42 protein-coding genes and 5 tRNA genes (1 of these 47 running past the window's edge) are annotated in these 57,671 nt (G+C 71.0%); 23 read left to right on the top strand and 24 right to left on the bottom strand.

Features of this window, described 5'->3' with window-relative positions:
• Positions 1-1,274, bottom strand: the 5' portion of a protein-coding gene (locus tag Vqi01_RS19475) for a lysyl oxidase family protein (RefSeq protein ID WP_239098503.1). The gene continues 286 nt to the left of window position 1, outside the view; the window shows 1,274 of its 1,560 coding nt (coding positions 1-1,274); its start codon is at positions 1,272-1,274; the stop codon falls past the left edge of the window.
• A gap of 133 nt (positions 1,275-1,407) precedes the next feature.
• Here Vqi01_RS19475 and Vqi01_RS19470 point away from each other — a divergent pair, with 133 nt between their 5' ends.
• Positions 1,408-2,169: an AfsR/SARP family transcriptional regulator gene (locus Vqi01_RS19470; RefSeq protein WP_204036246.1), complete on the top strand. Its 762-nt coding sequence runs from the start codon at positions 1,408-1,410 to the stop codon at positions 2,167-2,169.
• A 182-nt stretch (positions 2,170-2,351) separates the two neighbouring features.
• Here the strand turns inward: Vqi01_RS19470 and Vqi01_RS19465 are convergent, their stop codons facing one another.
• From Vqi01_RS19465 to Vqi01_RS19455, 3 genes are all read right to left on the bottom strand, one after another.
• Positions 2,352-2,843, bottom strand: a complete 492-nt coding sequence (locus Vqi01_RS19465; RefSeq protein ID WP_204036245.1) for a hypothetical protein — start codon at positions 2,841-2,843, stop codon at positions 2,352-2,354.
• Positions 2,844-3,721: 878 nt separating this feature from the next.
• Positions 3,722-3,796: transfer RNA gene (locus Vqi01_RS19460), tRNA-Val, on the bottom strand.
• A gap of 40 nt (positions 3,797-3,836) precedes the next feature.
• Positions 3,837-3,909, bottom strand: a tRNA-Gly gene (locus Vqi01_RS19455).
• Positions 3,910-4,060: 151 nt separating this feature from the next.
• Here Vqi01_RS19455 and Vqi01_RS19450 point away from each other — a divergent pair.
• Positions 4,061-4,327, top strand: a complete 267-nt coding sequence (locus Vqi01_RS19450) for a DUF6458 family protein (RefSeq protein WP_204036244.1) — start codon at positions 4,061-4,063, stop codon at positions 4,325-4,327.
• Positions 4,328-4,426: 99 nt separating this feature from the next.
• Here the strand turns inward: Vqi01_RS19450 and Vqi01_RS19445 are convergent.
• The 3 genes from Vqi01_RS19445 to Vqi01_RS19435 all read right to left on the bottom strand — a co-directional run bounded on the left by Vqi01_RS19445 (position 4,427) and on the right by Vqi01_RS19435 (position 4,692).
• Positions 4,427-4,501 (bottom strand) — tRNA-Val (locus Vqi01_RS19445).
• A 13-nt stretch (positions 4,502-4,514) separates the two neighbouring features.
• A tRNA-Cys gene (locus Vqi01_RS19440) sits at positions 4,515-4,585 on the bottom strand.
• Positions 4,586-4,619: 34 nt separating this feature from the next.
• Positions 4,620-4,692, bottom strand: a tRNA-Gly gene (locus Vqi01_RS19435).
• A 287-nt stretch (positions 4,693-4,979) separates the two neighbouring features.
• Here Vqi01_RS19435 and Vqi01_RS19430 point away from each other — a divergent pair.
• Entirely contained in the window at positions 4,980-5,582 is a 603-nt protein-coding gene (locus Vqi01_RS19430; RefSeq protein ID WP_204036243.1) for a TetR/AcrR family transcriptional regulator, read from the top strand.
• Between the two features lie 172 nt (positions 5,583-5,754).
• Here the strand turns inward: Vqi01_RS19430 and Vqi01_RS19425 are convergent, their stop codons facing one another.
• A complete protein-coding gene (locus Vqi01_RS19425; protein WP_204036242.1) occupies positions 5,755-6,654 on the bottom strand; it encodes a hypothetical protein in 900 nt (299 codons plus the stop codon).
• Between the two features lie 176 nt (positions 6,655-6,830).
• Between Vqi01_RS19425 and Vqi01_RS19420 the strand changes: the two genes are divergently transcribed.
• The 4 genes from Vqi01_RS19420 (at position 6,831) to Vqi01_RS19405 (ending at position 10,502) form a co-directional block, all read left to right on the top strand.
• Positions 6,831-7,499, top strand: coding sequence for a class I SAM-dependent methyltransferase (locus Vqi01_RS19420; protein WP_204036241.1), 669 nt, complete (start codon positions 6,831-6,833; stop codon positions 7,497-7,499).
• 9 nt (positions 7,500-7,508) lie between these two features.
• Positions 7,509-8,693 carry a cytochrome P450 gene (locus Vqi01_RS19415; RefSeq protein WP_204036240.1) on the top strand — a complete coding sequence of 395 codons (1,185 nt, stop codon included), beginning with the start codon at positions 7,509-7,511 and terminating at the stop codon, positions 8,691-8,693.
• Between the two features lie 121 nt (positions 8,694-8,814).
• Positions 8,815-9,753 (top strand): ATP-binding cassette domain-containing protein, encoded by a 939-nt coding sequence (locus Vqi01_RS19410; protein WP_204036239.1) that lies wholly within the window; start codon positions 8,815-8,817, stop codon positions 9,751-9,753.
• Positions 9,750-10,502, top strand: coding sequence for an ABC transporter permease (locus Vqi01_RS19405; protein WP_239098502.1), 753 nt, complete (start codon positions 9,750-9,752; stop codon positions 10,500-10,502). The genes Vqi01_RS19410 and Vqi01_RS19405 overlap by 4 nt, the downstream gene beginning before the upstream one ends.
• Here Vqi01_RS19405 and Vqi01_RS19400 read toward each other — a convergent pair.
• From Vqi01_RS19400 to Vqi01_RS19385, 4 genes are read right to left on the bottom strand one after another with little or no spacing between them, the layout of a single operon-like run.
• Positions 10,431-11,195, bottom strand: coding sequence for a response regulator (locus Vqi01_RS19400; RefSeq protein WP_204036238.1), 765 nt, complete (start codon positions 11,193-11,195; stop codon positions 10,431-10,433). The two genes, Vqi01_RS19405 and Vqi01_RS19400, sit on opposite strands and share 72 nt — an antisense overlap.
• Positions 11,192-12,772 (bottom strand): sensor histidine kinase, encoded by a 1,581-nt coding sequence (locus tag Vqi01_RS19395; RefSeq protein ID WP_204036237.1) that lies wholly within the window; start codon positions 12,770-12,772, stop codon positions 11,192-11,194. Before Vqi01_RS19395 ends, Vqi01_RS19400 begins: the two co-directional genes overlap by 4 nt.
• 37 nt (positions 12,773-12,809) lie before the next feature.
• A complete protein-coding gene (bioD, locus tag Vqi01_RS19390) occupies positions 12,810-13,547 on the bottom strand; it encodes a dethiobiotin synthase (protein WP_204036236.1) in 738 nt (245 codons plus the stop codon).
• On the bottom strand, positions 13,535-14,671 hold the full coding sequence (locus Vqi01_RS19385; protein ID WP_204036235.1) for an 8-amino-7-oxononanoate synthase: 1,137 nt from the start codon (positions 14,669-14,671) through the stop codon (positions 13,535-13,537). Before Vqi01_RS19385 ends, bioD begins: the two co-directional genes overlap by 13 nt.
• Before the next feature lie 174 nt (positions 14,672-14,845).
• On the opposite strand from Vqi01_RS19385, the gene bioB reads away from it, so the two are divergent.
• Together bioB and bsaP are read left to right on the top strand one after the other, a co-directional pair.
• On the top strand, positions 14,846-15,841 hold the full coding sequence (gene bioB / locus Vqi01_RS19380; protein ID WP_204036234.1) for a biotin synthase BioB: 996 nt from the start codon (positions 14,846-14,848) through the stop codon (positions 15,839-15,841).
• A 29-nt stretch (positions 15,842-15,870) separates the two neighbouring features.
• Positions 15,871-16,110, top strand: coding sequence for a biotin synthase auxiliary protein BsaP (gene bsaP, locus Vqi01_RS19375; protein WP_239098500.1), 240 nt, complete (start codon positions 15,871-15,873; stop codon positions 16,108-16,110).
• A gap of 509 nt (positions 16,111-16,619) precedes the next feature.
• On the opposite strand, the gene Vqi01_RS19370 is transcribed toward bsaP, so the two are convergent.
• The gene (locus Vqi01_RS19370) at positions 16,620-19,556 is read right to left on the bottom strand and encodes a glycoside hydrolase family 9 protein (protein ID WP_204036233.1); all 2,937 of its coding nucleotides are present in this window, start codon (positions 19,554-19,556) and stop codon (positions 16,620-16,622) included.
• 348 nt (positions 19,557-19,904) lie between these two features.
• Here Vqi01_RS19370 and Vqi01_RS19365 point away from each other — a divergent pair, with 348 nt between their 5' ends.
• Complete coding sequence (locus tag Vqi01_RS19365) at positions 19,905-20,690, top strand: LPXTG cell wall anchor domain-containing protein (RefSeq protein ID WP_204036232.1); 786 nt, start codon at positions 19,905-19,907, stop codon at positions 20,688-20,690.
• A 209-nt stretch (positions 20,691-20,899) separates the two neighbouring features.
• On the opposite strand, the gene Vqi01_RS19360 is transcribed toward Vqi01_RS19365, so the two are convergent.
• The 7 genes from Vqi01_RS19360 to Vqi01_RS19330 form a co-directional block, all read right to left on the bottom strand.
• The gene (locus Vqi01_RS19360) at positions 20,900-21,601 is read right to left on the bottom strand and encodes an ACT domain-containing protein (RefSeq protein ID WP_204036231.1); all 702 of its coding nucleotides are present in this window, start codon (positions 21,599-21,601) and stop codon (positions 20,900-20,902) included.
• Positions 21,602-21,795: 194 nt separating this feature from the next.
• On the bottom strand, positions 21,796-22,842 hold the full coding sequence (locus Vqi01_RS19355; protein WP_204036230.1) for a LacI family DNA-binding transcriptional regulator: 1,047 nt from the start codon (positions 22,840-22,842) through the stop codon (positions 21,796-21,798).
• Between the two features lie 82 nt (positions 22,843-22,924).
• Entirely contained in the window at positions 22,925-24,358 is a 1,434-nt protein-coding gene (locus tag Vqi01_RS19350; protein WP_204036229.1) for a GH1 family beta-glucosidase, read from the bottom strand.
• Positions 24,355-25,197: a carbohydrate ABC transporter permease gene (locus Vqi01_RS19345; RefSeq protein WP_204036228.1), complete on the bottom strand. Its 843-nt coding sequence runs from the start codon at positions 25,195-25,197 to the stop codon at positions 24,355-24,357. Before Vqi01_RS19345 ends, Vqi01_RS19350 begins: the two co-directional genes overlap by 4 nt.
• A gap of 12 nt (positions 25,198-25,209) precedes the next feature.
• Positions 25,210-26,178, bottom strand: coding sequence for a carbohydrate ABC transporter permease (locus Vqi01_RS19340; protein ID WP_204036227.1), 969 nt, complete (start codon positions 26,176-26,178; stop codon positions 25,210-25,212).
• Between the two features lie 118 nt (positions 26,179-26,296).
• Positions 26,297-27,583, bottom strand: a complete 1,287-nt coding sequence (locus Vqi01_RS19335) for an ABC transporter substrate-binding protein (protein ID WP_204036226.1) — start codon at positions 27,581-27,583, stop codon at positions 26,297-26,299.
• Positions 27,584-27,849: 266 nt separating this feature from the next.
• Positions 27,850-28,395: a plasmid pRiA4b ORF-3 family protein gene (locus Vqi01_RS19330; RefSeq protein WP_204036225.1), complete on the bottom strand. Its 546-nt coding sequence runs from the start codon at positions 28,393-28,395 to the stop codon at positions 27,850-27,852.
• Between the two features lie 151 nt (positions 28,396-28,546).
• Here Vqi01_RS19330 and Vqi01_RS19325 point away from each other — a divergent pair, with 151 nt between their 5' ends.
• From Vqi01_RS19325 to Vqi01_RS19275, 11 genes are all read left to right on the top strand, one after another.
• On the top strand, positions 28,547-29,293 hold the full coding sequence (locus tag Vqi01_RS19325) for a pyrimidine reductase family protein (RefSeq protein ID WP_204036224.1): 747 nt from the start codon (positions 28,547-28,549) through the stop codon (positions 29,291-29,293).
• Between the two features lie 43 nt (positions 29,294-29,336).
• Positions 29,337-31,631, top strand: a complete 2,295-nt coding sequence (locus tag Vqi01_RS19320; RefSeq protein WP_204036223.1) for a hypothetical protein — start codon at positions 29,337-29,339, stop codon at positions 31,629-31,631.
• A 151-nt stretch (positions 31,632-31,782) separates the two neighbouring features.
• Complete coding sequence (locus Vqi01_RS19315) at positions 31,783-33,534, top strand: ATP-binding protein (protein WP_204036222.1); 1,752 nt, start codon at positions 31,783-31,785, stop codon at positions 33,532-33,534.
• 11 nt (positions 33,535-33,545) lie between these two features.
• The gene (locus tag Vqi01_RS19310) at positions 33,546-34,694 is read left to right on the top strand and encodes an exonuclease SbcCD subunit D (protein WP_204036221.1); all 1,149 of its coding nucleotides are present in this window, start codon (positions 33,546-33,548) and stop codon (positions 34,692-34,694) included.
• On the top strand, positions 34,694-37,168 hold the full coding sequence (locus tag Vqi01_RS19305; RefSeq protein WP_204036220.1) for an AAA family ATPase: 2,475 nt from the start codon (positions 34,694-34,696) through the stop codon (positions 37,166-37,168). Before Vqi01_RS19310 ends, Vqi01_RS19305 begins: the two co-directional genes overlap by 1 nt.
• 55 nt (positions 37,169-37,223) lie before the next feature.
• The gene (locus Vqi01_RS19300) at positions 37,224-38,192 is read left to right on the top strand and encodes a hypothetical protein (protein WP_204036219.1); all 969 of its coding nucleotides are present in this window, start codon (positions 37,224-37,226) and stop codon (positions 38,190-38,192) included.
• Positions 38,192-39,049: a spermidine synthase gene (locus tag Vqi01_RS19295; RefSeq protein WP_204036218.1), complete on the top strand. Its 858-nt coding sequence runs from the start codon at positions 38,192-38,194 to the stop codon at positions 39,047-39,049. Before Vqi01_RS19300 ends, Vqi01_RS19295 begins: the two co-directional genes overlap by 1 nt.
• An 83-nt stretch (positions 39,050-39,132) precedes the next feature.
• Positions 39,133-39,825: a sigma-70 family RNA polymerase sigma factor gene (locus Vqi01_RS19290; protein ID WP_204036217.1), complete on the top strand. Its 693-nt coding sequence runs from the start codon at positions 39,133-39,135 to the stop codon at positions 39,823-39,825.
• Positions 39,822-40,604: an anti-sigma factor family protein gene (locus Vqi01_RS19285; protein ID WP_204036216.1), complete on the top strand. Its 783-nt coding sequence runs from the start codon at positions 39,822-39,824 to the stop codon at positions 40,602-40,604. The genes Vqi01_RS19290 and Vqi01_RS19285 overlap by 4 nt, the downstream gene beginning before the upstream one ends.
• A gap of 191 nt (positions 40,605-40,795) precedes the next feature.
• Positions 40,796-41,467 (top strand): COG4315 family predicted lipoprotein, encoded by a 672-nt coding sequence (locus Vqi01_RS19280; RefSeq protein WP_204036215.1) that lies wholly within the window; start codon positions 40,796-40,798, stop codon positions 41,465-41,467.
• A 174-nt stretch (positions 41,468-41,641) separates the two neighbouring features.
• The gene (locus Vqi01_RS19275; RefSeq protein WP_204036214.1) at positions 41,642-42,559 is read left to right on the top strand and encodes a DNA-3-methyladenine glycosylase family protein; all 918 of its coding nucleotides are present in this window, start codon (positions 41,642-41,644) and stop codon (positions 42,557-42,559) included.
• Positions 42,560-42,650: 91 nt separating this feature from the next.
• On the opposite strand, the gene Vqi01_RS19270 is transcribed toward Vqi01_RS19275, so the two are convergent.
• Complete coding sequence (locus Vqi01_RS19270; RefSeq protein WP_204036213.1) at positions 42,651-42,863, bottom strand: hypothetical protein; 213 nt, start codon at positions 42,861-42,863, stop codon at positions 42,651-42,653.
• 137 nt (positions 42,864-43,000) lie between these two features.
• Between Vqi01_RS19270 and Vqi01_RS19265 the strand changes: the two genes are divergently transcribed.
• Entirely contained in the window at positions 43,001-44,113 is a 1,113-nt protein-coding gene (locus Vqi01_RS19265; protein WP_204036212.1) for an ATP-dependent DNA ligase, read from the top strand.
• A 54-nt stretch (positions 44,114-44,167) separates the two neighbouring features.
• Positions 44,168-45,730, top strand: a complete 1,563-nt coding sequence (locus Vqi01_RS19260; RefSeq protein ID WP_239098504.1) for an alpha/beta hydrolase — start codon at positions 44,168-44,170, stop codon at positions 45,728-45,730.
• A gap of 148 nt (positions 45,731-45,878) precedes the next feature.
• Here Vqi01_RS19260 and Vqi01_RS19255 read toward each other — a convergent pair whose 3' ends face one another.
• The 3 genes from Vqi01_RS19255 to Vqi01_RS19245 all read right to left on the bottom strand — a co-directional run bounded on the left by Vqi01_RS19255 (position 45,879) and on the right by Vqi01_RS19245 (position 57,068).
• Positions 45,879-46,442 carry a hypothetical protein gene (locus Vqi01_RS19255; protein WP_204036210.1) on the bottom strand — a complete coding sequence of 188 codons (564 nt, stop codon included), beginning with the start codon at positions 46,440-46,442 and terminating at the stop codon, positions 45,879-45,881.
• Positions 46,436-53,131, bottom strand: a complete 6,696-nt coding sequence (locus Vqi01_RS19250) for a polymorphic toxin-type HINT domain-containing protein (RefSeq protein WP_204036209.1) — start codon at positions 53,129-53,131, stop codon at positions 46,436-46,438. Before Vqi01_RS19250 ends, Vqi01_RS19255 begins: the two co-directional genes overlap by 7 nt.
• An 85-nt stretch (positions 53,132-53,216) precedes the next feature.
• Complete coding sequence (locus tag Vqi01_RS19245) at positions 53,217-57,068, bottom strand: LamG domain-containing protein (RefSeq protein ID WP_204036208.1); 3,852 nt, start codon at positions 57,066-57,068, stop codon at positions 53,217-53,219.
• Between the last annotated feature and the right edge of the window lie 603 nt (positions 57,069-57,671).

Genomic DNA, 57,671 nt, shown 5'->3' with positions numbered 1-57,671 from the left:
GTGGGCCGCCATTTGGCGTTCGGCAGGGTCAGGTCGACCGCGTCGGTGTTGGCCAGGCAGAACGCCTCCTTGCCGCTGCGCACCGCGACCGTCTTGTTCGCGTTCAACAGGCGATACTCGGCAAAGTCGGTGAAGTGCCAGTGGTTGTGCCCCGGGCGCGCGTCCCACTCCATCGTGCCGGACTGCGCGTACCCGACCTGAACGCCGTTGGCATCGTAGAAGTACTGGTACGCGTCCATCAGGTCGCTGCCGCTGCCGCTCCGACGGAATCCGTCCACCACCAGCGGCGACGTCCCGGCGTTCCACACCGTGGCGTTGAAGGTCACCTGGTCGCTGCCGGTCTCCGCGTCCTGCTCGACACCGATCTGCCACGCCGGCAGGGCACGCAGGTCCGGCCGCGGGCCCTGCGGAGCGGCCTTGGTCCGAGCGGTGGGCCGGGCACCCGGCTTGAGGCCGGGAGCGCTGTCGCTGACCGCCGGCCCGTGCACCGTGTGCTCGTCATCCCCCGGGGCACCGAGCACCCGCTGCTTCGAATCGGACGGGCGCTGCTCCGCGTCGGCGCGGCCCCAACCGTCATCGACCGTCCGGACCGTGACCGCCAGCGTCAGCGTGGCCGCCGAGTCCGGGATGTTCAGCAGCTTCCGGTACGGCGGATTGATGCTCACCGTGGCCGTGTACGACCCGTCCGCCACGTCCACCGGCCCCGACCACCATTTGCTGGTCGCGACGCTCCAACCGGCCTGGATGCCCCAGACCCCGCCGAGAGTGAACGGGTTCCACGCGCAATCGGTGGGATAGGGCGTCGAGTCCGGCGCGTCGACCCGGGTCCGGGTGGAGTCCCAGTCGTTCGGGCAGAAGGTCTCGTTCCGCTCCACCACCGTACGCCCGGCCGCGTCGGTCAGCTTGAGGTGAGTGAATTCGGAGAAGCCGGTGAAGTCCTTGACCAGGTCGGCGGGCAGCAGCACCGCCCGCTGCTTGCCTCCCGCCGCCCGGACCACCTGGAAGGCGTCGATGGGCTTGCTGTACGCGCTCCGCTTCACCCGGAACTCCAGCGGATCCTTGCCGGCGACCAGGTGGGTGCCCAGGTCGAGATACACCTGCTCCCCTTCCCATCGGTCGACGGTGACCGAGGTGGTGGCCGCGATGAACCGCGCCTGAGCCTCCGGGGCGGGCGCGGGAGCCGCCGTGCCGGCCCCGGTGCCGAGCATCAGCGCGCCGACGGTCAGCACCGCGACGGCGGGCAGCCGGCGGAGCTGTCGGTGTCCTACATCCATGAAGTCTCCTCTGAGGACGTCTGCGAGGCAGAGCGTGCCGGTTCGCCGTATCGCCCTCGGTGCCGGATGCAACCGGATATCGTCTTCGCACCGTCTCCTCTGATGGATGTTTTTGGATCGGGGGGATTCAATCGTGGGGACAGAACCGACCATGCCGTGTGACGACGATCCGGCGTACGCACCAAATTTGTTACGGCTGTTACCCGTCTTCTCCTGCGCGCACAACGGGGTACGCCGGATGGTCGCGCCGCTGCCCGAGCGGGTGCTGTCCTACCTGGCGGTGGCGTACCCCACCTGGGTGTCCCGGGACGCGGTGATCGAGGCCTGCCAGCTCGACGGGACCGGCGATCCGCGGGCCCGGCTGCGGCAAGTCTGCTGGCTGCTGCGCTCGCGGCTCGGCTTCGATCCGATCGTCGGCGACCGCCAGCGGATCGGCATCTCGCCCACCTGCCGTGTCGACCACCACGCGGCCCAGGAGTGGTGCCGGTTGCTGCTGGAACAGGGGTTCGCCACGACGGTCGTGCGGGCGGTGCCGAACTGGTTGGCGCCCGCTCTGAGCCATCCGCTGCTGGCCGACTGGAGCTGGGATGACGCCTGGCTGCAACCGGTGCAGGCGCGCTGGGACGTGCTGCGCCGGGAGACCCTGGACCATCTCTCGGGCAGTCTGCTCGCCGCCGGCCGTCACCAACAGGCGCTGATCTGCGCGCACGCCCTGATCCAGCAGGATCCGCTACGGGAGACCGCCTGGGAGGTCCTGATCGAGGCGCTGATACACAGCGGCCAACGGGCCGAGGCACGCGCCCAGTTCGACCGACTGACCAGCATGCTCAGTGCCGAGCTCGGCGTGAATCCGAGCGACAGCGCTCACCGGTTGATCGCCGACCTGTACCGCTGACCATGCCGACCGCCGGCCAGGGCTGGAACCCGACGGCGACCAAGGTCGTACGCTCGTCTCGCGGGTGGTGGAACTCGTGGAGGCCCTTGCACACCCCTGTTGGGAGGCCAAACGCCTGCTCGCCATGGCCAAGAAGTGGGCGTCACGGGACGAAAGCTCCCGATAGAACCGGCAGAATCACCTCAGACGACGGGAACCAACTGCTCCAGGTTCCGCCAGTCCTTGGCTGCCCAGTCCATCAACTGGCGCACACGCTCCTTGCCCTCGTTGATCACGACGTCGATGAAGCACTCACACTTTGTCAGCTCCCGATCGTTGATCATGCATACCGCGATACCCGCGATCTGCATACCTCTCGACACCGCTACGAGCTGCTGATCCCAGGGCAGCGGTATCCGCTTGGCGATCTCCTTGCCGAAGACCCTGACCACGCGGGGCGTGCTGAGCCACTCCAGCAGGAACCCCACCAGATCGCCGATCCGGTCATGTAGCCAGTCCTTGCCGTCCAGGGCGGCCCGGGCGAGACGAGCAAGTCCCCTGCAGTTCCGCCCTGACCAGTCGACCGTCAGCCGGTTCCAGGCATTGTCGCCCGCGTACCTGGCCGCCTGGGCTGCGGCGGCATTGACCGCTCCGACCGCCAACGTCGCCTCGAAGTAGTCGACTGCTTCGGCCACCAGGGCGTCCCGCGCTGCGGGTGAGAGCCTGCGGCGTGGCCGATCCGACACCCTGGCTGAACGCGGTGGGCTTGCCGCTCGTTGAGTTCGCGCCGGTGATTTCGGCTTGGCCTTCTTGGGAGACTGCTTGGCGTACTCGGACAGGCGCTTGCCCGGCGGCACTTCCGGTCGACCGACATGCTGCGGACACCGCTGACCGACGCGGCCGACCCGCCGCTGGCAGGCACGTCCGTCCTCGTCACGCGGACCCCGGCATTTGATCTTCTGCTTGCGCGGCCGGACGAACGGCCGACCACTCGCCGGGCCATGACGAATCAACGTCTGTCCGTTCGGTGACGAGGTTCCCTCGAGGCTGCCGGACGGCCCGCGGCAACGGTGTCCGTCCGGCAGTCACCCTCAAGTAGGCGAAGGGTGACCCGTGATGACGCTTGGTGCTCTGATCAGCGCCGTACTACTGGGATTCCTGGCAGGACTGTTCAGCTTCAAGGTCAAAGAACGATGGTGCCCGGAGTGCGGCGCGTCCACCCTGCGCAAGGCCCCGGCAGACGCTCGCAGGGCGCGGAATCCCGCTACCAACACGGCGGGTACGCCAGCTCGTCGGCACGATGACCGCGAGCGGTAGGCCGAGCAGACGACACGAGCACCTACCTGCCTCGTCGGAGCTGCCGACGCCCAAGCCGGGCGATGTGCTGGAGATTGGCGGGGCCGCCAGCGTGCAGTTTGCAGGCAACCGAGGGTTCCGATTTCGGGTCATCAAGATCTGCCCCAAGCCGACCTACTGGGGATGGCTGTGGCATCGCCAGACGGAGAATCTGATCCACAAAACCACACCAGACCAGACGTTGATCTTGCCAGATCTGGTGTGAATCAGCGATACATGGTGGGCGATACTGGGTTTGAACCAGTGACCTCTTCCGTGTCAAGGAAGCGCGCTCCCACTGCGCCAATCGCCCCTGGTGACCAGCCGACACCCGTCGGTGCGGGCGGATCGCGAGCGGACGACGGGATTCGAACCCGCGACCCTCACCTTGGCAAGGTGATGCGCTACCAACTGCGCTACGTCCGCGTGCCTCGGAGGCTCCCGAGGATGGTCTCACTCTACCCGATGACAAGATCGCCTGACCGGCGGCCCCGCACCCGGCGTGATTGCGCCGGTCACCGCCGGGGTACAGACACCCCTCGACAGCGCACCGTACCCCTGGGAAAAGGAGGCTGTCATGGGTATTGGCACCAGTGTCTTCCTGCTCGCGGTCGGCGCGATCCTCGCCTTCGCGGTCAACGCCAGCATCGGTGGTCTCGACCTGGACGTGGTCGGGTGGGTCCTGATGGCCGCCGGCCTGCTCGGCCTGATCATGACCACTCTCGTTTGGGGACGCCGCCGCCAGGTGGTCGCCACCGAGGAGCCGGTGGAGTACCGCCGGGTCGAGGAGCCGACTGAATACCGCCGAGTCGAGGAGCGCCGGGACGTGGCGCCGCCGCTGTGAGCCGGGGGCGGGGCTACCGGGCGACGGGGGCCTTCACCGTCCCACCATGATGCGAGCGCCGCACCGAATTCGGTGCGGCGCTCGCATCATGTGCTCAACTGGTGGGCGATACTGGGTTTGAACCAGTGACCTCTTCCGTGTCAAGGAAGCGCGCTCCCACTGCGCCAATCGCCCATGTTGTCGTACGAGGTGGGGACGGGATTTGAACCCGCGTACACGGCTTTGCAGGCCGTTGCCTCGCCTCTCGGCCACCCCACCGAGGTTGCCCCCGTCACGTGTGGCGGCAGCTCCGAGCGGACGACGGGATTCGAACCCGCGACCCTCACCTTGGCAAGGTGATGCGCTACCAGCTGCGCTACGTCCGCGTGCCTCCGGTGTTCCCGGTGACGGATGAGAACTCTAGCCGAGCGACGGAAGGGTTGCCAAATCGACTTCCACCCCGGCGCGTCCGAAACCACCCTCCTCGGGCTTCCTAGGAGACTGGATCAGCTGCTTCCGCCCGCCCGCCGAATCGGCGTGACCTCGGCGGTCAATCCCCAGAGAGGCTGCAACACCAGGTGAGGCCAAGTGTCCGGCTTCCGACTCCCGGCAAGCTGGATCAACGGCCTGCGGTGACGGGCCGTGTCCGGTTGGATGGGTTACGGTGACGAACGTGACGAGACGTGCGGCCGAGATCCGCCTGGATGCCCTGCTGCGCACCGCATGTGACGTGATCGTGCAGCGCGGGCTGGCCAACACCCGCACGGCGGACGTGGCGCAGGCCGCCGGCGTGAGCCAGGCACTGGTCTTCTACCACTTCGCCACCAAGGAACGGCTGCTCGCTCAGGCGTTCGCGTACGCCGTCGAGCAGGATCTGGCCCGGCTGGACGCGGTGACCCGATCCAACGCCTCGCCGCTGACCAAGCTCCGGCGCATCCTGCGGCTCTACACTCCGGCCGGGCGCCCCATGTCCTGGTCCATGTGGATCGACGGGTGGGCCGAGTCGCTGCGTACGCCCGAACTGGAAAAAGTCTCCCGCAAGCTGGATCTGCGCTGGCGGCAGGACCTCACCACGGTGATCACCGACGGAGTCCGCGAGGGTGTCTTCGAGTGCGCGGACCCCGCCGGTGCGGCCTGGCGCATCAACGCGGTCATGGACGGCCTGGCGGTGCAGCTAGCGGTGCACGACCGCGTCATCTCCCGCCGGCAGCTCGCCGAGTGGGTACGCCTGGCGGCCGCCCGCGAACTAGCCCTAAACCCAACCCAACTCGACTAACCCCCACGCCCACGCCCACGCCCACGCCCACGCCCACGCCGATCTTGCACTTCTGGTCGCTGGTATGGGATGTTCCGTCGCTTATGTCCGGACCGAAAGTGCATGATCGACGAAAGCCGGAGGGCGGAGGGCGGGGCGAGGGCGAGGGCGAGGGCGGGAGCGGCGGGGTGGGTCAGGAGTAGGGGGTGTTGCGGGGGACGGTGCGCCACTGGGAACGACGGCCGGGCCGGCGTTCCCAGGCGGTGGCGGGGGCGACATCGCTCGCTTCCGGTTCGCGGGTCAGCTGACGCAGCCGCAGCAGAAGTCCGACGCCGAGGCAGAGCAGCAGCCCGCCGAGCAGGAAGGCGGCCTCGGTCAAACCGATCCCGGTGCCGGTCTGCGAGACCTGGTTGCCGGCCGCGCCCACGGCCGGCGTCTCCTCCGCCCCGCCCGCGTACCCCGCATCATCGGCGAGGTCGCTCTCCTCGTCGGCCGGGTCCACCGTCGGCTCCTCGCTCGGCACCGAGGTCGACGGCACGGTCGGCGGCGCGGTGGTGGGCCGCGCCACCCCTTCCCGGCCGACCACCCCACCCCGGCCGACCACCGCGCGTGTCGCGGTCTGCCGGGACAACAGTTGCAGGTTCCGGTCGTACGCCTCGACGGCCAGACTGACCCGGCCCTCGCCGACGTCCCCGGTGAACGCGATCCGGTACTGCGCGGTCACCGTACGACCCGGGCAGAGCGTGCCCGGGTCGAGTTGCCGGTCGGTCAACCGGGCCACGTCACCGTCGGTCCGGACCTCCGTCGGGAACGATCCGGTCTCCTCGATCCGGTCCACCCGCACCTGGTCCAGCCGCAGCCCCTGCACACCGAGCACCATCGACCAGCGGACCTTGATGCAGTCGCCCTGGTCGGATCGAGACACCACGGCGGAAACCGTCTCCACCCGCCCACCGGCGGTGAACTGGTCCGGCAGGCCGCTGAGTTCGGTGGCGAACGCCGCGTGCGCCGGTGCGGCCAGGGCGACGTCCACTCCGGTGAGACACGCCAGCACCACTCCGATCCGTAGCGTGCAACGCCACAGCCTCTTCACGATCCGTCCTCCCGTTGGTTGCCTCCAGTGGCAACGCTATGGGCGCCGGAAGGCACCCGGTAGACGGGCGTGTTCGCACGGACCGTCAAGCAAAAGGCCCGCTTTCACGTACGGTAGTGAACCGCTCACCGCCGAATCGCGACACGCCGTCACGGGTCACCGGGCACAATCGGCCGGTGTCCGAACTCTCCGCCGCCTTCGTCCGGCTGCACGCCCGGCTCGCGCCCGTCGCCTTCGTGCCCGAGGTGCGGCTGCACCAGGCGGACGAGCCGATCGGTCTGTGGGAGCTGACCGAGGGCCAGTTCCGCAGCGACCAACCGCCGCCGTTCTGGGCCTTCGCCTGGGCTGGCGGTCAGGCACTCGCCCGTTACGTCACCGACCATCCGCAGCTGGTCGCCGGGCGCCGGGTGCTCGACCTGGCCGCCGGCTCCGGCCTGGTGGCCATCGCCGCGGCCCGGGCCGGTGCCGCCGCCGTGCGCGCAGTGGAGATCGACGAGCTGGCCGTCGCGGCGGTCGCGCTCAATGCCGAGGCCAATGGGGTACGCGTCGACGCCGAACTCGGCGACGTCCTCGACGGCGACGCGGGCGACGCCGAGGTGGTCCTCGCCGGAGACGTGTTCTACAGCGAGGCGATGGCCGGCCGGGTGCTGCGTTTCCTGCTGCGCGCCGTGCGCTCCGGGGCGCGGGTGCTGGTCGGCGACCCCGGACGGGCCTACCTGCCCCGGGACCGTTTCGACGAACTCGCCGTCTACGACGTGCCGGTCAGCGAGGCGCTGGAGAGCGTACGGGTGAAGCGCACCACGGTGTGGCAACTGCGCGCGGGAGGCCCGAAACCGGCCGGCTAGCGTGACGCCGTGCTGTTCCGCAGCTGGGAGCAGGCCCCCACGGCCGCCGGGGCCGGCAGCGGCATCGCCCGGTGGCCCGAGGTGGTCCGCGTCGCCGACCACGTGGGCGTCGAACACCTGCTGGTGACCCGGCACGCGCTGGTCCGCCGGGTGCTCACCGACCCCGCGACGTACCGGCCGGACAACGCCCTGGACGCGGTCACCCCGATGCCGGTGGCCGCGCTGCGGATCCTCGCCGCGCACCGGTTCCGGCTGCCGCCGACGTTGGCCAACAACGGGGGCGCCAGCCACCCGGGAATCCGGGCACTGGTCGCCGACGCGCTGCACCCGACCCGGGTGGCCGCCCAGCGGGACTGGCTCGCGGCACTGGTCCGGCGCCGGGTGGCCGCCCTGGACGCCACCCTGGCCACCGGCGCACCCGTGGACCTGCACGCCGCCCTCGCCGCCGACCTGCCGCTGCGCGTCCTCGCCCGGCTGGTCGAGCTGCCCGACGCCCCGGTCTCGGCGGTGAAGGACTTCGCCCGCGCGACTCTGGAGCTGTTCTGGGCGCCGCTGGACGCCGGCCGGCAACAGGCCCTCGCGGCCGAAGTGGGTCGCTTCCATCGGCTGCTGCGGGAGTTCGCGACCACCGGCGGCGGCCTGGCCGCCGCACTGCGCGCCGCCGGGCACCCGCCCGACGTGGTGGTCGGCGCGCTGTTCTTCCTGCTGGTCGCCGGCCAGGAAACCACCTCGCAGTTCCTCACCCTGCTGATGCACCGGCTCACCGGGGAGCAGGCCGTGCTCGCCGGGCTGCGCGACGGCTCGGTCGCGGTCGCCGACGTGGTCGAGGAGGGGCTGCGGCTGGAACCGCCGATCGTCACCTGGCGGCGGATGGCCGCCGTGGACACCACGCTGGGCGGTACGGCGGTGGCGGCGGGCACCAGCATCGTGCTGTGGCTGGCCGGGGCCGGGCGGGACCCGGCGACGGTGGACTCGCCCGACGAATTCCGGCCGGGGCAACGCGGATCACGCCGGCACCTTGCCTTCGGGGCGGGCGCGCACCGCTGCGTCGGCGACCAACTCGCCCGGATGGAGGCCGCGACGGTGGTGGCCGAGACCGCCCCGCTGCTGGCCGGCGTGCGCGTGCTACGCCCGCCCCGGTACCCGGACAACCTCACCTTCCGGATGCCCGACGCCTTCCTCGTCCGCCGCTGAGCCGGCAACCCCGACGGAAACCGGCAACCCCGACGGAGAAGCCGGGCCCTGACAAAGGTCAGTGCCGGGTGGTGCCTTTCGGGCACGGCGGGACGGGCCCCGACCGACCTACCGTCCGGACATGATCACGTTACGTACGTTGACCAAGCGGTTCGGAAACACCGCGGCCGTCGACGAGTTGACCGTCGACATCGGTCCCGGCCGGGTCACCGGATTCCTCGGACCCAACGGCGCCGGCAAGTCGACCACCATGCGGCTGATCCTGGGACTGGACCGGCCCACCGCCGGCCAAGCGCTGATCGGCGGGCGGCCGTACCACCGGCTGCGCCGGCCGCTGCACGAGATCGGCGCGCTGCTGGACGCGCGGGCCGTGCATCCCGCTCGCTCGGGCCGGGCCCACCTGTCCGCGATGGCCGCCAGCAACGGCATCTCCGAACGCCGGGTCGACGAGGTCCTCGCCACCGTCGGACTGGACGAGCGGGCGGCGGCCAAACCCGCTCGGGCACTCTCGCTCGGCATGGGGCAGCGGCTCGGCATCGCCGGCGCCCTGCTCGGCGACCCGCCGGTGCTGATGTTCGACGAGCCGGTCAACGGCCTCGACCCGGACGGGGTGCGCTGGATCCGGCAGCTGACCCGCTCCCTGGCCGCCGAGGGCCGGACAGTGCTGATCTCCAGCCACCTGATGAGCGAGATGCAGCAGACCGCGGACTGGCTGGTGGTGCTCGGCCGAGGCCGGCTGATCGCCGACGCGCCGACTGCTCAGGTGATCGCGGACAGCGGGGTCGCCGTGCGGGTCCGCAGCCCGCGACCGGAAGGGCTGGCCGCCGTCGCCGATCGGCTGACCGCCGCCGGAGCGGTGGTCGAGCCCGCCGGAACGGACGAGCTGACCGTCACCGGCACCACCGCCGAGCGCATCGGCGAGCTGGCGTACGAACTCGGGGTGCCCCTGCACGAACTGGCGTCGCACGAGGCGTCCCTGGAACGGGCCTTCATGGCCCTGACCGCCGACCGCGTCGAGTACGCGGCCCGACCGGCCCGCACGGGGGGTGCGTCGGCATGACCACGATCCGCGCGGAGTGGACGAAACTCCGGTCGGTACGCAGCACCTGGTGGACGGTGGTCGCCGCGGTGGTGGTGATGGCCGCGACCGCCGGGCAGTTGGCTATCTACATCGCCAACGACAACACCAACGACGATCCGGGTGACGACCCCGGGGTGGTCGCGCTCGGCAGCGTCCTGATCGACTCGCTGGAGCTGGTCCAGTACGCCGTGCTCGCCCTCGGGCTACTGACGATCACGAGCGAGTTCACCACCGGCACCATTCGTACCACCCTGCAGTGCACGCCGTCGCGGGGCCGCGTACTGCTGGCCAAGGCGGCGGTGACCGCGACCGTGACCTTCGGCCTCGGGCTGCTGCTGGGCGCGGTCGGCGCGGTGGTCGCCGGGCCGGTACTGGGCGAGTGGGGTGCCGCCCCGGCGGCCGGTACGCTCCGCGACGTCGTCGCGCTGGCCGGCTACCTGGCGTTGATCGGTGTCCTCGCGCTCGGGCTCGGCGCCGTCCTGCGCAGCGCGGTGCTCACCCTGACGGTGCTCCTCGCCGTGTTGATGATCGTGCCGCTGTCGTTGCGGGAGCCGGACATCACCGCGCTGCACCGGGTCGCCGACGTCTTCCCGGGCGAGGCCGGGCGGCACTTCCTGGCCGGCGACGGCGAGCCGTACCCACCGGCCGTCGGGCTGCTACTGCTCGCCGGTTGGGCTGCCGTGACGCTGCTGGCCGGCCGAGCGGCGCTGCGCAGGCGCGACGCCTGAGGGCGGGCGGGGCTGGTTCTCCTCGAGCGGCTCGACCAGCCCCGCCTCGTACGCGAGGATCGCCGCCTGCACCCGGTTACGCACCTCGAGCCGGGTGAAGATGCTGGTCAGGTAGGTCTTTACGGTGCCTTCGACCAGGCACAACCGGCGGGCGATCTCGGCGTTGGACAGTCCCGCCCCGACCAGCCCCAGCACCTCCCTTTCGCGGTTGGTCAGCCCGGCCAACCGGTCCCGGGCCAGCGGCCGGCGCGCGACCCGGTCGCCGCCCAGCTCGATCACGCGGCGGGCCACCGTCGGCGAGAGGTACGCTCCGCCGCCGGCGACCGCGTGCACCCCGGCGATCAGCTCGCGTGGATCGCCGGATTTGAGCAGGAAACCGCTGGCCCCGTGGCCAAGCGCACGGGCCACGTGGTCGTCCTCACCGAACGTGGTCAGCATGACGGTGGCCGTCTGCGGCACCAGCCGGCGAATCTCGGCGGCGGCGGCGAGCCCGTCCAGCCTCGGCATCCGGATGTCCAGCAGGGCCAGCCGGGGCCGGTGGGCGCGGACCAGTTCGACGGCGGTCCGGCCGTCGCCGGCCTCGGCGACGATCTCGATGCCCGGGTCGGTGGCCAGGATCGCCCGAACCCCTGCCCGGATCATCGCCTCGTCGTCGGCCAGCAGCACCCGGACCGGCTCCGATGGAATGCTCATTCGTTGATCCGCTCCTTGCTGACCAGCCGCCCACCCGCGAAGCACAACCGCCACGTCGGCTGGGTCAGCGGGAAGGTGCCTCCGTCGGTGTAGTACTCGCAGTCCGGCCGCGCCCCGGCGGGCCGGTCGATCTGCCGGGGCGGCAGGCCGACCAGGTCGCCCCGGGCTGCCCCCACCGGCAGTTCCTCAAAGGTGCTCCGGTCCAGCACCGCGCCGACGGTGGCGACCGGGTAGTAGATCAGCGACAGCGCCAGTGCGAGGCCGACCGGTGCGCCGAGCGCCACCAGCAGGCTGCGCCGGACCCGCCGGCGGGCCGCCGCGCCGACCGGGTGCGAGCTGGCAGCAGCGCCCGAGTCGGTCGGGCCGGGCAGGTCAGCCGCATCGCACAGGTTGGTCGGGGCGGTTGCGGCGGTAGCGGTGGGGGCCGGCACGGGTAGCCGGGCCCGTACGGCGAAGCCGCCCTCCGGGCGGGCGCCGGTGTCCAGCGAGCCACCGGCGAGCCGGACCCGTTCGGCCAGGGCGAGCAGACCGGAGCCGGTGGTGGGCGGTCCCGGCAGCGCACCGGCCGGCGGCGGCTCGTTCACCACCTCGACCTCCATACCGTCCACCCGCCGGACCAGGCTGACCGTCACCTCGGCCTCGGGCGCGTACCGGGCGGCGTTGGTCAGCGCCTCGCGGACCAGCCCGTACGCGGCGTGCGCCGTCAACTCCGGCAGAGCCGGCGGTACGTCCGGCAGGTCCAGCCGCACCGCCATGCCGGCCTCCCGGGCGCCGTCGACCAGGTCGGCGATGCTTTCCCCGGCGGGGCGGGTGGTGACCGGGTCGGTCTCCTCCCGGAGCACCCCGATGATCCCGTGCAGCCGCTCGGTCGCCGCGGCGACGCTGGCCCGCAGTTCACCGGCGGCGGCGCGGTGCCGGGGATCGAGGCCGTCGGCGAGTTCCAGCGCGGCGGCGCGCAGGGCGATCAGGCTCAGCGCGTGCCCGAGCGAATCGTGCATCTCCTGCGCGATGCGGGCCCGCTCGCGCAACCGGATCCGGTCCGCCGCGCCCTGCCGCTCGTCTGCGCGGGCCTGCTCGTAGCGGCGATCAGCATCGATCAGGGCGGCCTGTTGTCGCCGGTACCGGCCGACCAACCAGGGGAAGACCCCGGCGAAGAGCAGCACCGTGGCGAGCAGGAACCAGGTGGCCAGGCCGGTGCCGAGCAGCGCGAGGTTGAGCACCGTGCCGCCGGCCGCGATCACCACGAACGCCACGGCCACCGGCATCGTACGGGGGCTGCGACGCCCGGCCAGGTAACTGAGCACCGGAACGGCGAAGACGAAGTTGCCGTCCAGCAGCGTGCCGAGCAGCACCAGGAGCAGGGCGGCCAGCGGCAGTCGCCGGCTGACCGCGACCGCGGCGCTGATCAGGCCGAGGCCGACGAGCAGCGACGCCACGCTGTGGCGGGAGTGTGGCGGGACGGCCCCGGCGTACGCCAGCGGGGCCGCCAGCACCGCCCAGAGCAACAGGTCGCGTCGGCGCTCGGATCTCCCGTCCCGGCTCGGGCGACTCCGCCAACTGATCCACACGGTGGCCACGCTAGCGACGCAGGGGCGGGTCGGGCACTGACGAAAGTCAGCTGATCTCGTCGGCCCAGGCGCGCCAGTCGTCGAGCACGCCGTACAGCGCCGGGGTCAGCCAGCCCGGCGCGGAACGCCGGAACACCCCCGGGTCCATCGCCCCGGCGCCGGCCGGCAGGGCACCGAGCAGGTTCGGCAGCAGGTCGCTCAGGTTGGCCCAGTGCACCAGCTCCGGCCCGGCCGGCCAGGCGCCGATCACCACGCCGGCCGGCACCGCCCGCCGCTCGAGCGCCTCCAGGGTGAGCGCGGTGTGGTTGAGGGTGCCGAGTCCGGCGCGGGCCACCACCACCGCCGGGGCACCCAGCGAGACCGCCAGGTCGGCCACCGTCCAGGGCGCCCCGGAGGGCCGCAGCCCCATCGGTACGAGCAGCCCACCGGCCCCCTCGACCAGCACCAGGTCGTGCTTGTCGGCCTCCTCCCGGACGGCGTCGACGGCGTTATACAGCTCCAACGGCGGCAACTCGGCCACCCGGGCAGCGGCCAGCGGGGCGAGCGGATCGGGGAAGCTGGCCAGGGTGCGGCCGGTCATCGGGGCGGCCAACCGGGTGATCGCCTCGACGTCGCCGGGCGCACCGGTGGCCGTACCCGTCTGGCCGGGTTTGACCACCGCGACCCGCAACCCCGCCGCCTGCGCGGCGGCCGTGATCGCCGCGGTCACCACCGTCTTGCCGACCTCGGTGTCGGTCCCGGTGACCAGGACCGCTCCCCGCCACGGATCCGTCATGGGGCACATTCCACGATGACCTCCAGGGCACGTTCGAAGTCCGCCCGGGGCGCCCCCGCGCCGATGGTCAGCCGCAGTCGCGAGCGACTGTCCGGGGTGGAGGGCGGGCGGAAGCAGCCGACCGCGACTCCCCGATCCCGACAGGCGGCGGCCCAGGCGGTGGCCGCCTCGGGGGTGGGCGCGGTCACCGAGACGACGGCGGCGTCCGGGGCGGAGACCTCCAGCCCGGCGGCCCGTAGCCGGCTGGCCGCGAGGTCGGCGCGCTCGGCCAGTTCGGCACGCAGGTCGTCGCCGGCCCGAGCCAGCTCCACGGCGGCGTGCACCCCGGCGGCCACCGCCGGCGGCAGGGCGGTGTCGTAGATGAAAGTCCGGGCGGTCTCCACCAGGTGCCGGACGTACCCGGCCGGACCGGCCACCACGCCGCCCGCGCCGCCCAGAGCCTTGGACAGGGTGGCGGTGACCACGACGTCCGGCTCCCCGGCCAGCCCGGCGGCGGCCACCGCGCCGGCTCCGGCCGGGCCGGTCACGCCGAGCGCGTGCGCGTCGTCGACGAGGAGCACCGCCCCGTGCTGCCGGGCGACGGCGTGCAACCGGGCCAGCGGGGCCAGGTCACCGTCGACCGAGAAGACCGACTCGGTGACCACCACCGCCGGGCGACCGGGCGCGGCGGCCAGGGCCGCGGCGACCGCGGCGACGTCGGCGTGTGGGGTGACGACCGTCTCGGCACCGGAGACCCGGCAGCCGTCGATCAGCGACGCGTGGTTGTGCGCGTCGGAGACCAGCAGGGTGCGGGGCCGCACCAGCGCGCGAACCGCCCCGACGTTGGCCAGGTAGCCGGAGGAGAAGACCAGCGCCCGCTCGGTGCCGAGCCAGCCGGCCAGGGTGTCCTCCAGAGCATGATGGGCGTACGTCGAGCCACGCACCAGTCGCGACCCGGTCGCGCCCAGCCCGTACTCCGACAGGGCCTTCGCCGCGACGGCGACCACCTCGGGATGCGTGGCCAGGCCCAGGTAGTCGTTGCCGGCCAGGTCGACCACGGCGTCGTCGGCGCCGCGCGGGTGCAGCCGGCGGGTCAGCCCCGCCTTCGCCCGCAGTTCGGCACGGCGGTCCAGCGCCGTCAGCCAGTCCGCCACCCTCGCCTCCCGCCGTCAACCCGCGCTCGCGGGGCGAAGTTACCACCCGCCCCGCGGGCCCCGGCGGATCCACTCCGACACCACCTCGACCTGGCTCCGGTGCTGCTCGTCACTCAACTGCGCGACGGCGAGCAGGCCGTTTCTCGCCGCCCGGCGGCCTTGTAGGGTACGACCATGCCAGAGATCCTCGATCAGGCCCGGACCCAGGTGCTGGAGAACGGCGTCGGCCTCGACCAGGCCGGCGTCCTCGCCGTGCTGAACCTGCCCGACGAGCATCTGACCGCCGCGCTGCAACTCGCCCACGAGGTGCGGATGCGCTGGTGCGGCCCGGAAGTCGAGGTCGAGGGCATCGTCTCGCTGAAGACCGGCGGCTGCCCGGAGGACTGCCACTTCTGCTCGCAGTCCGGCCTGTTCACCTCGCCCGTGCGGTCGGTCTGGCTGGACATCCCCTCGCTGGTCAAGGCAGCCAAGCAGACCGCCGAGACCGGCGCGACCGAGTTCTGCATCGTGGCCGCGGTGCGCGGCCCGGACGCCCGGCTGATGAAGCAGATGCGCGAGGGCGTCGCCGCGATCAGGGCCGAGGTCGACATCCAGGTCGCCGCCTCGCTGGGCATGCTCACCCAGGAGCAGGTCGACGAGCTGGTCGAGATGGGCGTGCACCGCTACAACCACAACCTGGAGACCTGCCGGTCGTACTTCCCGAACGTGGTCAGCACGCACACCTGGGAGGAGCGCTGGGAGACCCTGCGGATGGTCCGGGAATCCGGCATGGAGGTCTGCTGCGGCGGCATCCTCGGCCTCGGTGAGACGGTGGAGCAGCGGGCCGAGTTCGCCGCGCAGCTGGCCGAGGTGGACCCGCACGAGGTCCCACTGAACTTTCTCAACCCCCGCCCCGGCACGCCGCTCGGCGACCGTCCGGTGATCGACGGCAAGGACGCGCTGCGGGCCATCGCCGCGTTCCGGCTGGCCCTGCCGCGCACCATCCTGCGGTACGCGGGCGGCCGGGAGATCACCCTGGGTGACCTCGGCACCCGCGACGGGCTGCTCGGCGGCATCAACGCGGTGATCGTCGGTAACTATCTGACCACGCTGGGCCGGTCGGCGACTGATGATCTGAAGCTCCTCGACGATCTGAAGATGCCGGTCAAGGCACTTTCGGCGACGCTGTGACGCCGACCGGCGAGCGCCGGCCGAACCCCGTGAGCAGCCCGCGCACCGGGGCGACGCCCGGCGATGCCACCAGCGGGGCGGCCGTGGACGCGCCGTGGTGCGACCGGTGCGGGGAGGCCGCCGCGTCCGGGCCGCACGAGGGGTGCGCGGCGGCCCGGACGCTGGAGCCGCCCCGGTACTGCGCCCGGTGCCGCCGGAGGATGAAGGTGCAGGTGCTTCCGGTCGGCTGGTCGGCGGTCTGCGTCGAGCACGGCGAGTCGCAGGGCTGAGCACGCTGCCACACGGACGGGCGGTGATCCTGCGGCTGGCGACGGCCCGCCGGCGGTCAGACCGGCCACGGGGGATCACAGCCATCGGCGGAGCGGAGGCGACGGCACCGCCACAGCAGCAGGACGCCCACGACGACCGTGACCAGCAGGACCGGCGGCACAACCACCAGCAGGATGATCGGCCGGGCCGGGAACGGACGCGGCGAGCCGGGCCAACGCCGCCCGGACGACCAGTGCGCGGGCAACACCGGCGGTTGCCGTCTGGCATCGTCTGTTCCGGCGGGTCCGCGCGAAGGTCGACGCCCCGCCAGCGCCGTCGCCACAGCGAGACGTGCTGGCTGTACATCGTCCGCCGCACGTACGGTTCCGGGTCGCCGGTCGCGCTGACCCGCTCCCAGTGCCGGGCGACGCGCACCAGTGTCAATCGCCGGGGGCGGGGTGTACTGCCGGCATGGACGGGTAGGGCGCCTCACCGCCAGGCGAGGCGCCCTACCGAGAGGGTACGAACGTCAGGCGACGGTGCAGGTGGCGCCGTTGAGGGTGAAGCTGGTTGGCTTGGGGTTGCTGCCGGTGTGCGTACCGTTGAAACCGATGTTGGTGGACGCGCCCGGCGCCAACGTGCCGTTGTAGGAGAGGTTGGTCGCGGTCACCGCCGCGCCGGTCTGCTGGTAGGTGGCCGACCAGCCCTGGTCGACCCGCTGCCCGGTGTTCGGGAAGGTGAAGGCCAGCGTCCAACCGTTGATCGCCGTCGTACCGGTGTTGGTGATGGTGATGTTCGCGGTGAACCCGGTGCCCCAGTCGTTGGTGCTCCAGGTTATTCGGCAGGACGAGGTCGGCAGCGGCGCCGAGGTGGTCACGGTCACCGTGCCCGAGGGCGGCGAGGCGTTGCCAGCCGCGTCGATCGCGACCACGTAGAAGCGGTACGTCGTCTGCGGGTTCAGCCCGGTCAACGCGTAGGTGGTGCCGGTGACCGTGGCGACGGGAGTTTCACCCAGATCCAACCGGTAGATCCGGTAACCGGTGACCCCCACGTTGTCGGTCGACGGGGTCCAGTTCAGCGTCGCTCCGGTCGAGGTGATCCCCGAGACCGTCAACCCGGCCGGCACGGTCGGCGGCACGGTGTCCCCGTCGTCGGCGGCGGGGGTCGTCACGGTCAACGTCGGCGACGGGGCGGAGGTGTTTCCGGCCTTGTCCCGAGCCAGCACCTGGATCCCGTAGGTGAAGCCCGGGGACACGTTGAGCACCAGCGAGTTCGTGCTGGCGGAATACCAGCTGTAGACGTCGCTGCCGACCACAGAGGTGTAGACGATGTAGCCGTCGATCCCACTGTCCGAGTCGGTCGACGGTGGCCAGGTCAGACTCACCGAGCGGGAGGTGACGGCGGTGGCCACGGGCGTGCCGGGAGCGGTGGGCGGGGTGGTGTCCGCGGTGGATGTGGGCTCCTGTCCCCAGACCCGCGCGCCGCCGACGTAGAGCGGCACGTTGCGGTTCGGCCCGGCGGTGGCCTGGTACGACGGGTCGTTCGCCGGGTTCCAGGTGCCGCCCTCGGGTACCCCGATCTTGAACTGCACCTCCATCCGGTGCTGGGACTGGCCCGCGGGGGCGATGGTGTGCCCGGCGCAGTCGACCTCGACGTACCAGAGATCGCCGCTGACCTGGCGGGCGGTCGACGGCGACGGGCAGCCCTGGGTGTAGCCGGGGGTGACCTGCACCGCCCCGGTGCCGTCGGTGCGGAAGTAGTAGCGGAACTTCGCGTCGGTCAGCGCCCGCGCCGGGAAGGCCGACTTGTTGTAGATGATCGCTTTGATGCCGGTGGCCCGCGGCTCGTTCTGCATCACCGTGGTCTCCACGGTCAGCTCGTCGATGTCCGGCCGCTCGGCGACGGGGAAGTTCGCCCGCGGGGTGCCGCCGTACTCCTGGGTCAGCCGGGCCAGCGCGGAGGTGAAGCCGGCGTTGTAGTCGGTGGCGACCTCGTTCATCACGTAGTCCGACCGGTTGTCGGTGTACGCGTCGTTCGGCGAGGACGGCCCACCGACCAGCGCACCGTAGAGGGTGTGCCGGGTCTCGGTGGGCACGGTCATGCTGTCCCACCAGGAACCGTGCGCGGTGCGGTGGTGTGGGTTCTTCGGTGGGTTGGTGCCGAAGCCGACCACGTAGCTGGAGTTGCGCGGGTTGTCGCCGAGCGCGTAGTTGATCTGCCGGACGGCGAAGTCCTTGTAGCGCGCCTTGCGGGTGGCGTCGGTGGTCTTGTCGCTGTAGACCAGCGCGGCGAACGCGGTGTTGGCGGCGTAGCGCAACGCGCCCCAGGAGTCGAGCACCGCCATCCCGCCGGGCGAGTACCGGACGCGTTCCCCGTTGACCCCGACCGTCCAGAAGTCCAGCCACCGGTTGGCGTCGTCCACGTACTTCTGCTTCCCGGTCAGGTTGGCCAGCAGCACGTACGCCCCGAACTGCTTGTTGTCCCAGGCCACGGTCCACTTGTAGGAGCGGGTGGTGGTCTGCGGCTCGGTGCCGAGCTTGTCGTACTCGCTCTCCGCCTTGGTCAGGTACGCCGCGTCGCCGGTGGCCCGGTACAGCCAGATCGCCCCCCACACCAGTTCGTCCTGGTAGCCACTCCAGGAGCGGTAGAAGCTGGTCGCGTCGGTGATGCACTCGTGGTAGGACTTCCGCACCGTGTCGGCGAAGGTGTAGAGCTGCCGGGCGTGGGTGAGCAGCTTGTCGGCGTAGGCGGCGTCGGTGGGCCGGAAGACCATGGACGAGGCGGCCATCGCCGCCGCCGTCTCCCCCGCCAGGTCCGCGCCGCCACAGCTGGCATCGATTTTGTACGCGGGCCGCGCCATCGGCAGCACCTCGGCCGGTCCCCACCACTTGTGGTCGTCGTCGCCCTTGCCCACCTGCCCGTACAGGACGTTCGGCGAAGGGTGTGCCTTGATGAAGTAGTCGTTGACGAAGCGCAGGTTGTTCAGCAGGTGGGTGAGCTGCCCGGAGGCGGCGTACCCGGACCGGTATTCCACCGCGCCCCAGGCGAGCATGGTGGTGCTGAACGCCATCGGGAAGCCGAACTTCACGTGGTCACCGGCGTCGTACCAGCCGCCGGTGAGGTCCAGTCCGACGTCGGCGCCGTCGCGCAGCGCCGAGTCGCCGCGCCACGAGACGCGGTTCCACTCCGGCAGCTTCCCGGACTGCTGCGCCTCGTAGAACAGCAGGGACTTCTGCAACGCCTCGGCGTAGTTGAAGGCGGGCGCCGCGGCGGCGGCCCCGCCGGTCGGTGCGGCGGCGGCACCGGCCGCAGGTACGCCGAACGCAAGCGCGAGACCGGCGGCGAGCGCGGTGCCGACGGCCAGCAGTCGGCGGGGCCAGGGCTGGTCGGGACGGCGGTGTGGCCGGGGCTGATCCGGCAGAGGTCGATCGCCGCGGACACGGCACGATCGTGGGGGTTGATGCATGCGACTGCTCCTGTCGATGCTTGACCCGGCACCGGCCGGACGCGTGGCCGCGTCGAGACGGCTGCCGGTGGTGGTGGCGAAGTGGCTCCAACAGGACCGGGAGCGCTCCCATGGATAGCTGACAATGTAATCTGACCGTTGCCGGTTGGGAAGCAGCACGGCGGTAACGCCGGGCGTCGCGGAGGCGCGTGGCGTTACACCGACACGCGCAGGAACAGTCCGCGAAACACCTTCGCGTCAATATCGCGACCTCAGGTCCCGCCAGGTCAGGCCGTTCAACCGAGATCAGCGCCAGCCGTCCGTATGCGATCATGTGCCGTCATCTCACTGAGATCCGGAGGAATCCTCATGCCACAGCGTCGGTACGTGGCGCGCGCGGCCGTTTCCGGCGCCGCTGCCACGGCCCTTGTCGCCCTCGCCGCCCCGGCCTGGGCCAGCAGCACCGTTTCGCTGCATTCGGCCCACCGGGGTTCCACTGCTGCCGGCTTCCAGCAGGAATGCGGGGACAAAAGGTTCGCCGGCCGCCCCGCGGACCATGACGGCTGGCACTTCGTCCTGCCCGGCGGCCCTTCCGCGGGCGGCTTCGAGAGCCTGACGCTGACCTTCGACAACGGCTCCGGCACGGTCAGCATCACCGTGCCCGACGCCACCGACGCCTACCCCGACGCGCTCTACCCTGCCGGGGGCCGCCTCATCCACGCCTACCTGTTCACCCCGGGCGGCTGGACGCTGGTGGACGGTAGGGCCACGATCAGCGGCCAGGCCGAGCGATTCAACCTCAGCCACACCTGTGCCGGCCAGCCGACCCCGGCGTCGCCCACGCCGACGCCCACCGCTCCGGAGTCGCCCACCCCGACGCCCACCGCTCCGGAGTCGCCCACCCCGACGCCCACCACTCCGGAGTCGCCCACCCCGACGCCCACCACTCCGGAGTCGCCCACGCCGACCTCGAGCGTCCCGGAGTCACCGGTTCCGTCGGACGACACTGGCGGTGGCGGCGGTGACGACGGCAAGCTGCCGGTCACCGGAGCGGCGGTGACGACCATGGCTCTGGTCGGCGTCGGCTTGGTCGGCGGCGGTGTCGCCCTGGTCGCACTGCGACGCCGGCGTGACGGGGTCACCTTCACCAGCTGACACCACCATTCGAGAACGGCCGCCGACGTCCCTCCGGCGGCCGTTCTGCGTCCGGTCGATCGACTCGGTGTCGGCGGAATGGCGGTGTCCGGCAATGACGGTCACCGCGATGCCACCGGAAAGGCCCGCCCTGTTGCCGGCCGGTTACCGGGCCGTGTCCGGCCGCCAGCGGCCCTGCGGCCTGCGTCACAGCGGCCCTGCGGCCTGCGTCACGGATGGGCGCTGAACGGCGGGGTGCCGATCAGATCGAGCCGGTCGCCGAGGATCACCGCGCTGGCCCGGACCAACTGGGCCAGCCGGTCCACCTCGGTGGAGTGGAACGCGGCCGGGGCGAGGGTCTGGCTGTGGTCACGCGACACCACCAGCACCAGCCCGGCCCGGCCGAACGGCGCCACCGCGAAGTGGCCGCCGTCGGGCATGGTCATCGACCGGGCGCGCAGCGGGGTCACCTCGGGCAGCCGCGGCGATACGGGCGTACGCCAACTGGCGTGCCCCACCGTCGCCCCGCTGCCGCCGGTCGGGGAGGCCCAGTCGACCGGCACCACCGCCGCGACCGCCCACTCGGCGGCGAGCAGACCCGGCACCGCGTCGACCAGGGTGGCCAGCCCGTCGGCCGGATTGGCGGCGACCTGGGCAAGTAGCTCGGCGTCCTGGCCGGTGGTGGTGGGCGCGCCGATCGCCCGCCACACGCCGTCCACCTGCACCCCGGGAATCGCCGCCAGACCGGTCAGCAGCCGTTCCACCCGCGCGGCGCCCGGCCACACCACGGTGAAGTCGTCGACCGCACGCCCGCCGAGACGTTCCAGCACGATCACCTGGACGATGTCCGCGCCCGACACCCCGAGGGTGCGGGCCACCTGACCGAGGGTTCCCGGACGGTCCGGCAGGGTGACCCGAACGCGCAGCAACATCGCAACCCCTCCGCTCGGTGGGCCGGCCGCAGAACCGGGCAGGCTGAGCACGAGGCTGCCAGTTGACCATTTCGCCCCCGTTGCGGCGACATGTCCCCCAGGCTAAACCTGGCCTTGCCCGAGGACCGTCGACGCGGGTTAAGAGGGGGCCCCTGCTCTACCGCAGGCGTTAAGAGGGGGCCCTTCCTTACACCTCAGGCGGAGGCGCGTTCGACGAACTGGGTGTCCAGGACGATGTGCGGTGCGGGAATCTCGTCGCCGCGGATGCGGGCGACCAACAGCCGCGCCATCTGCCGGCCCATCTCCTCCACGGGCTGGAACACCGACGTCAGCGGCGGGTCGGCCTGCCGGGCGATCGGCTCGTCGCCGAAGCCGACCACGGCCACGTCCTGCGGCACCCGACGGCCGGCCTCACGCAGCGTCCGCAGGGCGCCGAAGGCCATCAGGTCGGCGGCCACGAACACGGCGTCCAGGTCGGGGCAGCGATCCAGCAACTGCCGCATGGCTGTCGCCCCGCTCTCCTCGCTGAAGTCGCCGTACGCGATCAGGTCGGGGTTGACGCCGAACCCGGCGGTGCGTACCGCGTCCCGGTAGCCGGACAACCGGGCCAGACCGGCGCCCATGTCCTGCGGGCCGGCGATGGTGGCGATACGCCGCCGTCCCCGGCCCGCCAGGTACTGCACGGCCTGTCGCGCCCCGCCGGCGTTGTTCACGTCGACGAACGACGCGGGCTGCGCCTCGGGGTGCAGCATCCGCGCCGGCCGGCCGCCGAGCACGGTGGGCAGGCCGCGTTCCTCCAGCAGGGTGGGCAGCGGATCGTCGTCGTGCAGCGACAGCAGCAGTACGCCGTCGACGTGCTGGTTGGTCAGGTGGTGCTCGACCCGTTCCCGTTCCAGCGGCGACTGCGCCATGGCCAGCCAGAGCTGCAACGGCGTCTCCAGCAACACCGAGCTGATCCCCCGCACGATGCCGGCGAAGAACGGCTCGGCGAAGAGCCGCTCGCCGGATTCGCTGACCACCAGGGCCACCGAGTCGGTCCGCTGAGTGACCAGCGCCCGCGCGGCCCGGTTCGGCACGTACCCCAGCTCGGCGATGGCCTGCTGCACAGCGGCGCGGGCCTCCGGACTCACCTGGGGAGAGCCGTTGACCACGCGGGAGACCGTCCCGCGGCCGACTCCGGCACGGGCAGCGACCGCGTCGAGGGTCGGGCGCCCGAGTGACCGGGTGCGCTGCGTTGTCATCGTCTGCTCCTCCGACGTCAGGCGGCCCCGGCATCTGGTTCAGCGTCGATGCCGGGCCGCCCGTTACTGGCTGGCCACTGCCCTATTGTGCGGCCAGACCGTTGCGTCGGATCACCTCCGCGTACCACCTGGCACTGGACTTGGGGATGCGGGTCTGGCTGTCGTAGTCGACGTAGATCATGCCGAACCGCTTGGTGTAGCCCCAGGCCCACTCGAAATTATCCAGCAGGGACCAGGCAAAGTATCCCCGCAGGGGGACACCCGCGCCGATCGCCTCGTGTGCGGCGCGCAGGTGGGCGTCGAAGTACGCCAGCCGCTCGGCGTCGTCGACCTTGCCGTCGATCACCGCGTCGACGAAGGCCGAGCCGTTCTCGGTGACGTACAGCGGCAGGTCCGTGTATTCCTCGTGCACCCGGCGCAGCGTCTCCACCAGGCCGGGGGCGTCGATCTCCCAGTCCATGTCGGTGACCGGCACGCCCCGGGTGACGAACCGGACATCCTCGCTGCCCGGCCAGTTGGACGGAGACCGCCAGTAGGGCTCCGGCTTCTCGCCGGCCACCGGCGCGGCCACCACGTGGCGGCTGTAGTAGTTCACCCCGACCAGGTCCAGGGGCGTGGCGATGGTGGCCAGGTCACCGTCCCGGACGTGCCCGAAATCGGTCACCTTGGCCAGGTCGCTGATCAGGTCGCCAGGGTACTGCCCACGCAGCAGCGGGTCGAGGAAGAACCGGTTCGCCAGCCCGTCGATGCGCCGGGCGGCGTCCGCGTCATCGGGCGAGTCGGTGGCCGGGGTGACCGGGTACAGGTTGACGGTCACCCCGAGCTGCGCCTCCGGCCGGGCCGCCCGCAGCGCCTGCACGGCGAGGCCGTGCCCGAGCATCAGGTGGTGCCCGGCACGGACCGCGTCCGCCCCGTCGGAGCGGCCGGGGGCGTGCACGCCCGAGCCGTAGCCGAGGAAGGCCGAGCACCACGGCTCGTTCAGCGTGGTCCAGTACTTCACCCGGTCGCCCAGCGCGTCCACCACCAGCTGGCTGTAGTCGGCGAACCGGGCGGCGGTGTCCCGGGCCGGCCAGCCGCCGGCATCCTCCAACTCCTGGGGCAGGTCCCAGTGGTAGAGGGTGAGCCAGGGCTCGATCCCGTGGGTCAGCAGTTCGTCGACCAGCCGCCGGTAGAAGTCGAGCCCTTCGGCGTTGGCCGGACCAGACCCGCCCGGCTGCACCCGGGGCCAGGAGACCGAGAAACGGTACGACTTCAACCCCATCTCGGCCATCAGCCGCACGTCGTCGGAGAGCCGGTGGTAGTGGTCGCAGGCGACGTCGCCGGTGTGCCCGGCGACCGTCCGGCCCTCGGTGTGGCTGAAGGTGTCCCAGATCGAGGGAGTACGCCCGCCCTCGGCCGCCGCGCCCTCGATCTGGTAGGCGGCGGTCGCCGCCCCCCAGAGGAAGCCGGGCGGGAAGGTCAGCGGCGCACCCTCGTCGAGGACACCGACAGCGGGCGGGTTGGCGGGGTTGCTCACGACTTGACTGCACCTTCCATGATGCCGCCGATGATCTGACGGCCGAACAGAATGAAGACCAGCACCAATGGCAGGGTGCCGATCGCGGTGGCGGCGAAGACCTGGGAGTAGTCGGTGTAGTAGGCGTACGAGAGGAAGGAGAGCGAGACCTGCAGGGTCGGGTTCTCCGGGGTGAGGATCGCGTACGGCCAGAGGAAGGAGTTCCAGTTCTCCATGAAGGTCAGCAGACCGAGCACGGCCGCGGCCGGACGCAACGCGGGCAGCACGATGTTCCAGTAGATCCGGAAGGTGCTGGCGCCGTCGACCCGGCCGGCTTCGATCAGCTCGTCGGAGATCGCCTGGCTGGCGTACTGCCGCATCATGAACACGCCGAAGCCGGTGACCAGGAACGGCACGATGACGGCGTACAGGCTGTCGTACCACCCCAGCTCCTGCATCATGCCCCAGAGCGGGATGAGGCCCATCTGGGTCGGGATCATCATGGTGACGATGATCGCCAGCAGCAGGATGTTGCGGCCGCGGAAGCGCAGTTTGGCGAAGGCGAAGCCGGCCAGTGAACCGGTGAGCACCACCGAGATGGTGACCACCGACGAGACGATGATCGAGTTCATCATGCCGGTGAGGAAGTTGGCCGCGTCGTTGTCGAGCACTCGGCCGAAGTTGTCACCGAAGGCTCCACCGGGAGTCATCGGCGGTGGCACATCGTTGATCGAGTCCAGGCTGCGGGTGCCGATCACCATCATGTAGTAGAAGGGGTAGATCGACAGCAGGGCCGCCAGGACGAGCGCGACGTAGGTCAGCGGACTGGTGCGCCACAGGCGCTGGGAAGCCGAGATCATCTTGATCTCTCCTCACTTGGCCGAGCGGCGGACGAGTATGAAGTTGATCAGCGACACCAGCACGATGATCATGAAGATCGCCCAGGCGACCGCGGCTCCGTAGCCTGCGGTGCTCAGGTTGTAGATGCCCTTTTCGTACATGTACATCGCCAGCGTCTGGTACTCCCGCTGGTTACCGCCGATGATGCTGCCGTTGGCGAAGAGCAGCGGCTCGGTGAAGAGCTGCATGCCGCCGATCGTGGAAAGGATGACCACGAAGAGGAAGGTGGGCCGGAGCATGGGCAGGGTGATCTGCCAGAACTGCCGCCACTGACCGGCCCCGTCGATCTCGGCAGCCTCGTACAGGTCCTTGGGGATGGCCTGCATACCGGCGAGCAGGATCAACGTGTTGTAACCGGTCCACCGCCAGTTGACCATGGTGGCGATCGCCGTCCAGGAACTCCACGAATGCGCGCGCCAGTCGATCTGGTCCACCCCGACGAGGCTGAGCAGCCAGTTGATCAGGCCGAACTCGCGCTGGAACAGCATGCCGAAGACGATCGCGACCGCAGCCACCGAGACCACGTTCGGAACGAAGATGGCCATCCGGAAGAAGGTCTTGGCGCGCAGGAAGGTGCGGTTGAGCAGGGTCGCCAGGAAGAGCGCCAGCAGGAGCTGCGGGATGGTCGACAACGCGAACATGCCGAACGTGTTGACCAGCGCATTCCAGAAGTAGTCGTCGGAGAACAGCTCGATGTAGTTGTCGAGCCCGATGAAGGTGTGGTCGCCGACCATGTCCCAGTCGTGCAGCGACATCCAGGCGGTGCGCAGCATCGGGTACAGCCCGAAGATCCCGAAGATCAGGAAGAACGGCGCGATGTAGAGGTACGGCGAGTACTTGAGATCCAGGCGATTGAGCAGGCTCCCCCGGCGGCGACGGGCCGCTACGTCGGGAGGCGGTGGTGCGGGCGACGGCGGCGCCGTCGTGGCCGACAGGCTCATGACGTTTCCTTTCCCGGCGAGAGGCCCGGGGGGCGTCCTCGCGCAGGGTGGTACGCGGAGGGGGACCGACCGGTGGCGTCCGGGAGACTCCCCGGACGCCACCGGTATCAGGAATCACTCAGAAGGCACCCTGAGTCTGTGCGTCCTTCGTGAACTGCTCCCAGGCCTTGTCCTTGCTGGCCTGCCCGTTCTCGAACGCCCGCATGGCCGGCTCGAACGCGTTCTCCTTCACCGCCTGGTGCTTCGGGCCCAGGTGGACCGGCTTGATGTTGGCGACGCTCTCACCGAAGATCTTGCCGGTCGGCGCGTTGCTGAAGTACTCGTTGGTGTAGTTGAGGAAGGCCTCGTTCTTCAGCGCCTCCAGGTTGGTGGGCAGCGGGCCCTTGAGCTTGAAGGCCTCCACCTGGCTGTTGGCGTTGGTCAGGAACTCGGCGAGCTTCGCCGCCTCCTTCGGGTACTTGCTCTGCTCCGGCACGGCCAGCCAGGAGCCACCCCAGTTGCCGGAGCCACCCGGCACGGCCGCCACGTCCCACTTGCCCTTGTTGGCCTCGCCGGAGTTGTCCGCGACGATGCCGAGCATCCAGGAGGGGCAGAAGGTGGCCGCGAAGGTGCCCTGCTTGAAGCCGCCGGACCACTCCGGCGACCAGGTGGACGCCTTGGCGGAGATGTCCACCATCGAGGTCGCGGTCTCCCAGGCGGCCTTCACCGCGGGGCTGCTGTCCGCGATGATGTTGTTCTCCTTGTCGTAGAACAGGTCGCTGCCCTGCTGGAACAGCACGCCGTTGGAGACGGCGGTGATCGAGTCGATGAAGGCCTTGCCGGTGGCCTGCTTGTACTTCTGGCCGGTCTGGTGGAAGCCGTTCCAGTCCGGCCAGAGCGCCGACACCTGGTCCCGCTCGGTGGGCAGGCCGGCCGCGGAGAACAGGTCCTTGCGGTAGCAGACGGCGAGGCTGCCGACGTCGGTGGGCAGGCCGATCAGTCGACCGTCCGGCGCCTTGCCCAGCTCCCACTTCCAGGGCAGGTACTCCGTGGAGTGGTCGGAGACCAGCGGGGTGAGGTCGGCCCAGTTGCGCGGGTTGGCCTTGAACTCGTTGAGGATGCCCTCCTCCAGGGCGGTCACGTCGGCCGCGCCCTTGCCGGTGGCCAGGTAGCGGACCAGCTTGGGCCGGTACTCACCGAGCTGGGCGGTCTTGCGCAGCTCGACCTTGATGCCGGTCTGCTTCTCGTACTCCTTGACGAGCTCGTCGTAGCCCATCTCGCCGAAGGTGTCGACGACCAGCTTCGCGGGCTTCTCGCCCTCGGCCGGCTTGTCGTCGTCGTTGCCGCAGGCCGCGAGACCGCCGGCGACGAGAACCGCCGCGAGGGCGGTCGCCGCCATGCGGGCACGCCGCGTGGTGAGGCTCATCCTGACTCCTCTTTCGATGGTGAGGCTGATTTGTGTGTGTGGTGGGGGGTGCCGCAGCGCCTGCCGGCACCGGCCCGGTCGGCCGGCCTCGGCGCCCGGCGCGGACTGTGATCCACGCCTCTTGGGAACGCTCCCATGAGATTGCCGGCAGGCATCAGGGGTGTCAATAGGCCGTTGGGAGCGTTCCCAGATCGTTACCGACAAAGGGGTTTAGTCGATGGATCGACTCGGTGGACCCGTGCGGATAGCTCCGCCGCGCAGGGTGCTCAGCAGAGACGACGCAGCAGCGTGGCGACCCGGCCGGCGTCGAAAGCCGCCGGATCGAAACCGGCAGCGACCCAGTCCCGCATCACCGGGTGCTCGGGGTGCAGCGGGTCGGCCAGCGCGGCGAGCAGCAGCAGATAGCCCTGCGGCCCGCCGACGTCCTCCGGCGGCCCGGCCCGCTCGCCGTCCAGACAGGTCGGATAGCGCTCGTCCGCCTCGGCCGCGAAGACGTCCTCCACCAGCAGGTCGTGCTCCCACCAGTCGCCGAAGTCGTACGTGTAGTGGAACCGGCTCCCCTTGCCGAGCACCGCGTCCAGCCGGACGTCCAACTCGTCGTGCACGGCCAGCTCGCCCTCGGGGTCGGGCTCGCCGTACTGCAGGCCGTCGATCTCGAACGCGTGCAGGTGGCAGTCGCGCCAGCCCATGGCGTGCTGCACCACCCGGTGCAGGCGATCCAGGGTGTACCCGCCGGGCACGAGCACCCGGCGCCAGATCGTGGGCCGGACTCCAGCCAGGGACATCCTCAGCTGGAAGATCTGACGCGGCATGGGAGTCCCATCCTTCCTCGGCATAGGCTGCGAGCATGATCTGCCGAGCGTGCCGGACGCGGCGGCACGACGACTGCCCGGGCCGGAACTGGTGCGACTGCCAGCACCGTACCCCCCGACCCACCCCCGTCGTCACCGGTCCGGCGAGCGAATGAGCGCGGAAACCTCGATTTCCGCGCTCTGGCCCGACCCGTCACCCGCGCCGATCGACGACGAGACCCTCATCGCGCGCTACCGCCGCGCCGACACCCCGCGACTGCGGATGAATTTCGTGACCAGCATCGATGGCGCGGTCAGCCTGGGTGGTCTCTCCGCCGGCCTGTCCGGCGGACCGGACAAGCGGGTGTTCGGAGTGCTGCGGATGCTCTGCGACGCGCTGCTGGTGGCCGCCGGCACGCTACGTCAGGAGGGCTACCGGGCGGTCCGCCTGGACCAGCGACGCCGGGCCTGGCGACGCGCGCACGGATTGACCGAGTACCCGACGCTCGTGGTGGTCTCCGGCAGCCTGCACCTCGATCCCGCCCAGGCCGCTTTCGCCGACGCACCGGTACGCCCCGTGGTGCTCACCCACCACGGCCCGCCGGCCCCGCCCGGGCTGACCGCCGTGGCCGATGTGGTGCGTTGCGGCACCGACCGCGTCGACCTCGCCGCCGGCCTGGCCGAACTGCGCCGGCGCGGGCACGACCAGGTGCTCTGCGAGGGCGGACCGCGCCTGTTCGGCGCACTCACCGCCGACGACCTGGTGGACGAGGTCTGCCTCTCGGTCGCCCCACTGCTCGCCGGGCCCGGCGCCGGCCGGATCACCGCCGGCGAGCCGAGCCCGGTGCGCGGGCTGCCGCTGCGGCACGTCCTGCTCGCCGGCGACGGCACCCTGCTGCTGCGGTACGCCCGGGAGTGACGATCGGCCGGAACGACCCCGTGCGTGCAGGTCCGGTCATACCGTGGACCGGGATCGGCAACTGCCGGAAGGCGGGGCGTTGGCACACGAGGTGGTCGAGTTACGGGTGCACGGCGTCTCCGGCACCTCCGCCGAGGAGTTGCTCGACCACCCGGTCGTGATCCGGGTCGCCGGTGACCACAACGCCGGCTTCTACCGGCCCCGACCCGGGTTCGGGGTCAGCGACCGGCCGGACGGGTTCACGGTGGAGGCGTACCGCTGGGGGGCGCTGACCGCTGGCGCGGCCGCCCGGACCCTGTCCCTGCTGTTCCTGTTGCCGTTCATGCTGGTCAACCTCGCCGCCTGGGCCAGGCCGACGACCGGCGGAACCGGTGGCCCGGTCGGCGCGCTGTGCCGGCTGCTGGCCGCCACCCTGACCGCCGCGTTCGTCCTGTCCGTCGCGGGGTTGACCATCGACCTCGTCGGCTGGCAGTGCGTCTCCTACCGCCCCTGCCTGCGGGGGCGCGGCTACCTGAGCTGGCTGGCCGTGTTCCCCATCGGGCCGCGACTGGCGCTGCTCGCGCTGGTGCCGATCGCCGCGCTGCGGCTGCTCTGGTGGCTCGGGGAGCGCTCCGCCCGGATGTTCGAGGCGTTCTCGGCGGCGCGTGGGCAGGACCGCACCAGCGGCGGGGAGGACCGGATCGACCTGCCCGGCTTCTGGAACGACGCGCTCGTGGTGCGGCGGCTGCGCGCCATCCATCTCGCGATCGGCCTCGGCACGCTCGCCGCGATGCTGCTCGGCGCGCAGATCCACATCCGTCCCACGGCAGTCGCGTACGTCCTTTACGTCCTGGCCTGGCTCCTGCTGGTGGCCGGCGTCGTCCTGCTCTGCGTACCCGCCCGGATCCCGTCCGAGGGCCCCGGCCGGGGGCCCGTCGACATGCGTGGCATTGCGGCCCTGCGGCGGGGCGCCGTCGGGCTCACCGTGCTGACCCTGGCCTACACCGTGGTGCCGCTCGAACCGGAACCGCCGCGTGAGGGATTCCCGGGGTACGGAGGCTCGCTCACCGCGCTGGTCGCGGTCCAGGGCGGCCTGCTGGTCGCCCTCGTCGTCACCACCATGCGACAGCGGCGACACCACGGCGACTCGTCGTGGCTGAGCGGACTGGCCACCCCGGTGCTCGCCGCCGCGGCGGTCGCCACCGGGTACGGCTTCTCCGCCGCTCTGGTCTACCGGGTCGCCGACTTCCTGGACCGGGGCGAGATCCCGAACCGGGCCCGGCCGAGCCCGATCGGTGCGCCGCCACTGGAACCGCCCGTGACCTACCGCTGGGCGGCCCTGGCCGGGCTGGTGACGGTCCTGGTGGTCGCCGGGGCATTACTCTGGCGGATCGCGGTGACCCGGCGTCGCCGCCGCCGGTTGGCCGACGAGATCGTCCGGCGCGACTTTCCCGACCCGCCGCCGGAGGCGCTGTCCCGGCGGACCGACGCCCGGGAGGCCGTCGCCAGGTCCGCACTCGCCGAGCAGATGGGACCGGTCTTCGTCACGTTCCTGGTGGTGTCGTTGCTCGGCATCGCAGCGGTCACGCTGGATCTGCTCGGCATCGGGCCGACGTGGCTGAGCGACCAGTCGGCCCACGTCGACGGCATCGTGACCACCGACCTCGCGCTGCTGACCGACGTCGGGATCTACGTCATCGGGCTGGTCGCGCTCGGAATCCTGGTGATCGCCCTGTTCTCCTACCGGTCAGAGGAAACCCGGCGCACGATCGCGGTGATCTGGGACCTGGGCACTTTCTGGCCGCGTACCGTGCATCCGTTCGCACCACCCTGCTACGCGGAGCGGGCGGTCCCGGAGCTGGCCAAGCGGATCATGACCCTGACCAGTCGGGGCGGCGTGATCCTCTCCGGCCATTCCCACGGCTCCGTGCTGGCCACCGCCGCCCTGCTCCAGTTGCCGGCGGAGGTGCTGCCCCGGGTGGCGCTGCTGACCCACGGCAGCCCGCTGCACCGGCTCTACGCGCAGCTCTGCCCGGCCTATTTCGGTGACTGGGTGCTCGAGGAGGTCGGTGACCGGATCGGCTGGCGGTGGGTGAACCTGTGGCGGGACACCGACCCGATCGGCGGCCCGATCTTCTCCGCGCACTGGCCCGGCCAGCCACCCCGGATACGCGGATCGGCCGGCGCGGTCGACCGACGGCTGCGCGACCCGCGCGCGGTCACCGTCCCGCCGGGCGACACCGTCCCGCCGCCGATCGAGCGGCACTGGCCGTACCACACCGACCCGGCGTACGAGGCGGCTGTGCGGGAGTTGGCCGGGCGGCTCGATCCGGACCTGCGCCTGCCGAGCCGCCGCTGAGCCGCCACCCGCCGTGGAGGTGTCGTCGCGGTACGCAATCGCCGCGGCACCGCGACGTGGTCTCCGCCGCGTCGCGTGGCGGCCTGTCGTACTCCTCCGGCAGGATGCAGGGCGTGCCGCCCGCGATAACCAGCCGAGGAGGAACTGCCCGATGACTGACGACGGGTTCGACGGCCCGGGCGGAGGGGTCGGTCGAGTGCTCGGCACCGCCGACGCCACGCCGCTGCAGTTCTGGACGGCGGTCGCCCCCGACAGCTACCTCCAGCTCGACGACGTCGTGGTGACCCGCCGTGAGCTGCCCGACCGGGAGCCGGTGACCATCGCCGGGGTGGTCACCCAGGTCCGGGCGCGGCACGAGGGCGCCCAGTTCGACTCCGACGTGTTCGCCATCGCCGACGGCACGCTGCCTGCCCAGGTGCAGGAAGCCGCCGAGATCACCACCACCCGGGTGGATCCGGAGTTCTACGTGCCGCCGCAGCCCGGCGCGGTGGTGCACCGGGCTGAGGGCGACGCCCGCGCCCGGGCGCTGCACTTCGACCGGATGGAGCGGCGGGTCCCGATGGGCACCGGCCGCGACGGGGTGCCGGTCTACCTCAACGCCGACTTCCTCGACGGCACCCGGGGCGCGCACGTGTCGATCTCCGGCATCTCCGGGGTGGCCACCAAGACCAGCTTCGCCACTTTTCTGCTCTACTCGGTGTTCCGCTCCGGACAACTCGGCGGTGACGCGGTCAACGCCAAGGCGCTGATCTTCAACGTCAAGGGCGAGGATCTCCTCTTCCTCGACCATCCGAACACCCGGCTGGACGACGCCACCCGGGCCGCGTACGCCCGGCTGGGCCTGCCCGCCGACGCTTTTCCAGACGTCCGGGTGTACGCCCCGCCCCGGGCCGGCGATTCCTCCGGCACCCCCGACGTGAGCAGCCGGCTCACCGGCGTGGACAGCTTCTACTGGACGCTGTCCGAGTTCTGCGCCAACCGCCTGCTGCCGTACGTCTTCGCCGACGCCGACGACGAGCGCCAGCAGTACACGATGGTGGTCCACTCGGTCGCCGCCCACCTGGCCCGCTACGCCCAGCCGGCCGACGGCGGGGTGAGCATCGACGGGGTGCGGCTGGGCAGCTACGCCGACCTGGTGGACCACATCGTCGAGCAGCTCAGCGACGACGAGACGCGCGGTGACTGGGCCGGCAGCGCAGTCGGCCTGGGCACCGTCAACGCCTTCGCCCGCCGACTGATCGGCAGCAAGAAGGACCTGTCCCGGCTGATCCGCGGCGACCTGGCCACCCGCCGCCCGCACTCCATCAACACTGCGGAGAGCGCCCAGGTCACCGTGGTCGACCTGCACAATCTGCCCGACCGCGCGCAACGCTTCGTGGTCGGCGTGACGCTCAAGAGCGAGTTCGAGCGCAAGGAGAAGGCCGGCACCGCCAAGCCGTTGCTCTTCGTGGTGCTCGACGAGCTGAACAAGTACGCCCCCCGGGAGGGCTCCTCGCCGATCAAGGAGGTGTTGCTCGACATCGCCGAGCGGGGCCGCTCGCTCGGCGTGATCCTGATCGGCGCGCAGCAGACCGCCAGCGAGGTGGAGCGGCGCATCGTCACCAACTCGGCGGTCCGGGTGGTGGGCCGGCTCGACCCGGCCGAGGCGTCCCGCCCCGAGTACGGCTTCCTGCCGCCGGCCCAGCGGCAGCGGGCGCTGCTGGCCAAGCCGGGCACGATGTTCGTCAACCAGCCCGACATTCCCGTCCCGCTCTGCCTGGAATTCCCGTTCCCGGCCTGGGCGACCCGGGTCTCCGAGGCCGGCACCGCGCCGTCGCAGACCCTGCGTTCGATCACCCAGGCCGCCGACCCGTTCGCGGTGGTCGGCTCCGGCGGCGGCACCGACGACGACATCCCGTTCTAGAGGGGGGTTTCTTGAAGATCCTGCACACCTCGGACTGGCACGTGGGCAAGGTCCTCAAGGGGCAGTCCCGGGCCGAGGAGCACAAGCAGGTGTTGGCCGGCGTCATCGAGATCGCCCGGCGAGAGCAGCCCGACCTGGTCATTGTCGCCGGTGACCTCTACGACACCGCCGCGCCGACCGCCGAGGCGACCCGGCTGGTGACCCGGGCGCTGACCGCGCTGCGCCGCACCGGCGCGGACGTGGTGGCCATCGGCGGCAACCACGACAACGGCCCGGCACTGGACGCGCTGCGGCCGTGGGCCGAGGCCGCCGGCATCACGCTGCGCGGCGGGGTGCGCGAGGATCCGGCCGAGCATGTCATCGACGGCAGCACCGCCGACGGGGAGCGCTGGCGGCTGGCCGCGCTGCCGTTCCTGTCCCAGCGGTACGCGATCCGCGCGGTGGAGATGTACGAGCTGACCGCCGCCGAGACCACCCAGACCTACGCCGACCACCTGGGCCGCATCCTGGCCCGGCTGACCGAGGGTTTCGACGAGCCCGACCGGGTGCATCTGGTGACCACGCACCTGACCGTGGTCGGCGCGGCCACCGGCGGCGGCGAGCGGGACGCGCACACCGTCATGGGTTACGCGGTGCCCGCCTCGGTTTTTCCCGGCACCGCCCACTACGTGGCGCTGGGTCACCTGCACCGCGCCCAGCGGGTCGACGGGCCCTGCCCGATCCGCTACAGCGGGGCGCCCCTCGCGGTGGACTTCGGCGAGCAGGAGAACGTCCCGTCGGTGACCCTGGTCGAGGTCAGCGCGACCACGGCGGCGCAGGTCCGGGAGGAGCCGGTTACCGCGGCCACCGCGCTGCGCACGGTGCGCGGCACGCTGGCCCAGCTCGCCGAGATCACCCCGCCCGAGGGCTGGCTGCGCGTCTACGTCCGCGAGCAGCCCCGGGCCGGGCTGCGCGAGGAGGTGCAGGAGCTGATGCCGCGCGCGCTGGAGATCCGCATCGATCCGGAGCTGGTGCCGACGCCGGGCAGCGGCACCCGGGTCGCCCAGCGCTCCGGCCGTTCGCCCCGGCAACTGTTCGCCGACTACCTGGACAGCCGTGGGCACGCCGACGACGGCGTCCGGGACCTCTTCGACGAGCTGATCGAGGAGGTCGAGCACTGATGCGGCCGATGCGCCTGGACCTGGCCGGCTTCACCGTCTTCCGCGACGAGACCACCATCGATTTCACCGACGCGGATTTCTTCGCTCTGGTCGGGCCGACCGGGTCCGGCAAGTCCACGGTGCTCGACGCGATCTGCTTCGCCCTCTACGGCACGGTCCCCCGCTGGGGTGGCACGCGCGGGCTGGGCAACGCCCTGGCGCCGTCGGCGACCGAGGCGCGGGTCCGGCTGGTCTTCGAGTCCGCTGGTGCCCGCTACGTCGCCACCCGGGTGGTTCGCCGGGACAGCCGGGGCAACGTCAAGACCGCGGGCGCCGGGTTGCAGCTGATGCCCGACGGCTTCGACGTCACCAAGCTGGACACCGGGCTCAGCCCGGAGGATCTGGGCGAGGTGGTCGCCGGCACCCCCGCCGAGATGGACGCCGCGGTGCTGGCGGCGGTCGGTCTGCCGTACGAGCAGTTCACCAGCTGTGTGGTGCTGCCGCAGGGGCAGTTCGCCGATTTCCTGCACGCCCGGCCCGCCACCCGCCAGCAGATCCTGGTCAACCTGCTCGGTCTCGGGGTCTACGAGGAGGTGCAGAAGCGGGCCACCACCCGGGCCGGGCAGGCCGAGGCGAAGCTGGAGGCGGTCGACCAGTTGCTCGCCGGCCTGACCGACATCGACGACGCCACGCTGGAGCGGGCCACCGCCCACCTGGACCGGATGCGGGCGCTGACCGAGGCGGTGACCGTCGCCGTACCGGAGCTGGACGCGGCACGGGCGTCGGCGCGGGAGGTGACGGCGGCGCTGGCCGCGCTCGACGCCGACCTGGCGGTGCTGGGTGCGGTCCGGACGCCGGACGGCGTGGCGGAGGTGGCCGCCGCGGTGGCCGACGCCCGGGCGGAGGCCGACGCGGCGGCGAGCGCGGTCGGACTGGCCGAGGAACGCGAGGAGAAGCTACGCGGGGAGCTGGCCGCCGCCGACGACGAGAGCACGCTGCGGTTGCTGCTGCGGGCGTACGCCGACCGGGAGCAGCTGGCCGGCCAGGCGGAGCAGGTGCGGGCCGCGGTGACGGCGGCCGGCGCCGAGCACGAGGCGGCGGTACGCGCGCTGACTCAGGCGCGGACGGCCGCCGAGCAGGCCGAGGCGGAGTTGACAGCCGCTTTCCAGGCCCACGAGGAGGCCAAGACCGCCGACCAGGCGGCGGCACTGCGGGCGCACCTGAGCGACGGAGACCCCTGCCCGGTGTGTGAGCAGCCGGTGGCCCGGGTGCCGGTGGTGCCGGCCGGTTCGGCGGTGGCCCGTGCGGTGGCCGCCGGCAAGAGCGCCAGGGCAGCCAGCGAGACCGCCAAGCGGGTGCTGGCCGAGCGCGACGCCGCAGCTCGGGAACTGGACCGGGTGCTGCTGCGCGCCCGCGCCGAGTACGACGGCCTCCAGGCTCGACTGTCCGAGCTGGATGACCGGCTGGCCGGTGCGGCCAGCGTCGAGACGCTGCGGGAACGACTGACCGAGCAGGCCCGGCTGCGGCAGGCGCTGGACGAGGCGGCCGGGGCGGTGCGCGCCGGCCGGGAGGCCGCCCGGCGGGCCCGGGGCACGGTGGACGCCGCGCAGGAGCGGCTGCGCGCGGCATGGCGACACTTCGACGGCACCCGAGACGGGCTGGCCCGGTTCGGCCCGCCGGCCGCCGACCGGGACGACCTCGCCGCCGCGTGGACCGCGCTGGCCGGCTGGGCGCGTTCGGAGGCGGAGCGCCGCCGGTCGGAGCGGGCCGGGCTGGCGTCGACGGTCGCCGAGGCCGAGGCGGTGGCGACCGCCGTGGCGGCCCGGATAACCGGTCTCTTCGCCGAGGCCGGGCTGCCGGCCCCCGACGATCCGGTCCGCGCCGCGACGGTCGCGCACGAGCGGGCCGAGCACGAACGGCGCCGGCTGGTCGAGCGCCGTGAGCAGGCCGCCGAGCTGCGCCAGCAGCGGGCCGAGCACGAACGCCAGGCCCAGGTGGCGCGGGCCCTGGCCGGGCACCTGCGGGCCAACAACTTCGAACGCTGGCTGCTGGCCGAGGCACTGGACCTGCTGGTCGACGGGGCGTCGGGGATCCTGCGGGAACTCTCCGGCGGCCAGTACGACCTGGTCCACGACAAGGGCGAGTTCTTCGTCGTCGACCATCACGACGCCGGCCTGCGCCGGGGGGTGCGGACCCTCTCCGGCGGAGAGACGTTCCAGGCGTCGCTGGCCCTGGCGTTGGCGCTCTCCGAGCAGCTGGCCGGGATGTCCACCACCGCCGCCAGTCTGGAGTCGATCGTGCTGGACGAGGGCTTCGGCACCCTCGACGCGGCCACCCTGGACACGGTCGCCGCCACCCTGGAAAACCTGGCCGCCCGGGGCGACCGGATGGTCGGCGTGGTCACCCACGTGCCGGCGTTGGCCGAGCGCATCCCGGTACGCTTCGAGGTGCGCAAGGACGCACGGTCGGCGCGCGTCGAACGGACCGGCCGGTGAGCGCGAGGAGTGCAGCGCAGCGGAGCCCCGCAGCCGCGAGAAGAGGACCGGGCCGGTGAACCGGTTCTTCGTCGATGCCTGGGATCCGGCCTACGGTGCGTCGTTCGAGGCGTCGGCCGGTGGCCCGGCCACGCCGAGCAGCGCTCAGGTGGAGGCGGACCACGAGCTGCCCACGGTGGACTGGCGGGCGATCGGCCCCCGACCCGGCGTACGGGCCCCGGACGTGGTGCTGCTGGTCGACGGGGTACGCCGGATCGACGCCAGCGTCTGGACGGCCGAGGATGACGGCACCTCGTTTCCCGGCCTGGCCGCGTCGTACGCCGCCGGGGTGGTGCGCTGCGACCTGGAGCGCGGCGCCGCGCAGTTGGCCGGTGCCAAGGTCGGCCGGGGGCTGTTCACCGCCAGCCCGTCGGCGACCGACGTGGTCGCCGGCAACGTCCGCTATCCGGTGCACCGGGTCAGCGGCAGCGGCGAGTTGGCCAAGCTGCCGGCCGCGGTGCAGGGGCCGTTGACCGCTCTGGAGGTGGAGGTCTCCGGTGCCGCCCGGACGGACGGCGATCTGCTGGTGGTGGACGGTCCGCTGCGCAACCGGCGGCAGTTGCCGCGCACGCTCGGCTACATCAAGACCCAGCACAGTCAGTATCTCGACGCCCGTCTCACCGCAGTGGTCACCGGTCTCGCACCGGGCCACCGCTCACCGGTGTTCCGCCTCGGCACCGCCTGGGGCGGCTGGTCGTGGTATTTGCGGTTGCCGGTCGCCGCGGGCGCGCCCTGGGCGGGCATCGTCCGGATGGAGTGCTCGGCCGAGCTGGAGATCGCCGAGGCGGTCCGGCTGGCGGACCTGTCGCTGGTCACCCTGCCGCGATTCGCCTCCACCCCGTACAAGGATCCGCGGGCTCCGCAGAACCTGGTCCCGATCGCCGGGCTGGAACGCCTGCTGCGCTCTCGGCTGGGCGACGCCCGGCTGCTGCACCGCGCATTGAACGCCGCCGCCCACACCGCCGCCGCCCGGACCGGCCGCTGATGGGCCGCCGACGCGACACCGACCGGATCGCCGAGCGGGTCGAGGGCGGGCTCGCCGAGCTGACGCCCGACCCGGACCGGCCCGGCTCGTGGACGCTGTCGGTGGACGGTGCGCCGCAGTCGCACGTGGACCTGACCGACCCGACCCACCTGGAGTTCGAGTACGTCCGCCGGCTGGCCGCGGCACTCGACCTGATCGCGCCCGCCGGTGCACCGCTGCGGGTGCTGCACCTGGGCGGCGGGGCACTGACCCTGCCCCGGTACGTCGCCGCCACCCGCCCCGGCTCGACGCAGCGGGTGGTCGAGGTGGACGGTGCACTGGTCGAGCTGGTCCGGCGGGCGCTGCCCTGGCCGGCCGACCCGCGACTGCGGGTACGGGTGGGCGACGCGCGGGCCGTGCTCGCCACCACCCGGGAAAACAGCTACGACGTGCTGGTCGCCGACGTGTTCGCCGGCGCTCGGACCCCGGCCCGGCTGACCTCGGTGGAGTACGCCGCCGAGGCGGCCCGGGTGCTGCGCCCGGGCGGCTGGTATCTGGCCAATCTGGCGGACGGTCCACCGCTGCGCTACGCCCGCGGTCAGGTCGCCACCGTTCGGGCGGTGCTGCCCCGGGCCTGCCTGATCGCCGACGCCGCAGTGCTGCGCGGGCGCCGCTACGGCAATCTGGTGCTGGTCGCCGGCCGTCAGGAGCCACCCGTGGCGGAGCTGACCCGCCGGGCCGCCGGCGACTGGTTCCCGGGCCGGGTGCTCGCCGACGCGGAGCTCGACCGCTTCGCCGGAGGCGCCACTGTGGTGCGCGACGAGGCCGCGACCGACTCCACGCCGCCACCGCCGGGGATTTTCTCCGTCCGCCGTTGATCCGTTCGGCGGATCCATGCGTATCACCCGGCAGCCATGCCCGTGGGGGGACGGCTTCTGTCCAGCGACATCCGGAGGTCTGCATGCATGCACTGGCGGCCGGTTGGCACGGCGACCGGGTGCGGGTGGACTGGATGTCCGCCCGGTCCCAGTCGCGGCCGACCACGTCCACCCGTGGGATCGACTCCCGCGCCGCGTCTCGCCAGAATAGCCCGGTGACGCCGCGACCCGCCCCTGGCCGCCACCAGGCTACGACCACTGAGGCCGCCCACTCCGACCAGTTGATCCGAACGCTCTACGCCGAACACGCCGGGCCGCTGCTGATGTTCGTGATGCGGCTGACCGGCGGCGACCGGCAGCGGGCCGAGGACATCGTCCAGGAGACGCTGCTCCGGGCCTGGCGCAACGCCCACCGGCTGGGCACGCATGGGCAGGGGTCGCTGCGACCGTGGCTGGTGACGGTGGCTCGGCGCATCGCCATCGACGAGCACCGCAGCGAGCAGGCCCGGCCGGCCGAGACGTACGACCGGGATCTGACCGCGTTCGCCGAGTCGGACAGCACCGACCGGGTGCTTCGCTCGATGACGGTGGCGGACGCGCTGCGGACGTTGAGCCAGTCGCATCGGGAAATCCTGGTGGCGACGTACTTTCGGGGGAGGACGGTGCCGGAGGCGGCTGAGGAACTCGGCCTGCCGCTGGGCACCGCGAAGTCACGGGTCTACTACGCGCTGCGCGCGCTGCGCACAGCTCTGCAGGAAAGGGGGGTGACGGAATGAGCCGGGTAGACCACATGGACGTCGCCGCGTACGCGCTCGGCGTGCTGGACGAACAGGACATGGAGCGGTTCGAGGAGCACCTCGCCTCCTGCTGGGCGTGTGCCGCCGAGCTGGAGACGATGGTGCCGGTGGTCGGGCTGCTCTCCGACATCGACGCGGAGTCGATGACGGCGTTGGAGCAGACTCAGTCGAATCAGGTCCTGCTCGACCGCACGCTGGTGGCGATGCGCACACACCGGCGGCGGGCCCGGTTCCGGCAGGTTCTCGCGACCGCGGCGGCGGTGGTCGTCTTCGGCGGGCTGACCGGCGTCGGATTCGCCACCCTGAGCGCCGAGAGCAGCACACCGAACCTGGGGTCCGGGCAGGGCACCAACGCGCCCGTGGACCCGCCGGCCACCCGTTCGGGCAACCCGACCGGTCCCGGGGTCGGCGGCAACAAGCAGGAGGGCGAGCAGGTCGACGTCACCGATCCGACGACCGGGGTGGAGGGGACGTTCTTCCTCGACTCGCGGGACTTCGGCACCGTGGTCGCCTTCAGCCTGGGGCGGCTGCCCGGCCCACGGGAGTGCCGCCTCGTGGTGGTGCGAAAGGACGCCGGCACCGAGGTCATCTCCAGCTGGTCGGTGCCGCAGGGCGGGTACGGCACCAACAGCAACCCCTCGCAGCTCAGCCTGGCCGCCGCCACATCGTCCAAGCTGGACGATGTGAAGCACTTCCAGGTGGTGCAGGTCGACGACAAGGGAAAGGCGAGCCCGCTGCTGACGGTGCCCGCACCCTGATGCAGGTGGCCAGAAGGCCCGCCTCCGTCATGGAGGCGGGCCTTCCGCGTACCTGATCGATGTTGGCCTACACGAAGCGGGACGGGGTTCGGTTCAATGGGTCCTATGTGAAATTAGCCACCGTTATCGATTCAACCTTGACAGACCCTCGCCACGTACTTCCCGGTGACTATCAAGCATGAGGAGGGCACGTGGCAAAGATCAAGCGGACCGTCGTCGTCGCGAGCGCCATGGTCGCGCTCACGGCCTGCGCTCCCGCGGGCTACGACGGAGCGAACGCCGGCTCGGCCGAGCCGGTCGCCGTCGCCGCGGCCGAGCCCACCGTGAGTGTGGACCCCGAGGCCAGCGCGGAGCCGGGTGCCTCGGCGTCCCCCGGCGCGGAGGCCGAAGTCGACGCTCCCCTGCCCGACGGCGTCGAACTGACCGCGAGCCTGACCGGCAAGAAGTTCGACCGGATGGGCAGCGCGGTCATCAACCAGGACGGCTACATCCTCTACCGCTTCGACCGCGACACCAACGACCCACCGTTGTCGAACTGCGCCGACGAGTGCGCCGAGGTCTGGCCGCCGGCGCTGACCGACGGCAACCCGAAGATCAAGGGCCTCATCTCCGACGACGCCGTGGGCACCATCACCCGCGAGGACGGCACCCGCCAGATCACCCTCGACGGCTGGCCGCTCTACACCTACATTGGCGACAAGAAGCCGGGCCAGTGGAAGGGCCAGGGCGTCGGCGGCACCTGGTTCGTGGTCAACCCCGACGGCAGCAAGAACCGCAGTTGCCTCCCCAAGGGCACCCCCAAGGCCGTCGCACCCCCGTCGAAGTCCAAGTCCAACAGCTCCGACTCCGACTACTCGTACTGACCCACGCCCCGTTGATCATGAGGCCGAAAACCTCATGATCAACCAAGGCAACTGGCCGGCCGTAGCCCGCAGAAGGGCTGCGGCCGGCCGTTCGTGTTCGGCGAGGGCGGTAACGGCCGTCTCCCCGGTCCGTCGAGGTGTGGGGTGGGCAGGAGCGCATGACAGAGTGAGGCGGTGAACGTGACCGAGCCGGTGGCCAGCCGGAGGCTGCGCCCGCCGGAGCACTATCGGCTGGTCGCCTCGGTGCGCCCGCTCACCTTCAGCCCGTACGATCCCTGCGCCCGGGTCGTGGCCGGCACGCTCTGGTGGGCCACCCGCACCCCGGACGGCCCGGCCACCCTCGCCCTGAGCCCGGCCGGCGGCGAACTGCTCGCCGAGGGGTACGGTCCGGGCGGCGGCTGGGTCGTGGACCGGGCGGACGCGGTCGCCGGGCTCCGCGACGACCTGGCCGGCTTCGCCGAACTGGCCGCCGGCCACCCGGTGGTGGCCGAGCTGGCCAACCGGCAGAGGGGGCTTCGGATGCCCGCGACCGGGCTGGTCTTCAACCGGGTGCTGCGGGCGGTCCTGGAGCAGAAGGTCACCGGCAAGGAGGCCTATCGGGGGTACGCGGCGATGGTCCGCCACTTCGGGCAGCCGGCACCGGGACCGGTGCGGCTGCTGCTACCACCGGAGCCGGCAGCGGTGGCCGCCGCCGGTTACTGGGTGTTCCACCCGTTCGGCGTGGAGCAGCGCCGCGCCGACACGCTGCGCCGCGCCGCCGCGGTGGCCGACCGACTGGAACGCTGCACCGACTCCGCCGAGGCGACCCGCCGACTGACCGCGATCGCCGGCATCGGCCCGTGGACCGCCGCCGAGGTGGTCCGCGTCGCGTACGGCGACCCGGACGCGGTCAGCGTCGGCGACTACCACGTACCGAACACCGTCGCCTGGGCCCTGGCCGGGGAGCCGCGCGCCGACGACGCCCGGATGCTGGAGCTGCTGGAGCCGTTCCGGGGGCACCGGGGCCGGGTCTGCCGGCTGTTGGAGGCCGCCGGCATCCAGGCGCCGAAGTTCGGCCCCCGCGCCCCCATCCGCTCCTTCGCCCACTTCTGACCCCGCCCGCGTCCCGGGCGGCTGCGGCCGCAGGCCGCGCTTTTCGGACCGCCGTGGTCTCAGGCCGCCGCGCGTGCGGGCCGCCGCGATGTCAGGCGGCCTCGCGCAGGTCGGCCAGGCTGAGTGGGGTACGCCGGCGCAGCAGCTCCGCCAACTCGGCCACCGAACCCACCTCGCCGAGCACGTTCTTGCCGCCGCCGAAACGGCGGGGATAGCGGTGGACCAGCCGGTAGACGTACCGGCCCCGGATCAGCTCGACGCTGACCCGCCACCGTCCGCAACACCCGCACACCCACTCCCCCATCCCGCGAAAATAGCTCTGACCTGGGGTTTTACGATCCACCCAAGGCGTACGCGAGGGATCTTCCCCGGACACGCCGCCCACCGGGACGCCGGGTGATCTGCCTCACCGTTGTCGGTGCCGTCTGGTTGACTGTCGCCGTGGAGCTGCCGATCAATCCGCCCGTGGAGCCGATGCTGGCCCGCAGCGTCGCGTCGATCCCCACCGGGGCGGGGATGACCTACGAGCCCAAGTGGGACGGTTTCCGCTGCATCGTCTTCCGCGACGGCGACGAGGTGGAGCTGGCCAGCCGGGGCGGCAAGATGATGACCCGCTATTTCCCGGAGGTGGTCGAGCAGGCGCGGCAGCAGCTGCCGACGCGCTGCGCGGTCGACGGCGAGCTGATCGTGATCCGCCGCGACGGGCCGGACGGTCAGCCCCGGCTCGACTTCGAGCTGCTGGCCCAGCGCATCCACCCGGCGGCGTCCCGGGTGAAGCTGCTCGCCGAGACCACCCCGGCCGACTTCGTCGCCTTCGACCTGCTCGCCCTCGACGACGAGAGCCTGCTCGACGCGCCCTACCCGACCCGCCGCGCCCGGCTGGAGCAGGCCCTGGCCGGGGTGCGGCCCCCGGTGCACGTCACCCAGATCACCACCGACGCCGACACCGCCCGCCGCTGGTTCGACGTGTTCGAGGGCGCCGGGCTGGACGGGCTCATCGCCAAGCCCGCCGACCTGCCCTACGAACCGGGCAAGCGGCTCATGTTCAAGGTCAAGCACGCCCGCACCGCCGACGCGGTGGTGGCCGGGTTCCGCTGGCACAAGTCCGGCCCGGTGGTCGGTTCGCTGCTGCTCGGGCTCTACGACGACGCCGGGGTGCTGCACCACGTCGGAGTGAGCGCCTCGTTCACCATGGCCCGGCGGGCGGAGCTGCTGGAGGAGCTGGCCCCCTACCGGGACGCCGGAGCGGAGCACCCGTGGGTGCACGGCGACCACGAGCGCGGCCAGCGCATCCCCGGCGGGGTCAGCCGGTGGACCGGCACGAAGAACCTGGAGTGGGAGCCGGTCCGCCCGGAGCTGGTGGTGGAGGTGGCGTACGACGCGATGGAGGGCGACCGCTTCCGGCACACCGCGCGGTTCGTCCGCTGGCGGCCCGACCGCGACCCGCGCTCCTGCCGGTACGACCAGCTCGACCGGCCGGTCCGGTTCGACGTGGACCAGGTCCTGCGCGGCGACCCGGCGGTCCCGGTCAGGTCCGCGCCCGGCTCCGCGTAGCCTGACGGTCGACCCGATCACGGAGGCTCGCTCGTGACCCGTACTTCCGACCGGATCCGCCGCTTCCGGCTCACCCTGGCCGGCCTGACCGCCGCCGCGGTGGTCACCGCCGGTTGCACGCTGCCGGCGTTCGCGCCGCGCGCCGACGTCGAGGGCGAGGCCGCGCCCCCGGGGACGACGCCCACGTGGCAGCCCTGCCCGGAGGTGCCCAAGGAGCTGGTCGGGCGCGGTGCGCCGGGGATGCGCTACGAGTGCACCCGCATCCAGGTCCCCCGCGACTGGGCCGGCGGCGGCGGTGCCACGGCCGGTCCCAGTGCCGGCGAGACCTTCGAGATCGCCCTGATCCGGATCCGCTCCGACAAACAGCGCGACCGGATCGGCTCGCTGCTGGTCAACCCAGGCGGGCCGGGTGGGTCGGGGGTGGACACCGCCGTCTACCTCACCTTCGGTGAGCAGTTCGGCGGCCTGCCCGACACCATCCTGCAACGGTTCGACATCGTCGGCTTCGACCCGCGCGGGGTGGCCCGGTCCAGCCCGGTGGAGTGCATTCCAGACGCCGACCTCGACGCCGCCTTCGGCTACGATCCTGATCCGGAAAGCCAGGAGTCGTTCGACGATTTCGTCGCGCTCAACAAGCGGATCGGCCAGGGCTGCGGCGACAGGTACGCCGACCAGTTGCCGCTGTACGGCACCGAGCAGGCCGCCCGGGACATGGACGCCATCCGCGCGGCGGTCGGCGACGAGAAGATGACGTACCTCGGCTACTCCTACGGCACCCTGCTCGGCGCCACGTACGCTCAACTGTTCCCGCAGCGGGTGCGGGCGCTGGTGCTCGACGGCGCGGTCAACCCCCGGCAGGGCCTGATCGAGGGCTCGGAAAGCCAGGCCAGGGGCTTCGAGCGGGCCTTCGACAACTTCACCCGCTGGTGCGCGGCCAACGCCGACCGCTGCCCGATCGCGCCGGACGCCCGCGCGGCGGTCATCTCGGCCATCGACAAGGCCAAGGTCTCCCCGGTCCGCTCCGCCGACGGCCGGGAAGCCACCGCCGGCTGGGTCTTCTACGCGATCATCTCCTCGCTGTACACCGAAACCGGCTGGCAGCAACTCGCCCGCGCCATCAACCGCCTGGAGGAAGGCAACCCCGACGACGTGTTCCGCCTCGCCGACGCCTACGCCGACCGCGACGAGGACGGCCACTACAGCAACCTCTTCGACGCCAACCTCGCGATCAACTGCGCCGACGAGGCGGAACGCCCGAGCCTGGAGCGGATCCGCCAGTTGCAGTCGCAGTGGCGCGGGAAGTACCCACTCTTCGGCCCCGCGCTGGCGGTCGGCCTGATCTCCTGCACCGAGTGGCCCGGCGGCAGCGACCCCTACCCCACCGGCCGCGCCGACGGCGCCCCACCCATCCTGGTCGTCGGCACCACCGGCGACCCGGCCACCCCGTACGAGCAGACCCCGGCCCTGGCCGACATGCTCGGCGTCGGCCGGGTGCTCACCTGGGAGGGCGAGGGCCACACCGCGTACCCGCAGACCGCCTGCATCACCGAGGCCGTCAACGCCTACCTGATCGACCTCACCGTGCCGGCCGAGGGGACACGCTGCCCGGCACGCTGACCACTCCGCCCACAAGCGAATAACGCCGAAGGTCTTGGCGCGAAGCCGCCCCTCCAGGTGCACTCTCTCTACCAAGATCTCGATGTTCACGGGCACTTGATCAGGTGGAAAGCTCCAACTGACCATGCACTTGCCAGGGATCACCGCATCAACGCAGCACGCGCCCCACTGCCGCCCGGATCGACTCGGCGTCGAGTAACGCCTGCCGGCGCAACTCCGACACCTCGTCGGCAGAGAGGACCGCCGAACGGCGTAGCTCCTGTAGAACTCGCTCCTCGAAGCCGAGCTCCCGGTCGTAGTTGTCGTCCTCGCCGAGGTCCTGGTCGAAGCCGTCCATCATGTGCAGGATGCACTTGATCGTGTTGGTAACCCCGTCCCGATCGCCTTCGACCGTGTCGAGCGCGTAGTCCAGCAGGAAGACTGCCTGCTCGGCGAAGAACCGCTCGTCGTCGGCCTCCGGTTTCGCCCGCATCTCCTTGAACTTGTTGAGCCGCGCGCGGCGGGCCGGAATCGCCGTGGCCTCCGCGCCCGCCGCCACGGCCCAGAGGAACTCCACAGTCTCGGCGAAAAACTCATGGTCCGCCCGCCGTCGGCGGATCAGATCCGTGAAGGCTGGTGCCCCGCGCTGCACCGTGGCGGCAACAAATGCCACCCGGTGCCGCGCGGACAAGCCGGACAACTCTTTGGCAGCGGATGCCCAATCGTCTACCACCAGAACAGCCTAAACGGAGTCGCTCGTGGGCCCCCGCGGAAGACGGGCCCGCGGATGGTGATCCCGAAGAAGGAGAAGATCCGGGCACATCGGTAGCAGACGTTTCGTGAGGCGGCTCCGGCAAGCGGGGTGTAGCCCTGCTTCTTGATGTGCCGGTAGCCGTTGATCTCGGCGTGCCGGGAGAACAGACGAGACGAAGGAGCGGCTTCCTCGCCCTCCTTCATGCGAGCCTTTTGGGCACGCGTCAGGTTGCGCTTGCCGCTGGTCGATACGACCGTCACCCGGGTGCCGTCGGGCCTCAGGGCGTGGATCACGGATGTCGTGCGGGCCCGGGCCGCCCGCGGATGCAGCGCCTGGTGGATGTCCGTCGCCCGGTCGAGCGCGTCCTCGGCAAGCGCGAGCTTATTGGGACAGGCACCGCCAGTGTTGTGTACCAGGACATCGGTGCCACCAACCAGTACGTGGTAGGTGTGGATGTCGTCGACGGTGAGGTTATGAACTGTGGCGACGGCGCCGTATGCGACGACCGCGATCACGTTGACCCGGGCGCCATCAGGGGTCAGCAGCTCGTCACCAGGCTTCAGGTGCGCCGCACCCAGCCACTTCCGCCGGCTTTCGACCCAGAACGGGTGTTCGTCGGTGGCGGTCACGCTGCCGTCGGTGATTCCGTCACCATCGGAATCGATGCCGACGTTGACGAGCGTTTTGGTTCCGTCACCGGTGATCAGCGCGGTGACCGGGCGGGCCCCTTCCTTGCCCGTCTCGGGGTCGGCGGCCCAGACCACGTCGTCGAGTTCGATCTCCTCGATAGCCTTGTGGCTGCCGTCCGCCATTAAGACGGGGGTACCAGGAAGGAAGCTGTTACACGGCGGATCCGCGCCCTTGACGGCCTTCTTCACCGCGCCAGCCCCGCGGGCGGCGGTCTTGGCCTGGCGGACGCCGGGGACCATCCCCGCCACGCCCATCGCGCAGTCAAGACCGGCGCCGCCCGCGCAGGTCTTGATGGTGTCGATCGCACCCGCCACCGCGGCCACTGCTCCCGCCGCCGCCGCAACCACCTGAGCCGGCGGCGGCAGCACCGCGGAGACCATCGCGATGGTGCCCGCAACGGTCGCGATGGTGCCGGCGTTGTTGACCACCGCCTTGGCCGCCGACGTGGCAGCGCTGGCCACCGCGTTGCCGGCCCGGCTGGCCGCGTTCTTGACCTTGCCCCAAAAGAGGCCGTCTGGATCGGCGAAGGTGATCGGGTTGTTGTTCGCGTATGCGAACGGATGCATCCGCTGCGGGTCGTACTCCTCGGTCTGCGGATCCACCGAGATGAAGGCGCCCAATGCCGCGTCGTAGAACCGGGCACCCAGCAGCGACAGGCCGGTCGGGTCCTCGATACCGCCGACGAAACCGCGCTGCCCCGACGGCCAGGTGCCCCCGTCGCCGCCGGCACGCTTGTTGCCGTACGGATCCGAGTAGCGGACCGTCTCCACCCGGGTCACCGAGTTGACCGCCCAGTGCGCCGAATCGTGCTGATCCGACGCCAGCCAGATCAGGTCCTTCGCCCCACCCAGCGTGGACGCCGTCCGCGAGGCGATGACGTCGCCGGCGTGCTCGTAGTAGCGGGTCGCCGACTTGTTCTGACCGGAGACGGTCAGTTCCTGCCCCGCCACGAAAACTGTCGCATCGCCGTTCGGATCGATCCGCGCAATCCGGTTACCGTCGACGTCGTAGTGCATCCGGGTGGTGCCGTCCGGCCCGCTGATCTCGGTCAGCTTGCCCTGTGCGTTCCAATCCAGGGTCTCGGTGACCCCACCGACGCGACGGTAGGTGAGGTTGCCGGTGGCGTCCCAGTCGTAGTGGTCGACCCGCTCCCCGGTGGTCACCGTCCGCACCGCGTGCGGCTGGCCACCCGTCGAGGCGTACCCGTAGGTCGACTGCACGCCGGTGCGCCGGTCGGTCACCGACTCCCGGGAGCCGGCCTTGTCGAAGGCGTACGACTTCCAGTACGGCGACACCCCACCCACGTCGCCGGCCTGCGGGGTGCCGGCACAGACGTTCGTGCTCTGCGTCCACGCCTGGGTGAGCCGCCGCAACTGGTCGTACTGGAAACACTGGACGTCGCTGGCATCGGGCCGCGGGTTCTCGTCGTTGTCCAACGGCCGGTTCGCCATCGACAGCACGTTGCCGGCCTGGTCGTACTGGTAGGTCAACGCGGCGACGTTCTTGATGCTCGCGTCGCGGTCGAAGTAGAACTCGGACAGCCGCCGGGTCGCATCGTCGTAGACGTACGTCTGGTACGCCTGCGGTCGGTTGTTGACGCCCAGCGTCCGCTTCAGCAGCTCGCCGTAGGGCGAATAGGTGGCGGCGTCGACGTAGACGTTCACCGCCCCGGAAGTCGACCCTCCGCCGAGCAGACGCGTGACGTTGCCCAGGTCGTCGTAATGGTGGTTGAGCATTTCCCGCTCAAGGCCACCCATTCCCGGCACGCTGATCCGTTCCGGCGAACCGTCGACCTTGAAGGTGAAGGTGGAGACGTAGGTCCCGGCAGCGCCGGCCAGGCCGGGCATGGCCGGAACCACCGACTCTTCGTCGCGCACCTGATAGGCGTCGTTGTAGTCGAAGATCTCCCGGGTGAAGTGGTAGCCGTCAACGATTGACAGCTGCTTGGTCAGGTGCCCCTTGGCCAACGTGTCGTAGGTCCACTGGCCGATCAACTGGCCGTTGACGAATCGCTTCTCCTGCCGCCCCAGCAGGTCGTACTCGGTGGAGACCACCTCACCACGGGCGTCCGTGGAGGAGGTCACCTCGTCGTCGTTGTCGTACGTCAGGTTGGTCTCGCCCTTGTCCGGGTCGATGGCGCGCACTTCCCGGCCGCGCAGGTCGTACTCGTAGCGCCAGACCTTGCCGGTCGGACCGGTCACACTCGCGAGGTCACCACGGGGGGTGTACGAGTAGCGGGTGACGTCGTGTCCGCCGGTGGGGGTCTTGTCGTGGAACTGCCGCAGCTCGATTACCCGGTCGCGGGCGTCGCTGGTGGTGGCCGTGGCGGTGTCACCCTCTGGTGGGGTGGTCGCCACCTGCCAGCCGTCCGGGTTGCCGCCGTAACTGGTGATCGTGGCCCAGCGTTGGCTGTTGCCCGACCAGAGCGCTTCGCTGATCACCCGACCGACGGCGTCGTGGCTGTACACCGTCCGTACCCGATCCGTGCCGGGGTCGTGTTCCAGCCGCGTGCTGCCCGGCGCGCCGGTGACGTACGACGGCCCGGCCTGGTACGCCTCCAGACCTCGGTCGTTGTAGCCGGTCGTGGTCACCAGGCGACCGCCGAGCGCGTCCTCCTGGGTCTGCACCGGCCGATACAGCGAATCGAAGAGCCCGACCTCGGTGATCTGGTTGCCGTTGGGGCCGAGTCGCTTGGTGGTGACGACAAGTGGCCCGTCGGCGCGCACCTGGTAGCTGAACTCCATGTTGGGCGTGGCGGTCTGGGCGCGGCCCGGCAGCCACACCTTGGTCAGCCGGCCCAGCGGGTCGTGTGCCAGGTTGGTGCGCTTGTTGTTGGCGTCCACCACCGCGGTCGGCTCGGCCCAGGCTGGCTCTTGGTAGGTGGTCACCTTGTGCTTGAGAGGGTTGAGGGTGACCGTCTGGGTCACCGGTCCCGGGCCCTCCGGGGTGTATTCGGTAGTGGTCACCCCGCCGCGGGCGTCGGTGGAGGTCTTGACCCGGCCGAGATCGTCGTAGGTGCTGCGGGCGACGGTGGCGTATACCGGACCGCCGTTCCAGGTGTCGAGGGTTTCCTCACGGGTCACCAGCCCCTTGGACGGGGTTGATCCGTGGGTGTTGGAGCCGTCGTGGTAGGTCCGGACATCGGAGATGACATCGGCTGGGCGGGACGCTGTGGCAGTACACGCCTTGGCGACGGTCTCCACCCGGGACACCGCCTTCCGGATCCAGTCAGTCTGGTTCTTGGCGTACGTGGTGCGGGTGCAGGTCTCGTCGCCCGTGATGTCGGTGTCACCCAGGTCGGAGACCGACTCGGGCAGGCCGTCGTCGTTGTTGTAGGTGGTCCGGGTCTCGGTGCGCCCCCACTTGTTCGCCGCCAGCAGCTTGCGGGTCTTCTGCACGGACGGCCCGCTGAAGTACGCCCGGTCGGTGCCCCCGTCGTGGCTACGTGCGGCGGTCTGGCGGGTCCAGTACTGCGTGGTGGACGCCTCGACCACGGTCGAGCCGTCGAGGGTCGCTTCTTCCAACGGCATGCCGGCCAATGCCGAGTGGTCGGTGAAGGTGTTGTTCTCCGAATCGGAGACCTGCACGGTGCGCCGGTCGCCGTTGGGCAGCGGCTGGTCGTGCAGGCCGCGGTAGAAGCGTTTACGGGTGGTCAGCGGCACACCCCGGCCGGGCTCGCCGACCTTCGTCACCACCTGCGAGTAGCCGCGCCACTGCCCGTACGTGCGGTGCTTCTTCTTGGTGAACTCGCTGTCGTCGTAGCCCCACAGCGTCGACGTGCCGCCGCCAGTGGTGGAGTACTCGTACCGGGTGGTGACCGCCGGCTGGTCGGCGGTGCGCTCAATCTCGGAAATCTCGGTCACCACGTACTTGTGGAACCAGTCCAGCTTCGGCTCGAAGTAGCCGTCCGGCGTCCAGTAGACCGGGTAACAGCGCCGGGAGTTGTTCTGCGGCGACGCCGGCAGGTCGTTGTGGTCGCAGTCGGGCTCGGAGTAGGTGACGTGAATGTCGGCACCGGACTCGGTGCGGATGGTCTGGATCCGCCACCGGGAGAAAAGCGGTGCCCCGGCCAGAACGTTGGCGCGGTTGGCCAACTCCACCCCGGTGAACCGCACCGGCGGCTCGGTGACGGTGCCGCCGACGTGCCCGGCGTGCACGATCTCCTTCAACCACAACGACGCCGAACCGGCCACCTTCGGTGCCTTGAACTCGTGGGCGAGACTCCACGATTCGACATCGGAGAAGGAGCTACCGCTACGCACCTGAGTCGTGATCTTCGTCAGCCGCTTGGTGGTGAAGAAGACCGGCGACAGCTTGTCGGTGCAGGGCGTCGCGTCGCAGTGCTTGTCCCACGGAACGTCCGGCCAGTTGGCCTTGACCGGCTTGCCGTCCTTGTGACATTCCGTCGCCAGACAACGGTCCGCGACGGTGAACACCACTCGGCCGGTGGCGGCGACACTCGGATGGTCGGCATGCAGCCCGTAATCGATGCGGGTCAGGTAGCCGCCCCGGTGGAACGACTGCCGGTTGTCCTTGTCGTCGGCTGCGCCGTAGTAGCCGGTCTCGCTCTCGTAGTAGTAGCGGACGGTGTTGCCGTGCACGTCCACGGCCTTGTCCAGCAGCCACCGCCACGCCTGCTTGCAGGACGAGTCCTTGAAGGCCGTGGCCCGGCACTTCTCGTCCGGGTGGTTGCCAAAGACGGGAACGGTCCAGCGGGAGTTGGCCGAGGCCGCCTCGCTGGCGAAGAAGTAGCGGGTGCCGTCCGGCGTGGTGATCGTCCAGCGTTCGGTCGTGGCGTTGCCCGGCGTCGCCGGGCTGCCCTCCAACCGGACCCGCCAGTTGCTGTCGTTCTGGACCCGCCAGACGCCGCTGGTGTCATCCCTGATCAGCGACGCGTTGGTGCCGTTGAGCGAAATGGTGACGTTGTGGGAGTCGCCCTTCCAACACTGGTCGTAGGTCTTCTTGTCCTTGTTGTTCGGGTCCTTGCCGCCGTCCGCGGTCCGGTCGTCCGTGCAGGTGACGTAGGAGCGCTCGATGAAACCCGGCGCGTATTCCCAGCCGTCGCCGATCCACGACGCCTGGTTGTTGGCGCCGGCCATCCGGCCGTCGACCGTCTGCGACGAGTAGTCAAGCGACAGTTCCGGCAGTGGCCCCTCCGCTGGTGGCAGGCGCAGCGGATTCGCGTACGAGAAGCCGCCGGAGCTGTCCCCCGCCGTCCAGGAGCCCGACGCCTTCAGGTCGGTGGCCTTGTAGTCGCCCTCTTCCGAGGACTCGTCGGCCACCATGGCGAACACCATCGGCGCCGCTCCGGAGAGCGTGACCTCGGTCGACAGCGTCCTGGTGGCCGGGTCGTTGACCGCCTCGACCGGCTCGATCTCCTGACACTCCGAGCGCTGCGGCGTCGTCGCCGCACAGGCCGGCAGCCGCTTGAGGGTCAGCCGCTCGCCCCAACCCGCGCCGTAGAGTTCGCGGATTCCGGCGTAGTCGAAGGCCGTCTCGACCGTCCCGGCAGCACCTTCGACGACCAGGACCGGGCCGCTGACCCCGAGCCGGCGGGAGTGCTGCTCGTCCAGGAGCTGCACCCGCGCCTGGTCAGGTGCGCTGTGACCGGCGACAGCCGAGACCGTCACGGGCAGACCACCGGCCGCGCCCCGCACCGTCCGCCCGGTGTGCCGGTCGCCGTTCAGCCGCCGATCCGGCCGCGCGTCGGCGACCGCGAAGGTCGCTCGGCCCGCCGCCGGCCACGTCGCGTGCTTCGGCCCAGCCCACCTGCCACCGTCGTCCGGTAGCGGCGTCTGATCGACCGTTGCCGGGCGGGCCTTTTCCGGCTTGGCCGCCTTGACCGGCCGGTCGCCGGAGGGCACCTCGGCCGCCTGAGCCGGTTGCGCCACCGCGAAGGTGGACGCCAGCAGCACCGCGACGGTGCCCAGGGTGATGATTCGTCGTGGCCGAGAGATAGCGGTGCGTGACTGCGACATGGCACCTTCCTGACGCGGAGGAGGGGTGAGGAAAAGTCAGGTGGGTCGGCGACGGGGGCGACGTGTGGTCGCCCCCGTCGCTGGGTCAGAGGCCGGCGAGTTCGGCGATCCGATCCGGATCGACGGTGGAGGTCCAGATCCGGACGTCGTCGACGACACCGCCGAGCCACGAATCCCGCGTCCCGTTCGTCGACCCGTTGCAGCCGATCAAGGTCGGGCCGCTGGCCGACCACGGGGACAACGGGCCGGTGGTCTCGTGCTCCAGCACCCCGTCGACGTAGAGCTGCACCTTGCCGGAGGCCACGTTGAAGACGCCGGCGAGGTGGGTCCACTTGCCGAGCTCCGGTGCCTGCTGAGATTCGGCGTTGTGCCAGGTGACGTTTCCAGCAGTGGCCGACGGCAGACCGAAGTGCCACCGGTTCACATCAGAGCGGTAGCCGAGATAGAAGCCCGGATTGCCGCTGGCTGCCTGCGTCACGACCGCGTGGTCTCCGACCGTCTGGTCCAACAGCACCCAGGTGGTGACCGTGAACGAGGCGTCGGTACGGACCGCCGGGCCAGCCGTTTCGGCGCAGGAGTTCGCGGAGAGTTCCAGGCCGAGGGCACCGTCACGGCCGGAGCCCCGGTCGCGCACCCAGTTGTACGGGCCGGTGATGGTCAGATCACGGCCGTTGCCGGATCGGTCGGTCAGGTACGTCGGCGCTTCGCTGGCCGGGCCGTCCAGCGGCCACCTTCCCTCCAGCGTCACCCCCGGGTTACCGCCGTGCACCGCGGCCACCTCGGCGGCGGTCAATGCACCTCGCCAGGCCCGTACGCCGGATATCGCTCCGGTGAGGTGGTCGGCGTCGCTGCCGGCGTACAACGCACACCCGACGGTCAACGGGCCGCCGGCCCGCCACGGCCCCCCGGTCCTGACAACAGAGGCGGACGGGCGCCCGTTCACGTAAAGACTCATCCGCTGTTCGGTCGCGTCGTAGACGCCCGTCACGTGCGTCCACCGTCCCACGTCAGCGGTCAACGCGGTGGGTGAGCGGGTGAACTGTGAGGCGGAGTTCTCCTCGTCCGCCGGCTTCATCATCAGTGCCCAGTAGGGCACGCCACCCGAGTACCGGGTGCCCAGATACCAGCCACTGACCCGGTTTCCGTCCTGGCCGATGACCGTCTGGTTGCCGGTGCCGACCTCCGCCAACTTGACCCAGGCCGCGGCCGTGAACGACTCGTCGGTACGCACTACCGCTTCGCCGGTTCGCACACACTGCGTGCCGTCCAACTCGACCGCCGAGTCCACTCGCCCGTACTGGTCGTCACCCCAAGAGGCGGTTTCGGGTAGTTCCAGATCGGTGGAACGGCCCGTGGACTCTGTTCCGTTGCCGCGCAGCTGCCAGTTGCCGACCTCACCGGCGGGCAGTTCATTGGCTGCCCGAGCAATCTGCGCCTCGGAAAGTAGCCCCTGCCAGACCCCGACGTGGTCGATCGAACCGTGCATCTGATGCCATTCATCCGTCAGGCTCGCCGCGCAACCGACCACGAATTTGCCCTGCGCGTTCCAGGGAACGAACGGAATGGCTCCCTCCGCGGCGAGCTGGCCACCGATATAGATCCGCATCATCCGCGCAACGGGATCCACCGTGGTCGCCACATGCTGCCAGGCATCCAACGGCGGAGACGTCGCCGTCTGGATATAGGCCCACGTCGGCGTCGCAACGTCGCCACTGGGCATCGCCAACTCCCAGCGATCGCTGCCGGCGTGGTATTGCAGGTAGAAGGCGGGCCGGATGGTGCCGGCCTGCGTGGCCAGAGCGCGGTTGGCGGACTTGTCGGTCAGCTTCACCCAGCCAGCGACCGTGTACTCGGCATCGGTACGGATCACCGGCGATGTCTCCGCACAGCCCGTACCGTTGAAGGTCAACACGGCGTTGGCGTTTCCCTTACGGTCGGATCCGTAGCCGACTCCCCCGCTCAAGGTGATGTCATGCGTCTGCCCGGAATCGTCGAGCGGGTCACCGTCGAACCGCCAGGCGCCCTGCGGCTGCGCTTCGGTGATCCGGCCGGTGAAGAAGTTGTACGCGGTACGCGCCGAGTAGTTGCCGGCGTTGTCCTGCGCCCACACGTAGACGACGGTCCGGCCCGCTTCCGGGGTGAACGTGATCGTGGTCGTGCCGGTGGATGCCTTGAAGCTCTGCTGGGCGTCCACACCGATGCCGTACGCGAACTGTTTGACGCCGGAGCGCGCGTCCGACGAGGTGAAGGAGAGCGTCACCGGCTGCCCAACCACCGGGGTGCCGGAGGTTCGGGTGACCACCGGCGCGGTCGGCGGGGTGTGGTCGAGCCGGAAGTAGCAGGAGGCGGTCCAGGGGGTGTTGTCTGCCTCCACCCCGTCGGTGCCGCGTACCCGCCAGTTGTAGTTGCCCTCGGCAAGGGTGGGAGCCGTCCAGCCTCGCTCCGCGCCAGAGTCCGTCCAGGCCGAAGTGTGTTCGGCGGGACTGGTCGGGCCATTGAGGTCGAACCGGATCCGCACGGTGCCGTCGCCGTCGTTTGCCTTGCCGTACAACGTGGGTGTGCGGTTGGTGATCCACGGTCCGGGCGACGTCTTCGCGCAGTTTCCACCCGGGGCCGTTCGGATCGCGACCGGCGAGGTGGGCTTGTGCTGGTAGGTGGCGATCAGCCGGACACGATCCGGATCGAACTTCGCCCACCGGCCGCCGCTCTCGGTTCCCATCCGCAACCCGAAGGTGATCGACGGGGAGTCGTTGTTCGCGTGGCGTTGGACATGGTGGCCGACCTGGGAGCCGTTGAACGTCAGCCAGTCGGGCTTCTGGCCACAGCCTGCGTTGGCCTTGCCGAGTCTGGTCTGCAATGCCCCGCCGTGCAGCCACTTGTCCCTCATCCCGTTCCAGGTGGGAGTGTTGCTCGCGATCGAGTTGGTCTGCCAGATGCCGATCGACTCGCCGGCGCAGTCGGCGGCGTGCACGAGCCACGCATCCACGCTGGTCGTCCCCGTGATCCGTTTGCCGGCCAGCACCTGGGTGTCGAAGTAGAAGTGCGACCGCCAGATGTCGCCGTGGCTGTCGTAGTTCGACCCCACCCGGGCGACCTCTCGTGGCCACGACGTGCCCGAGGTCCACTGGGTGTCCGGCCGGGAGTCGTTCACCGGAGCCCAGCGGGCCCACTTCTTGTCGTACGTCGGATCGATGAAGACCGGGAAGTGCCCATCATCGAGCACCTCGGGCGCGGCGGCAACGGTCATCGAACCGTCACCGATCCGCACGTCGACCTCGGCGATCCGGGCGGAGTCCGCCGGCCCTCGTGCCGTCGACCGGCCGGAGCCGGGATCGGCCGGCGGGTCGGAGGCGAGGAACCCGGTGCGCGCGCCGCTGGCCGAGGGCGCCGAGTCCCAGGCCTTGGCTGGTGGGGCTGCGGCCAGCAGGCCCTCAGGTCCAGCGATCGTCACCGCACCGTCCGCTACCGATACCTCTGCCGAGCCGCCGACGATGTAGCGCGTCTCACGGACCAGCGGATTCTCCGCCGCTGCGGCGCTCTTGACGACGAGCAGATGCGAGAAGCCGCCGCGCTCCGCACGGACCACCAGGTCAACATCCGGGTAGACGTTCGGATAGGTGATCGTGTCACCGGCGATCACGCCCTGGGGAAGAGTGCTCGGCCAGCCGAGCGAGAAGGTGGCCCCGGCACCGGTCATAGTGGCGAACGGTGCGGTTCCACCGCGCGAAAACACCACGTCGGCCGTTGACGCGACCGGGCGGAGAAGTCCGTCAGCTCCCACCACCAGCGTCGTGTCGATCTCCTGCCAGGACCCATCGCGTTCGGTCCACCTCGGCTCGGCCCACGACTCGAAGGCGAAATCACCCGACGGCTGAGCGAAGACCTTCGTCGTCTCCGATGCCGCCGCCAGCACCTCAACGTCGGTGTCACACGACACTGCCAACGCGTGGGCCGCGCGCTCCGACTCCGCCGCCCGTTCCACACTCCCGGGGGCACAGGGCTCCACTGGTTGTGCGGCGGCACGATCAGCTGGCCACACCACCTGGAGGGAGGCCGCCAGCACAACACAGGCCACAGTGGACAGTAGCCAAACAGGCCGGACCAACGACACAGCCGCACCCCCGTGAAGCAGCGTGATCAACCAAGCAGTGTGATCATCAATGTTCGGCACAGATTACAGATGGACCAGCCTCGACGCCAGAGCGAGAAGTCAGGACTACTCTCCGTAAAAGCGGCTTACAGCGGACCACCCGGGATGTGCCGCGCCGGCAGGCGAGGTGCGCCATGCCCCCGGCCTCTGGCTGGCGACCAAGAACGTGGTTGATCGCGATTCAGCGCCCGACCGGCTCCTGATCACACCCAAGTTGTGGCCGCTGCCGCAAGGCGAGATCGACCCCACCACGGACAACTCACCCGTTTCCGCTCCTCGGGTTCGGTGCCCTAATCCCCTAATCCACCCGCGTGCAGGCATTCGACACGGATGACCGATTTGACGGTCATTGTCCGTGAGCCAGGCCACCCCGTCGTCGGAATGATGCCC

This window comes from Micromonospora qiuiae (assembly GCF_016863555.1).
Lineage (GTDB): Bacteria > Actinomycetota > Actinomycetes > Mycobacteriales > Micromonosporaceae > Micromonospora > Micromonospora qiuiae.
This window is presented reverse-complemented; position numbering and strand designations above follow the sequence as displayed.

Bases quoted from the DNA above. Each gene is read 5' to 3' on its own strand.
- Vqi01_RS19295 (WP_204036218.1), top strand. From the start codon at position 38,192: ATGGGCCGCCGACGCGACACCGACCGGATCGCCGAGCGGGTCGAGGGC.
- Vqi01_RS19270 (WP_204036213.1), bottom strand. From the start codon at position 42,863: ATGGGGGAGTGGGTGTGCGGGTGTTGCGGACGGTGGCGGGTCAGCGTC.
- Vqi01_RS19315 (WP_204036222.1), top strand. From the start codon at position 31,783: ATGACTGACGACGGGTTCGACGGCCCGGGCGGAGGGGTCGGTCGAGTG.
- Vqi01_RS19330 (WP_204036225.1), bottom strand. From the start codon at position 28,395: ATGCCGCGTCAGATCTTCCAGCTGAGGATGTCCCTGGCTGGAGTCCGG.
- Vqi01_RS19400 (WP_204036238.1), bottom strand. From the start codon at position 11,195: ATGAGCATTCCATCGGAGCCGGTCCGGGTGCTGCTGGCCGACGACGAG.
- Vqi01_RS19405 (WP_239098502.1), top strand. From the start codon at position 9,750: ATGACCACGATCCGCGCGGAGTGGACGAAACTCCGGTCGGTACGCAGC.
- bioD (WP_204036236.1), bottom strand. From the start codon at position 13,547: ATGTGCCCCATGACGGATCCGTGGCGGGGAGCGGTCCTGGTCACCGGG.
- Vqi01_RS19250 (WP_204036209.1), bottom strand. From the start codon at position 53,131: ATGTCGCAGTCACGCACCGCTATCTCTCGGCCACGACGAATCATCACC.
- bioB (WP_204036234.1), top strand. From the start codon at position 14,846: ATGCCAGAGATCCTCGATCAGGCCCGGACCCAGGTGCTGGAGAACGGC.
- Vqi01_RS19335 (WP_204036226.1), bottom strand. From the start codon at position 27,583: ATGAGCCTCACCACGCGGCGTGCCCGCATGGCGGCGACCGCCCTCGCG.
- Vqi01_RS19345 (WP_204036228.1), bottom strand. From the start codon at position 25,197: ATGATCTCGGCTTCCCAGCGCCTGTGGCGCACCAGTCCGCTGACCTAC.
- Vqi01_RS19340 (WP_204036227.1), bottom strand. From the start codon at position 26,178: ATGAGCCTGTCGGCCACGACGGCGCCGCCGTCGCCCGCACCACCGCCT.
- Vqi01_RS19285 (WP_204036216.1), top strand. From the start codon at position 39,822: ATGAGCCGGGTAGACCACATGGACGTCGCCGCGTACGCGCTCGGCGTG.
- Vqi01_RS19360 (WP_204036231.1), bottom strand. From the start codon at position 21,601: ATGTTGCTGCGCGTTCGGGTCACCCTGCCGGACCGTCCGGGAACCCTC.
- Vqi01_RS19370 (WP_204036233.1), bottom strand. From the start codon at position 19,556: ATGCATCAACCCCCACGATCGTGCCGTGTCCGCGGCGATCGACCTCTG.
- Vqi01_RS19365 (WP_204036232.1), top strand. From the start codon at position 19,905: ATGCCACAGCGTCGGTACGTGGCGCGCGCGGCCGTTTCCGGCGCCGCT.
- Vqi01_RS19305 (WP_204036220.1), top strand. From the start codon at position 34,694: ATGCGGCCGATGCGCCTGGACCTGGCCGGCTTCACCGTCTTCCGCGAC.
- Vqi01_RS19325 (WP_204036224.1), top strand. From the start codon at position 28,547: ATGAGCGCGGAAACCTCGATTTCCGCGCTCTGGCCCGACCCGTCACCC.
- Vqi01_RS19410 (WP_204036239.1), top strand. From the start codon at position 8,815: ATGATCACGTTACGTACGTTGACCAAGCGGTTCGGAAACACCGCGGCC.
- Vqi01_RS19355 (WP_204036230.1), bottom strand. From the start codon at position 22,842: ATGACAACGCAGCGCACCCGGTCACTCGGGCGCCCGACCCTCGACGCG.
- Vqi01_RS19290 (WP_204036217.1), top strand. From the start codon at position 39,133: ATGCATGCACTGGCGGCCGGTTGGCACGGCGACCGGGTGCGGGTGGAC.
- Vqi01_RS19450 (WP_204036244.1), top strand. From the start codon at position 4,061: ATGGGTATTGGCACCAGTGTCTTCCTGCTCGCGGTCGGCGCGATCCTC.